Here is a 57,671-nt window from a genome sequence, read left to right as displayed (position 1 = left end):
AACGCAGGAAATCCATTCCGAGCGTGGAATTGTGCGTCGGGACCATCGAATGACCGGCCAGGTACATGTGGTCGGCGTTGTCGACCTCGACGCAGCGAACCGGAACACTCGCAATTGGTCGAACATCGACAATGTAGCGCGATCCGCTGCGCGCAGTGCTTTTACTCGCTCGACGCTCCTTGTGCAGCATCGCTTTCCGCGTAAGACCGAACACTTCGTCATCAGTCGAGAAGGTCAAGGTGAATGCAGTCGACGAAGCCTCGGTGCGACCGTTGACTCGCTTTGTGCTCATTTGGCAGCGATAGCCAAGACTGACCACTAATTCCTGGGCATCGCGGACGAGGCGCTCGTTGGTTACCGAAAACTGAACGGAGCCACCGGCAGTCACAGTTCCATCAGTGTCGAGAAGCCCCGCAAGAACCGCACGACGCTGCGCCTCGGACCCACGGAGATACTGGACAGGGATGTGCTTGTTGCCCAGAACACCGATCGTACGTAGGCGTCCTTGAACCGTGCCGTACTCATTGCGGCACTTCTGGCACAGTCGCAGCCCGATCGAAGGTCCACCACAGTGTGAACAGGTTGGCGCAGGTACAGGGTCAGACATGAAACGTGCTTTGCCGCCGCATGATTGACCGCATGTTCGCACCTGACTGGTGAACGGCACGAAGCTCTTTCCGCACACAACGCAATCGCGCGGAGCGACGGGATCTTCCGGGGCTAATTTAAGGCTGTAGCGCAAATGCGCCGACTTGGACGGAACTGCAACCAGGCCTTCGGCCTCGATCAACATGATGATCTCAGGATCAGCAGTGGTGAATTGTGCGCAGGCAGTAGAACCGTCACCTAGCCAAGCGCCAAGTGTGTAGGGCGGGACAAGGAGATCCTGCGTTGGTAGGTCGAGCGGCTTGGCATTCACGACAGAGTGATTAACGCGGTCATCCGCCGTTGCGCATCGCACCGTCGATGCGATCTCCGCCGTGGTTCGGACCTCGGCGAATGTCTTTTGATTCTTATAGCGGTTGTAACCTGTCTTGGTGTTCTGCGCTGAACGGCGCGAAGCACGCGTCTCCGTCAACCACTGATGCTGCTCGTCGGCCACCAACACTGTTCCATCGGAAAACTCGACCTCGTAGCAAGGACGGTCAACCATCACGTCGGTAGCGGCAACAACCCGCGTCGGCTTGCCGTGGTTGTCGATCAACAGATCGCCGACAGCAACGTCACCCATCGTGGTCCAGCCACTGGGCGTCGCGAGGGGAGTATCGAGGGCAAGCGCCTTGCCCACACCAGGACGGGCCGCGACGATAATCATCTGACCAGCGTGAAGGCCGTTGGTGATCTCGTCGAGATCCTTGAATCCGGTGGGCACACCGAGGGAAATTCCACCGCGGCTGGCGATGGAGTCGATCTCGTCCATCGTGGGCTGGAGGAGCTCGGTGAGGGGTACGAAGTCCTCGGTGGTTCGACGCTCGGTGACCTCGAAGATCTCGGCCTGCGCGCGGTCGACAACCTCGGCCACGTCCTGACCCTCGGTGCCGGCGTAGCCGTACTGGACGATGCGAGTACCGGCGTCGACCAGACGACGCAGCACGGACTTCTCGGCCACGATCTCGGCATAGAAGGCGGCGTTGGCGGCTGTGGGCACTGTCTGGGTCAGCGTCACCAGGTAGGCAGCACCACCGATACGGCGGAGCTCACCTCGACGGTCGAGCTCGGCGGAGACCGTCACCGGGTCGGCGGGCTCGCCACGGCTGTAGAGGTCCAGGATCACGTCGTAGACGGACTGGTGGGCGGGCCGGTAGAAGTCACCCGGACGCAGTACCTCGAGGACGTCAGCGATGGCGTCCTTGCTCAGCAGCATGCCGCCGAGCACCGACTGCTCGGCAGTCATGTCCTGAGGTGGCTGGCGTCCGAACTCCTGGTCGGGCTCGGCCTCGGGAGGGCCCGGGTAGTCCGGCCCTGAGAAGTCGGAAGGTCCTCGATCATCTACAACAGCCACAAGCGAGACCTTCCCGTAAAACACTCGACGACACTGCCAGAAACCGCAGCGCCCTCATCATTTGTACCTGCCCCCACCGACATCCCCTAGCCGCATTCGGCCGGACTGTAGATAGACGCCGAGATGACGTTAGGGACTAGTAGGTCCGCATACAAACCGGACTGTGGATAAACCTGTGGATGCTTTGTGGAAACTCCCGCCCCACGGTGTGCACCGCCTGTGGAGCATTTGGGGACTACTTTGCCTAGCAACCACAAAAGAGCAGGTAGATGGCTATCCACAATTTCACAGGCCTGTTGATGAAAATAGTTTTTCCACAGTCGGCGCGTCGGCGTGTCGGGCGTGTTGCCTCGCCCGATTCGTCACTGATCACCAAGTCGAACATCACAGTGTGAGAGTTATCCCCAGGTCCGATTCGGGACGCTGTCAGGCGGCACACCGCACCCCGAAACAAAACGTCGGGCCCCGCACACCGAAGTGTGCGGGGCCCGACGAGACGAACAGTCGACTATGCGCCGACGACGTTCAGGTTGAACTTGGCAACCACATCGGGGTGCAGGTTCACGACCACGGCGTGCTTGCCCGTGTTCTTGATGTGAGCCTTCGGCAACACGATGGAGCGCTTGTCGACAACCGGTCCACCGGCAGCCTTGATCGCAGCAGCGACGTCAGCGACGGTAACCGAACCGAAGAGCTTGCCCGAGCCACCGGCGGTCTTGACCGTCAGCGTTACGGACTCGAGGCCCTCGATAGCTGCCTTGAGCTCCTTGGCGTGATCCAGGCCGCGCACAGCGCGCGCTTCCTGTGCACGACGGATGCCCTCGACCTGCTTCTCGGCGCCACGGGTGGCGACGATTGCCAGTCCGCGGGGGAGCAGGTAGTTACGGCCGTAGCCGTCCTTGACCTCCACGGTGTCGCCAGGCGCACCGAGGTTGTCCACGTCAGCGGTGAGGATGAGCTTCATGTTCTTTCCTCCCTTTCCTTAGCGAGCCACGGTGGCGTAAGGCAGCAGTGCTACCTCACGTGAGTTCTTGACGGCAATGGCAACGTCGCGCTGGTGCTGGACGCAATTGCCGGTGACACGGCGAGCACGGATCTTTCCGCGATCGCTGACGTACTTACGAAGCAACGTCGTGTCCTTGTAGTTGATCTGCGTGTTCTTCTCTTTGCAGAAGGTGCAGACCTTCTTCTTCATAACCTTGTCGCGCAAGGGCGGCTTCGGCATGTCTTTGCTCTTTTCTGGATGTTCCTGATCAGGTACGGATCAGAAGGGCGGTTCGTCGCTGCCCGCACCACCGAAGGAGCCCGAAGCCTGAGGCGCACTGCCCCAAGGATCGTCTCCACCCGAAGGTGCAGCGCTCGGACGTCCGCCACCCGATCCGCCGGAGGAACCGCCGAAGTTGCCGCCTCCACCGCCGCCACCACGGTTGGCCTTGTTGACCTTTGCCGTGGCGTACTTCAGTGAAGGACCGATTTCATCGACTTCGAGCTCGACGACAGTTCGCTTTTCGCCCTCGCGAGTTTCGTACGAACGCTGCTTGAGCCGGCCGCTCACGATTACTCGTGAACCACGGGTCAAGCTCTCCGCGACGTTCTCGGCTGCTTCGCGCCAGATGTTGCAACGCATGAACAGCGCATCGCCGTCTTTCCATTCATTGGAATTACGGTCGAAGGTGCGGGGCGTGGAAGCAACCGTGAAGTTTGCAACCGCGGCACCCGCCGGGGTGAAACGAAGTTCAGGATCAGCCGTCAGGTTTCCGATGACGGTGATGATGGTGTCGCCAGCCATGTGGTTCCTCCTGCATTGATGTAAGACCGTTGGGCGCGAGAGTAGAGCTCGCTACCGACAGTAATTACTTGTTGTGGCGCAGAACCTTCGTGCGCAGAACCGACTCGTTCAGACCGAGCTGACGATCGAGCTCAGCGACGGTGGCGGGAGTGGCGTTGATGTCGATCACCGCGTAGATACCTTCAGCATGCTTCAGGATCTCGTAGGCGAGACGACGCTTACCCCAGACATCGACCTTGTCGATCGTGCCGCCGTGCTGGCGCACAACATTGAGGAACGTATCCAGTGAAGGAGCGACAGTGCGCTCGTCCAGGCTGGGGTCAAGGATGACCATCAATTCGTAATGACGCATAAGACCTCATCACCTCCTGTGGACTAAGTGAAAACGGCCACGGACTATCCGTGGCAGGAGGGTCGTTGCGTCAGCAACCCTCGTAGGTTACACGAGGGGCCTTGACCAGGGAAATCGTCCCGGCCCTCCGGGAAGACCACCGGGTCGATGCGCGACGCGTGGTGCAGACGCATCACCCCGCGAGCCACTGCGCCCCCTAGGGTGAGAATCATGCGAACAGACCGCAAGACCCCGGCGTCGATCCTGGCGTTGGTCGTCGGATTGTGCGGGCTGACGATGGCGCTGGGCTATTTCAACAAGGCCAGATGCGGCGGTGCACCGTTCGCGCCCGACGGACGAAGCCTGAACTTCGACGTCAACAAGAACATCGACGTCTGCTACTCCGACATTCAGTTGCTCTGGCTCGGACGAGGTATCGATCAGCATCTGTTCCCCTTCGTCACCGGAGGGATAACGCCCGAAGGATTCCTGACCGGCGGAACCGTCGAATACCCGGTGCTCAGCGGAATTCTGATGTGGCTGGGCGGTATCGGCTCACACACCGACACCGATTTCCTTCTGCACTCGGCCCTGATCCTGGCTCCTTTCGGACTGCTCACGGCGTGGATGCTCGGCAAGATGAGCGGCGCGTACGCGCTCGTGTGGTCGGCGACTCCGCCCCTGGTTCTGTACGCATTCCACAACTGGGAGCTCCCGGTGGTGGCCACCAGCGTCGGCGCGATCTTCCTGATGACGTTCGAGCGGATCCCGCTGCGAACTCGCGCGGTTCTGGCGGCCGTCATCCTGGCGATCGGTTTCTGTTTGAAGCTGTACCCGGGAATGTTCGTGCTGCCGCTCATGGCCTACGTGCTTCTACGCGGCACCGAAGGCAAGCGCTACGACGTTCGTGGAGCGCTGATGACGGCGGGCGCGGCGATCGTCACCGTCGTCCTCGTCAACCTGCCGTTCGCCCTCATTTCCTACGAAGGCTGGCGCGCGTCGTTCAGCTTCCAGGAGAAGCGAAGCGCGGACATCACCACCAACTCGGTGTGGTTCTGGGGTTTGCGCCCGTTCTACGGTTTCGGAGTTCGCGAACTCAACGCCGACTACGACGCACTGGTGAGCATCCTGTCTCCGGTCATGATCCTGTTGTCGTTCGCGCTCGCGATGTATCTGGGTTGGCGCCGCTACGTCCGCGACGGCTACTTTCCGTGGATTGCAGTCAGTGCCGCGATGCTGTGCGGATTCGTGTTGCTGCACAAGGTCAATTCACCGCAGTACACACTGTGGATCCTGCCTTTCCTCGTACTGTTCAAGATCCGGTGGTTCTGGATCGTCGCCTATCTGATCGCCGACGCAGCGTTGGGTATCGGCATCTTCCGGTACTTCTACCAACTGGACATGAATCTCGATCCGAGCAAGTACGAAGCCGTCGTCCAGGCGAGCGTGTGGGGCCACGTCATCCTGCTCGCCGTGTTCTTCTTCCTGTTCCTGCGAGTCCCGTTGCGGTATCCGCTTGCCGGTGGGACCGATCCGATTGCCAACTCCGACAACAACCTTCCGACTCACTCACGGGAGCACGCCTGATGACTGCATCATGGTTCGAATCACCGACGCTGACCGGTGATCGTGTCCGACTCGAACCCCTGGGCGTCGCGCACACCGACGCTCTGCTCGCTGCTGCCGACGACCCGGCGATCTTTCGTTGGACCGCATCGCCCATCACCGATCGGGAACAGGCACAGAAGTACATCGCTGCAGCAACCGACGACCCTAATCGGATCGCCTTTGCGCAGGTGAACATCGCGACGAACGCCGTGGTCGGCACTACGTCCATGTACCAGATCGACCCGGTAAACCGCAGTCTTGCAATCGGGTACACGTGGTTGTCGCGATCGGTTCAGGGAACCGGGATCAATCCCGAATCGAAGCTGCTCCTGCTTCGTCACGCCTTCGACCAGCTCGAAGCCGTACGCGTCGAGTGGCACACGGACGAGTTCAACGAACAGTCCAGGGCCGCGATCGAAAAGCTCGGCGCTCAGTTCGAGGGCCTGCTGCGCAAGCACCGACGCCGTGTCGACGGCAGCTGGCGTACAACAGCGCTGTTCGCGATGACCGACGACGATTGGCCGACCATCGCACCTCAGCTCGAGACACGTACCCGAAACTAGCGATCACCTGCACTCTTCGGCCAAGTCCATGCCAAGATTCACCTCATGAGCGATCAGGGTGGGTACGGGTACCAGGGCAATCAGAATTGGCAACCGTCTCCGTACGGGCAGCCCGATCCGTACGGCAGGCGGCCGACGAACACACTCGCGGTGCTCGCCCTCGTCTTCGCGTTCCTCATCGCGCCGTTGGGGATCGTCTTCGGTCACATCGCTCGCGGCCAGATCAAACGGACCGGCGAAGAAGGCGACGGACTCGCCCTTGCCGGACTGATCATCGGCTACATCTTCACCGCACTCGGCATCTTGGCCGTGATCGTGTGGATCGCGTTCTTCGGGCTGCTCGCCGCCGCTTTCGGCAACGCCGCCAATGAAGCGAGTTCGCGGAGTCTCACCTATACGACGCCGTACTCGTACTCCACGACCACGACTCGGGCGCCGAGTGCACCCACCACAGCGCCGAAAACGACGACGCCCCCACGCGTCACAACCTCGATCGGACCAGCGCCGACCGTCTCGGGCACCAACCGTCAGGGCTTCATCTCCGGCGGCCCCAGTTGCAACTCCACCAATCCCGCCGTCGCCATCGCCGTCACGACCGGATCACGAATCGTCATCTGCGAAACCGGAGTCGGGCGTTACTACTACAAGGGTCAACGGCTGAGCGACGGCGCCACCATCGAACTCGACGATCCGACGCCCACGGGCAACGGATTCACCGTCACCAACAAGGACGTGACGTACAAGCTCACCTCCGCCGGACTGGTGATCACCGGCAGCGGAGGCGAGCTGGGTCGGGAACCGGCGCTCGAGTTCTGGATGAACTGACCCACGTCAGCCGGCACACGGATCCTGGTAGGGAACACCGGGCAGGTACCGCTCCCATTCGGCTTCCGTGATGGGAGATCCTGCGGTGCGGCACAATCGATCAACGACGCCGTCGGGGTCGATTCCCCACAAGCGAACGGTCTTGTCCGACCCGCTACCCGCGATCATGTCACTCTCGCCGGCGAACTGAGCGTCGTTGACGCGACCCGGGTAGGCGGACAGCGTCGCAAATCGTGTTGCCTGCGAGGGAGTCTCGATGTCCCAGAGCCAGACGGTTCCGTCGCCGACACCGGCAGCGAGCCGATCACCGGCGCGGTTGAACGAGATCGAATAGATTGCGCCCTCGGGGCCGACGAGACGAGCGAGTTCCTCGGGTGCCGACGGTGTGCGTACGTCCCACACGGCGACACCGTGATCCGCACTTCCAGCGGCCAACAGCGTTCCGTCGGCGCTGAAAGACACTGCTAATGCGTAGCTTTCGAATCCACCCACCGTCGCCGCCACCCGGGGCGACGCTGCGTTCGACACGTCCCACAGATCCACTTCGTTCTTGGCGTTCGCGATCGCCAAGATGTCGGTACCTGGCTGAAAGGCCATCATCTGCGGGTAGGAGCCGACATCGGTCAACGACAACAGTTTCGGAGCTGACGGGTCGGAAACGTCGACCAACGCAATACTGTTGTCGTCCTGCGAGGACACCGCCAGCAGATCTCCGGCGGGATTCAGTGCGACAACCGCCACGATGCCCTTCACATATACCGCAGGCTCGCCGTAGATACGTGGCGACGCCGGATCACTCAGGTCCCAAAGATATGCACCGCCGCCGCCGGTGCCGCTCACAGCCAGGTTCCCGTCTGCCGACACCGCCGACGCACCGCTGAAAGTTTCGGCCCCTTGCGGTTTCAACTCTGGCATCACCGCGGGGCGATCGAGATCCTCGGTGTTCCACGCCAACATCGCGCCACCCCTGGCACCGACGCCGGCCACCAGACGCGAGCCGTCCGCGGCAAAGGGACTGGTGAAGATCGTGTCCCGAGCTCCCGCCCAGACCGGACCCGGAAGAGCCCACACGCGAGTCACACCGTTGAGTCCCCCGGTGACCAGATTGCGGCCGTCATCGCTGTAGTCGACGGTGGTCACCGCCCCACTGTCCGGAAGTGTCTCGATCAATGCCCCGGTTCGGGGGTCCCACACGCGCACGGAGTTGTCGGAACTCCCTGCAGCAAGGCGTGTTCCATCTTTACCGTAGTTGAGTTCGTTGACGTAACTGGAAAATCCCGTCAGCGCCGGGAGGGGAGCAGGGCGCGCCGGATCGCTCATGTCCCACCGAACCACCTCCCTGCCAGTGGTTCCCGCCGCGAGCTCGCGTCCGTCCGGACTGAAGGCGACGCCGAGGTAGTGGACGGTGGTGCCGTTGGGCTCGGTCGCGAAGATCGGCGCCGATTCCTCACCCCACTTCGCGACGTCCCACACGCGCAGAGTCGCTTGACGCCCGCCCGCCACGAGGAAACGTCCGTCGGGGCTGAACGTCGCGGTGACAATGCCGTCAGCTGGATGCGGAAGAGCAGGCAAAGCAACGGCATTCGTGGAGGTGTCGATGTTCCATCGCAGAACGTCGGGCGTCGAGGTACCGGCGACCAGCTTGGTTCCGTCTGGGCTGAACTCCATGTCCTGCACTACGCGTTCACCGTCGACGGGAAGTGTTCCACGGACCGGATTCTTCGGGTCCGACACATCCCAGAGTGCAGCGCCGCCGGCGCCACCGGTCGCAAGGAGCCGTCCGTCCGGGCTGTAGGCGACGGCAAAGAGGGCCGTGCCCTCCGAGACTCCGAGGAACTCCGCCTGCGGAACAGCTGAGGCCACACCGTCCACCATCGGATAAAGCCTGACTTTTCCGTCCGAACCACCCACCGCCACAACAGTTCCAGCTGGGTTGATCCGGGCCTTCATCGCGCCGGGCGGTCCGATGATGCGAGTAGCCGAATGAACGCCCGACGCATCCAGCAATGCCGAGCGGGCTTCGGTCGTTTCGTTGACCGCAAATGCCGCCAGAGCAAGCTGCGACGCCAGCGACGGATCCCGCTCACGCATCCTGATCGACTCGGTGGCCACCTGACGCGACATCGCCTCGTCGCGCGCAGTATCTGCTTGGACACGTTGACGATTGGCGCCGATACCGGCGACGGTGGCAACCACCGCCAACACCAGAGCGATCACCGACGCGGCTGCCAGCGCAGTCACGAGCCGTCGTAGCACGCGTGTACGTCGGCGATCGGCAAATTCCTGCTGATCACGATGCTCGATGCTCGCGGCGAGGTACTCCCGCTCGGCGGCATTGAGGTCGGCGGCGCGGGTCCGACTCGGTTCCAGTGGGAGCCCGAGTTCGCCCGAACGCAGCCATTCTTCCGTCAGATGAAGACGTGCGGGTCCGAGCAGCGCGCCGGGGTCGCGTCCACTGTCTTCCCACACCTGCGCCGCGTAGGTGAACCGGCGATGCACCGCCAGACCGGCGCGGTCCGAGTCGATCCAATCGCGAAGCCGACTCCACGCGGACAGCAAGACCTCGTGCGAAACCTCGACGGTCTCCTCGTCGACGGTGAGAAGGCGGCGTAAGGCGAACCGGTCGATGACGGTATTCACGTCGTCGACGTCGTCACCGAGGAAGAGTTCGGTGCGCGGTGCCCGCCGACGCGTCTGCGTCACTTCGTCGACGTTGACCAATCGCAGAAAGATCCTGCACGCAAACTGCTGCTGCCTATCTGTGAGCTCGCCGTACACTTCCTCCGCGCTTTGCTGGACAGCTCCGGCGATCCCGTCGGTGGCGTAGTAATCCGAGACGGTCAGAGTTTTACGCGTCGACCGTTGCCAGGTCCCCAACAGTGCGTGTGACAGCAAGGGCAAAGCTCCGGGGTCGCTCGCCGTACGCGAGCCGCGTGGTGTCAGCTCGGATACCAGAACCTGAACCAATTCGCTCTGCACGGTCATCCCGGCCTTGACCGCCGGCTCGACGATCACCTCGCGCAATTGTTCGTCGGTCAGTGGCCCGACCACCATCGGCGAATCGTCGAGCAGCGGCACCAAAAGCGGTTCCTCCGCCGCGAGCCCGTAGAAGTCGGCGCGCATTCCGATGACGGCGATGGTGTTCTCACCGAGTTCCGCGAGTGTCTGCAGTATTTCCTCGCGCCGATCACCGTCGCACTGCGTCCACAGTTCCTCGAACTGGTCGAGGATCAAGACGGTTGGTTCGTCGGAAATCGACGACGGAATTCCTCCCGTACCCGGCTGCAGGATTTCCACCCGCCAGCCGTCGAACCGTGAATCGCCCTCGGCAACCTTGGGGGCGAGCCCGGCCCGCAGCAACGACGACTTACCCGATCCTGAAGCACCGATCACCATGAACTGACGGCGACCGACACCTCGTATCGCCGACGCCACCCGCTCGACCAAGTTGGCAGTGAGTTCGTCTCGACCGAAGAACCACTCGGCATCCTCCTGCCGGAACGACTCGAGACCTCGATACGGAACGGTGGCGTCGCCGCGTCGTCTGGCCGTCAGCTGTCTCACTCGTTGCACCGCACTGATCCAGCGCTCCCGCTCATCCTCGGAATCGACGCCGCAGGCCTCGAGGAGCGCGAAAAACATCGGGGTACTCGCCGGCGTCGGCAGGTGTTGGCCGGCAAACCATCCGCTGACGGTTCCGTGCAAACCACCCGAACGCTCGACGGCTTCGCGGACCGTCAGTCCGGCTGCGTTCCGCAGTGCAGTGAGCATCTCAGCAAACTGCCCACGCGACTCGATCCGGGCGGGATCGACCTGATTGTGCGTACCGGCTTCTGCCTTCGAGTTCATAGCGACGCACTCTATCGAAGCAGGTAGGGGACTTGTCCGTTGTATGGACTCTGTATCGAGAGAGTTGCACCCGTTCCACTGAGACACCTCGATCGAAATACTCGTCTCAGTCGCACCCCGAGCCAGCAGCCCTTCTGCAAATACGGCAGTCGACGCCCATCCCCTCCGTCGAAAGGCGCTACTCGCATGTCTTCAATCGGCATTTCTCCGAAGATCGAGGCAAACGTGTCCCGAGTCGGCAACCCCAAGCACGGCAAGCACAAGCCGAAGCTGAGCGTCCGCGAGATCGAAGTACTTCTTGCCTGGCTACGTTCGGATTCCAAGTCCGAGGTCGCCGAGACGCTCGGCCTACGCGTCTGCACCGTCAACACACACATCACTCGGATCCGCACGAAGTACAGCGACGTCGGGCGGCCGGCTCCCACGAAGGCAGCATTGTTTGCCCGCGCGGTCCAGGACGGGTACACCACCCTCGACGAGTGGTGACCTCAGACCGTGACGGGTTCCGGTTCCTTCGCCTTGGACGGCTTCAGCCAACCGGGTAGCCAGGCAGGTTGTTTGTCCGGTGCTTGATCGAGAACACCGCCCGCCGGATCGTCGATGAACCCGTACCGCACGAGATCCTCCGACGGCCGGTAGATCTGCCGGAGCACCAGCGCGCACAGAACGAGTACCGCGATGTCCCGGATCACGACGGTTCCGGTGAACCACTGCTCGGGCAGCCCCTTGTTGGACACACCGAGGTAATACATCATTCGTGGAACCCAGACCAGGGCGTCGATGGTCATCCACGCGAGCAGGAGTCTGCGGTGCGGCAAGGCCAACACGGCCAGCGGTACCAGCCACAGAGAATACTGCGGGCTCCACACCTTGTTCGTGAGCAGGAAGCCCGCCACCAACAGGAAGCACAGCTGCGCAACTCGCGGACGACGCTGCGCCGTCAGGGCGACGTATCCGACACCGATGCAGACGGCCACGAACAAAAGCAGAGAGACGGCGTTGAGATTCGACGGTGACTCACCCTGTGCGAGAGGACCGTCGAGGCCCTTCCACGACGTGAACGACGCGATCACGTTGTAGAGCGAATCCGGATCGGCCCCGCGTTCGGAGTTGAGCCGGAAGAACTCGTACCAACCATGGGGGTACAGCGCGGCAATGGGCAGGTTCACCGCAAGCCATGCCGCGACCGCGCTGAGAGCGGTCACCAGCCAGTCCCTCGTCTTGCCCGCGCGCAGACACAGGACCAAGAGCGGTCCCAGTAGGAGCAGCGGGTAGAGCTTCGCGGCGCCGCCCAGGCCGAGCAGGATTCCCGCGAGCACGGGCCGCTTGCGTGCCCATGCCAACAACCCACCCGCCGCGAACGCCGTCGCCAGAGGATCGAAGTTCGTGAACACGTGCACGATCACCAACGGGGAACACGCGATGAGAGCGCCGTCCCACACTCGTCGTCCGGCCAGCAGGGTGCTCGCCCACACGGTGACCAGCCACGCCAACGCCAACCCGAACGCCACGACGTTGAAATAGAGCGCCACCTGAATCGCGCCCGGCAGCCAGGTGATCGAATCCCACGCCTTCGCGACTTTCATTGCGCCGTACTGGTAGAGCCCCGAGATGACCGGATACTCCATGTACCGCATCTGGATCGAACCGTCGCCGCGTACTTCTTCCCACGACGTCTTGTACGGGAATGCTCCCTGATCGAGGCGCTCGGCTCCGTACAGCGGAACGGTATCGGAGTAACACATCGCCACGTACTGACGGCTGCCACTCCAGTCGAGGCCGACCTGCCCGCTCTCGCCGACCGGCGCCTGCTGAATACAGCCCGCCTTGGCGAACCAGCCGAAAGCCAAGAACACCACGGCGAGCAGAAGGATCACTCGCATCGGTGTGAAGAAGCGAGTGCGCCCGATCAGTGCGTGACGACCTACCGGACCGCCGACGGTTCCCGACAGCGCAGACACCATCGCGTCGTTGAGACTGGGAACGTCCCGCCAATCCGCCGAACGAAGATCTTCGGCCAGCGGAGCGGGGGAGGTCGGTTCGGCATCATCAGCATTCGCGGCCACTCCGCGAGGTTACCGTCTTTCGAACCGACCACCCTCCAACTACTGGCCGGGGCTCACACCTGCCGGTTCTTCCTCGGTGGTCTCGCCTGCCCCTGGTACCTGTGGCGTGGTTGTCGTCGGCCGGGAGATGCCCGGAATCGGGATCGTGATGCCCGGCAGAACCTCGACCTGCGTCGTTGTCACCACGGGCGGCGGAGTGGTTTCCGTCGTCGTCGGTGCGGTGGTCGGCGGCGCCGACGTCTTGGGCGGTGCGGGAGCCGTGTACTCCGGAACACCACCGGCTTGACCGTTGATCTTGCCCGGCGTCGGGAACTTCTCGTTGTCGGTGCCCTCGAGGGCGCCGTCCATCGTGTCCTTCCAGATGTCCGAAGGCAGACCCGAGCCGTAGATCATCGCGCCGCCCGAGTTGGTGATCGCTTCACCGTCGGGAGTTCCGACCCAGACCGCGGTCGAAAGCGACGGCGTGTAGCCGACCATCCACGCGTCCTTGTTGGCTCCGGTGTCACCGAGCTGCGCAGTACCTGTCTTCGACGCCGACAGACGTCCGCCGGCCAGGTTGTGACCGCGCGAGTACGCCGCGATCGGCTGCATCGCAGCCGTCACGTTGTCCGCCACGGCAGCGTCGATGCGGTCTTCACCGGCGGGCGCGCCGCGGTCCAGCAGCACGGTGCCGTCGGCCGCGACGACCTTCTGCACGAAGTGCGGTGCGTGATACGTACCGGACGCGGCGAGTGTCGCGTACGACGACGCCATGTCGAGCACGCGGGCCTGGTACTGGCCGAGCACGATGCCGTTGTTGGGGCCGGAACCGTCGGCCTCGGTGAGCGACGGGCCGACGCCCGGGATGTCCTTCGGGATGCCTGCCTTGTGAGCGATGTCCGCGATTTCCTGCGGGCCGTTGCCGTCGAGGCTGAGCATCTGACGGTAGAAGCTGGTGTTCAGCGAACGCTTGAGCGCCTCTGCGATGGTGCAGGTGCCGCAGCTTTCACCTTCGACGTTGCCGATGGAGATGCCGTTGACGGTCAGCGGTGAGCTGTCGTACATCTGCGAGAGCGGGATTCCCTGATCCAGGGCGGCTGCGAGGCCGAACACCTTGAACGAGGAACCGGTCTGAAGTCCGGCATTCGCGAAGTCGTATCCCGCGCCGTCCTCACCGCCGTAGTACGCCTTGACGGCTCCGGTCTTCGGATCGACCGAGACAACTGCGGTACGCAGGTTCTCCGGCTCGCCCTCCATATTGGAACGGGCTGCCTCGACCGCTGCGGCCTGAGCCTGCGGGTCGATGGTCGTGGTGATCTGCAAGCCCTCGGTGTTGAGCAACTGCTCGCTGATTCCAGCGTCGCCGATCTCCTTGAGCACCTGACGCTTGATCAGGCCCTCGGGGCCGGTCGAGCCCTGGCTGCTGTTGTCGACCTGGGCGAGCGGGATGTATGCGGGGTACTGCATCGGCGTGCGCGCGGCCTGATCCAGCGTGCCTGCAGACACCATGCCGTCGAGCACGTAATCCCAGCGGGACTTCGCGCCTGTCGGGTTGGTCTCGGGATCGAGGAGCGACGGAAGCTGGATCGACGACGCCAGGACGGCGCCTTCTTCGATGGACAGCTGGTCGACGGGCTTACCGAAGTAAGCCTTGGACGCGGCTTCGATACCGTACGCACCACGACCGAAGTAGATGGTGTTCAGGTATGCGGCAAGAATGTCGTCCTTGGACCACTCGTTGGCCATCTTCGAGGAGAGAACAAGTTCCTTCATCTTTCGCGTCAGCGAACGCTCCGAGCCGACGAGCGCGGTCTTCACGTACTGCTGAGTGATGGTCGATCCACCACCGGCACTGTCGCGACCGAGGACGTTGTCACGGGCTGCGCGCGCGAAACCGGAGATCGAGAAGCCCGGGTTCGAGTAGAAATCGCGGTCCTCTGCGGCCAGAACGGCGTTACGAACGTGCATCGGCACCTGATCGAGCGAGACCTCGACGCGGTTACCTTCGTCCGGCGGGACGACGGTAGCGATCACGGTGCTTCCGTCGGCGGCAAAGACCGTCGCCACCTGATTGGTCTTTTGGTCACCGGGCTTGGGGACGTCCTGCACGATGTACGCGGCCATGAAGGCAAGGACGGGCAGAACAAGACCGAGCGCCACCAAGACGTAGGCCGAGCGGCGAACTGTGCGCCACTTGGACTTCTTCTTCACGGTGCTCTTTCTTCCCTTCGGGGGTTGTCCGTCGTTGCCACCGCCACCGGAGCCACCTGTCGGCGGCTTCGTCGGCGGAGGTCCGACCGGCGGGCGGGCGCCCGCGTTGCTACGGGTGGTCGCTGCTGCTGCCGCGACGCGCTGGGTCGGTTCGTTCGCCTGAGCGCCGGAGGCGCGATCTCCTTGAGCGCCTACGGCGCGATCTCGAGGCGGCGGGCCGGCAGGTCGGCCTTGCGGCGGACGACCCTGAGGAGGGGGACCGGCGGGGCGGCCCTGAGGAGGCGGGCCTGAAGGTCGGGCTTGCGGCGGACGACCCTGGGGCGGGGGTCCCATCGGACGACCTTGCGGCGGACGACCCTGAGGGGGCGGACCCATCGGAGGGCGTCCCTGCGGTGGTGGGCCCATGGGACGTCCCTGCGGCGGACGACCCTGAGGAGGTCCGGCGGGACGGTTGGGACCGACGGGACGGCCACCCGGGTTGTTGCCGCCCGGGTTGTTGTTGCTGGGGGAACTCACGAATCAAATCTCCAGTGGTCACGGACCGATCACGTGCAGACTTCGATCGGGCCCTTCTTCGGGTGTGGCGTTACTCGCTGGCGGTGCGCCGGCTTGGTGGGCGTGCTCGCCGCGGTCGCGGCGGCGCAGGTACTGCGCCGAGCACATAGGACTGCACCAAGTGGTTCCAACTGCAGGTACGGCACACCTCTACAACGTGCACCGTGAACTCCTCTGCTGTTTCCGCAAGCCGAGCGAGCTCGTCCGAGGTTCGGGCCGATCCCGAAACCTGACCGAGCTTGTCGCCGAACACCCAGGACACGAGCGTCAACTGTTCCTTGCGGCAAATGGGGCAGACGACGTCGCTGCCCCGGCCGTGGAACTTCGCGGCTCTGAGTAGGTACGGATCGGCGTCACACACCTGCTTGACGTCGGTCCGACCCGCAGACACTTCGGCCAGCACAGACCGACGCGCGAGCGCGTAGTCCACAACTTGCCGCTGTATCCGCACCTGACCAGCGTACGTGCGTCCGTGCCGCGACGGACGGTTCGGGAGGGTCACGATGAACACATTTCGGGGGCTGGGGGCATGGCGACCAGCCATTACGATCACTTCCTGTGAAGTCTTCTCGTTCTCCGATGACGCGCGCTCGTGATCTTGATCGCGTCGAAACGTGCAATGTGTTGGACGCCGCGTACGCCGAAGGGCAGTTGAGCGCGGAGGACTACTTCGACCGGACCGAGAAGGCGAAGTCCGCGAAGACCCTGCTCGCACTCGCACGCCTGGTCAACGATCTGCAGGTGCCGAAGATCGAGACCAAAACGGTGCCTCGGACGTCGACGGCACGAAAGGCCGTGTTCGTCGGTGCTGCTGCTCTGATCGTCGTCGGCGCGATCGCAGCAGTGGCGTGGAGTCGGTCACCGTTGACGCCCTCGGAAGACATCACTGCCAGTTATGCCAGCACTACTTCCCTCGCTCCGCCGTTGCCGACCACCACCCCGGTGCCGGAGCCGACCGTCGAACCGATCCTGATCGCACACATCGACACGTTGACGCCGGAAGGAATCGGCGCATTCATCGAGAGGTATCGAGAAGAGTTCGGTGACATGTTCGTAGACGACGCCAGCTTCCACGGCGACTACTCCTCAGTGAGCCGGGCGGTCCCCGATGCTCCCGCTCTCACCGAGTCCATCAGTTTTCGCGACGGCTTCGAGAGGGAAGTGACGTCCATTCCGCGGCGAACGGGCCAGCCGACCTTCGACCTCGGTTCCATCCAGATCGACAAGCTCGCGCCGTACATGGTGAACATCGGCGACTATGTCAATGTTTCGGACGCCGCGATCACCCACTTGATCGTGGACGCGAACTACGGCGTCCCGGAGATCGCGATCTATGCAGAGAACGGACTCGGCCACCAAGGACGCATAGAGGTCACGCCGTGGGGCGAGATCTCTCGTTCCTACCCGTACGGGAGCTAGGGTGAGCCGGTGAGTGGGTCCCCGACTACTACCTCTACGCGCACCCGTGCGCGCGACGTCGACCGTTCCGATACCTGCGCCGTTCTCGATACGGCTCTGTCCGACGGCCAGATCACGGTCGACGAGCACGCGAACCGGACGGCTGCGGCCATGACCGCGACCACGCTCGGACAGCTCGATCTGCTGGTCCGCGATCTGCAGAAAGCGACGCTGCGTAACGCCGTCGCCAAAGTTCGTCGTATCGACAAGATCTGGTACCTCGCGGCCGCTTCGGTTGTCTTCGCGGGCATGATCGGGTTCCTCACCTTGTCCGCCGACGATTCACCCCCACCGCCTCCACCTGCTGCAGCCGAACCTGTCGGACCGCTTGCCCCCATTGTGAGTTCGACGCTGAACACGGTCACTGCAAGCGGGATCGGGGAATTCATCACCAGATACAGCGCCAAGTACGGCACGACGCTGATCGATTCCGCCAACTTCTACGACGGCCATGCAAGCGTCACTCGCGCCGCCGCTGTCTCGCCGAATCTGGAGGAGGACATCGACTTTCGTGGAGGTTTCACACCAAGCGAGAGCTCCACATCCCGGGCGGCCAGCACGACTACCTTCGACCTCGCCTCGGTCGACATCGACAAACTCGCCGGATACCTGGCCGGAGCGTCCGCCAATCTCAACGTCCCCGACGCCAAGGTCTCACACATCAGCATGAGTTCGTCGGGCCAAGATCCACGTATTTCCATCTACGTGGACAACGAACTCGGCGCGAGCGGTTCGATGGAGCTGACCCCGGATGGCCGCCCGATCCGCTTGTCTCCCTTCACTCCTCGATAGGCCTCGGACATGCCGAACGATCTGACCCGGACCACCCGTGCTCGCGACGCCGACCGCGAGGCCACCTGCGCAGTGCTGGACTCCGCCTTCGCCGACGGGCAACTCACCGCGGCCGAGCACGACGAATTGACCGAACTCGCCGCGGTTGCAGTTACTCTCGGCGATCTCGAAGAATTGACGTTCGATCTGCAGACCGAGGCGTCCCTACCCGTTCTCCGGAAAGAACCTTCGCTGGACACGCGTTGGATCGCCGTTGTGATCATCGCTCTGTCACTGGTCTCGGCTATCGGTTTCGGAATCAAATACGCCGCGTCCGACGTCACGATCTTCTCGAGCCCCGAGCCACAGTTACACACCGTCGACGGCCTGGGGGCGATGTTCCATGCCATCGAAACGGAGTACGGCAGCGGACTGGTCGACGAGATGACCATCTATCCCACTTATGCACGCATAACGCGCGCCGATCCTGCCGCGCCGCGCAAGAGCCTGGACAGCTACTACCGAGGCGACCTCGAGGACACGACTTCAGGAGGATCACGCGAACCCGACGTGACACAGATCGACGTCAGACAGCTCGATCCTCGCATCGTGATCGCCCTGCTCGACGGCGCCGGAACCACCACCTCCGTGCAGAATCCGACCACGCGGTACCTCATGATCGAGAGCTCCGAAACCGTGCCGACCATCGAAATTCACGTCGGCAACGACCTCGACGAGAGCGGGTACCTGACCGCTGCCCTCGATGGCGAAATCATGTCGATCTACCCGTTCACCCCCTGATCTAGCCGTGACACCCTGGTACACGTATCGGTCCGCAGTGTGGTTTTATATATCGGCGCGATATAGTTGGTTATCGCATCAAGCGGTTAGGTTCAACGACTCGGGAGGTTTGTCAGTTGCTCGAACTCGCAATCCTCGGGCTGCTCCTCGAGTCACCGATGCACGGATACGAGCTGCGTAAGCGGCTCACTGGTCTGCTCGGCGCATTCCGCGCGTTCTCGTACGGGTCGCTGTACCCGGCACTGCGGCGCATGCAAGCCGACGGATTGATCTCGGAAGACGTCGACACTGCCACCGGCACGCTCAAGCGTCGGGCGCGTCGCGTCTACCAGCTCACTCCGGAAGGTCGGCAACGGTTCACCGAACTGGTCGCCGACACCGGGCCGCAGAACTACACCGACGACGGTTTCGGCGTTCACCTCGCCTTCTTCAGCCGCACCCCCGCAGAAGCGCGGATGCGGATCCTCGAAGGCAGGCGACGTCAGGTCGAGGAGCGCCGTGAGGGGCTCCGCGAGGCCGTCGGTCGGGCCAGCGGATCGCTGGACCGCTATACCCGTCAGCTCCATCAGCTCGGACTCGAATCGAGTGAACGCGAAGTGCGTTGGCTCAACGAATTGATCGCAGCCGAGCAATCGACAACAGGAACATCCCGGAAAGAAGGAGAACCCGACCATGGGTGAGAACAGCACCGCGGTGCGCGTAGCCATTGTGGGCGTGGGTAACTGCGCCTCGTCCCTGGTTCAGGGCGTCCACTACTACAAGGATGCCGACGAGACCCAGACGGTCCCCGGCCTCATGCACGTCAAGTTCGGTAAGTACCACGTCCGCGACGTGCAGTTCGTCGCTGCGTTCGACGTCGACGCCAAGAAGGTCGGCTTCGACCTCTCCGAGGCGATCCTCGCGAGCGAGAACAACACCATCAAGATCGCCGACGTCCCGCCCCTGGACGTTCCCGTTCAGCGTGGCCCGACCCTCGACGGCATCGGCAAGTACTACGCCGAGACCATCGAGCTGTCCGACGCCGAGCCCGTCGACGTCGTCAAGGCACTCAAGGACGCTCAGGTCGACGTCCTCGTCTCCTACCTGCCCGTCGGTTCCGACGACGCTGACAAGTTCTACGCACAGTGCGCGATCGACGCAGGCGTTGCATTCGTCAACGCCCTGCCCGTCTTCATCGCTTCCGACCCGGAGTGGGCTGCCAAGTTCAAGGACGCCGGCGTCCCGATCGTCGGCGACGACATCAAGAGCCAGGTCGGCGCCACCATCACCCACCGCGTGATGGCGAAGCTGTTCGAAGACCGCGGCGTCGTGCTGGACCGCACCTACCAGCTCAACGTCGGTGGAAACATGGACTTCAAGAACATGCTCGAGCGTGATCGCCTGGAGTCCAAGAAGGTTTCCAAGACCCAGGCCGTGACGTCCAACCTGACCGGCGCACTTGCCGGCAAGGTTCACGACCGCAACGTCCACATCGGTCCCTCGGACTACGTGGAGTGGCTCGACGACCGCAAGTGGGCATACGTCCGCCTCGAAGGCCGCGCCTTCGGTGACGCTCCCCTGAACCTGGAGTACAAGCTCGAGGTCTGGGATTCGCCCAACTCTGCCGGCATCATCATCGACGCCGTCCGCGCAGCCAAGATCGCCAAGGACCGCGGCATCGGTGGACCGGTTTACCCGGCTTCCGCTTACCTGATGAAGTCCCCGCCGGTCCAGATGGCCGACGACAAGGCTCGCATCGAGCTCGAAGCGTTCATCATCGGCGCAGACGAAGCTTAATTCGACTCACACTGATTCGGGGTCTTGCGCCAACGGCGCAAGGCCCCGATTCTGTTATCCGCAGGGTGTTTCCGCATCCGCGCGGGTAATCACGCCTGCGGCTGCCGAATTGCCGTGCGGGTCCGGGTGCCGCTCAGCGTGGAATGATGGACATCAGAACCATCACACGGATCGAGGACCCCATGTCGATTACGTCGCTGCCAGTGCTCGATCTGTCGCTTGCGCAGAACCCCGACACCGCCGAGCAGTTCCGCACTCAGCTCCGCGAGGCCACCCACGAGGTCGGATTCTTCTACCTGGTCGGCCACGGGATTCCCGACGAACTGCAGCGACGCCTCCTCGCCGTCGCCCGCGAGTTCTTCGCGCTGCCGACTGCCGAGAAGCTCGCGATCGAGAACGTCCGCAGCCCGCACTTCCGTGGGTACACCCGGCTCGGCGGCGAACTGACCGAAGGCAAGCAGGACTGGCGCGAGCAGATCGACATCGGGGCCGAACAGCCCGCGGCCGAGCGCACCGACACCTCACCGGCCTGGGAGATTCTGCAGGGCCCCAACCAGTGGCCCGACGCCCTTCCCGAACTTCGCGACGTCATCACCGAGTGGAACGACACGCTCACCTCGATCGCACTGAGCCTCTTACGCGAATGGGCGGTAGCCCTGGGCCAGGATGCGAACATTTTCGACGACGCGTTCGCTCACGATCCGTCGATCCTCATCAAGGTGGTGCGTTACCCGGGCCGCCCGAAAGGTGCCGGCTCCCAGGGCGTCGGCGGACACAAGGACGCGGGTGTGCTGACTCTGCTCTATGTCGAACCGGCCAAGGGCGGTCTGCAGGTCGAGCACGACGGCGACTGGATCGACGCGCCGCCGATCGACGGGGCGCTGGTGGTCAACATCGGCGAACTGCTCGAGGTCGCTACCGGCGGATACTTGAAAGCGACTGTGCACCGGGTAGTTTCACCCGAGGGCGACGGCGAACGTATCTCGGTGCCGTTCTTCTTCAACCCGAACTACGCAGCGCAGATCCCGGAGTTCGACCTACCGCCCGAGCTGGCGGCGCGCGCCACCGGCGTCACCGTGGACGCGAACAACCCGATACACGATTCCTACGGGGCGAATGCCCTCAAGAGTCGACTACGTGCGCACCCCGATGTCGCGGCCCGCTGGTGGCCGGACATCGTTGCGGCACAAAGCGCTACCTGATGCTGAACTACAGATCCATCGCGACTTTCCACGCCGTGTGCATCGCGCCCTCGATGTAGTCGACGTTCACCGCGTCACCGACCACATGTACGTCGGACACGACACCGATCAGAGAATCGGCCAGTGGCGCCTGCGCCGACACTCCCGACGCGACGACAACCATGTCGGCTGGAGCGGTCCGTGTCTTGTCACCGGAACGGAATTCGACGTGCTCCTTGGTGATTCGCTGCACCGTTGAATTGCGGTGAATGTCCACACCGACATGCTTGGCGTGGCGCACCGCCGTCCAGCGGCGCGGCATCGCCATCGGAATACCCAACTGCTGGCCTTCTTCGATCAGCGTCACATTGCGACCTCGCTCGGCCAGGAACTCCGCAAGCTCGAGTCCGACAAGCGAACCACCGATCACGACAACGTCTTTACCCATGGGCAGGAACTTGCGGGTCACAGCTCGGATCGCCGCGGGGCTCTTGGTGATACCGGACAGCTTGCCCAACTTGGCCATCGTCCGCAGGAACGGCGGTACCTGTGAGACGTCTCCCGCTCCGGTCATCAACGCGCGCAACGAATCACCGGTGTGCACGTGCGGCAAGTCGCCGCCCGGAACGCTAGGCCGCTCACGGACTGCACCGGTGGCCACGACTACGGCGTCGGGGTTCAGTGCCCGGATCGAAGCAACCGAGGCTTCGGTCTTCAGTCGAACATCGACACCGAGACGCTCGATTTCCACTTTCAACCAGCTGAGCAGACGCCCGTTGTCCGGGGTAGTGAGGCTCGAGAACCACAGGGTGCCACCGAGGCGATCGGACTTGTCCAACACCGTGACTCGGTGCCCACGTTCAGCGGCCACGCGGGCCGTCTCGAGACCACCGGGGCCCGCTCCGACCACAACAACGTGTTTCGGAGTGCTGGTCCGAACGAAGGGGAGAAGCGCTTCGTTGCCGAGCGCGGGATTGACAGCGCACAGCGGGGTCTCGTCCCAGAAGTTCTCCTGCACGCAGACGTAGCAATTGATGCAAGGCCGAACCCGCTCGGGTACACCGTCTTTGAGTTTGTTCACCAGCTGTGGATCGGCCAGGAGCTGACGGCCCATTGCGGCGAAGTCCGTGCGACCTTCCGCGATCATCTTCTCGCCGACCTCGGGGAGCATACGTCCGACGGTGATCACGGGGATCGATATCGCCTGCTTGATTCGCGTTGCATTGTCGGTGTAGTAGCCGACCTTGTCGGGCAGTGGTCCGTCGGTGAAGTTGGCAAAAGCATTCAGCGCGGTACCGGTGACATGAATGGCGTCAGCTCCGGCCTCTTCGAACATCTTCGCGGCCGCAGCAGCCTCGTCGACCGTCAGCCCGTCGGTTTCGCCGTACTCTTGACCGGCCAGACGCACGATGACGGCAAGCGCACCACCGACCTCCTCCTTGACCGCCCGAATGACCTCACAAGCGAGGCGAGCACGGTTCTCCATGGAACCTCCGTACTCGTCGCCGCGCTGATTCGTGTACCGACTCAGGAACGCTCCGAGGACGTAGTTGTGGGCACAGTGAATCTCGACGGCGTCGCCGCCCGCCGCCTTCACCCGTCCGGCAGCCTCGGCGAACATGCGAACCAGCCAATCAAGATCTTCCTTGGTTGCCTCGTGGTACGTAGCCCTCTTGCCCTCGTTGATGGCAGCCATCTTGCCCAGTTCTTCTGGCGTGCAATCGGCCATCGCGCTCATGTCACCCGGCGGCTTCGGCGTGGACGGGACCAACTGCGGTCGGCCGTCGAGGGTATCGATGCGCGCCACCTTGCCGTGGTGTGTCATCTGCACACAGAGCTTGCTGCCTGCGTCGTGGACTGCGTCGGCCAACGCCTTGAGACCGGGGATGAACCGGTCTTCCGAAAGCCCCGGTTCCTTGCGGCTGGTGCAGCCCAGCGGATACGCAACAGCGCAGCAACCGGTGATGATCAGACCCGTTCCACCAGCTGCACGCGCCACGAAGTGGTCGATGTCGCCCTTTTCGATTTCCCCGTCTTCACACAGGTTCATGTCCATCGCAGGGAGAACCACGCGATTAGGCACGGTCATCGGGCCGATGGTGCCTGGTGCGAGCAGGTGCGGAAAGGTCTGGCTTCGGATCGTCACGAGCAGACGCTAGAACTGGACCACGCCCATCCGTTGCCGCACTCCCGATCAACGAGACTTCACGCGCTGTGACGTGCGAGGCACTCGGCTATCACCTCGAGCGCATATTCGAGGTCCGCGGATTCCACCCGTCCGTAGCCGATGACCAATCCGCCGGGGTCTCCGTGCGTTCGGGTGGACTCGACCAGGGTGGGCACTTCGACGCCGTGTTCAAGTGCCTCGCGAGCGACGGCGGCTGCCAGATCCGCGTCGAGCATGAGCGTCGTGTGCATGCCGGCGCCGAGACCCCGCAGTTCACCGAACGATGACAGCGCTTCCTCGACCGCCCGATCACGCTCCCGGTACCTGCGCCGGGCGGTACGCACCGCTCGATCCCATTCGCCGTCACGGAGCAGGGACAGGAGTGCTTGCTGCAGCGGAACCGACGGGAAGTCGCCGATTCGCTTGCGGTGTACTGCTATGCGGTCGACCAGGTCGAGGGGAGCCACCAACCAGCCCAATCGAATTCCGGCGCCGAGCGTCTTGGCAACTGTTCCGAGATACACCACCCGATCAGGAGCCAACTGGGCAAGCGCAGGCAAAGGCGCTACGTCGTAACGGAATTCGGAGTCGTAGTCGTCCTCGAACAGGACGACGTCGCGGACGCGGGCGAACTCGATCAACTGGTTGCGCCGACCTACCGGAAGCAGCCCACCCGTCGGATACTGATGGGACGGTGTCACATACACGCCACGGACGCTCTCCGACGCAGTTTCGAGTTGGTCGACACAGAGACCATGAGCGTCGACGGGCACGTCGAGCAGCGACCATCCACAGGCTGTAGCGGCCGAGGACGCATACCGGTATCCGGGATCTTCCATCGCCAGAACAGCACCACGGGTACGCAGAGCCGACAGGGCGAGGCCGAGACCATGCGTGGCACCTGAGGTGATCAGGATTCTCTCGGGTTCAACCGACATTCCGCGGGCTCTTGCCAGTAATTCCGATAGTGCCGAACGCAATTCGTAGTCACCCGCAGGATCGGGATCCTCGAAAGGTGGCGGTTTGGACCCGACGTCACGCCACGCCCGCCGCCACGCTGCCGATGCACGCGGTGGCGTCCACGGCACGCCCGGCCGGAGCTGCACCCTGGGTGACATCTTGTCGGCGGCCTTCTTCGGTGTAGTCGTGGGAGTGACCATGGGGGAGGGCGCCTCGGCAACGAAGGTGCCTGAGCCGTGCACAGCGACAAGCCAACCCTCGGCGATCAACTGCTCATACGCCCGTTCCACGACGCCCCGCGCCACCTCGAGCTCCGCCGCCAGCTTCCGGGAACTGGGTAACCTCAGACCCACTGCCGCCTTACCACTGCGGATATCAGCTCTGAGGTGGTCGGCAATCTGGACCGGGAGCGCCCGCCGATCTGTCCGGTCGAGGACGACGGCTACCGCCGAAGGCAGAAACATTCAGAACCCTCCCGGAAGTGGCAAATCGAAGTGGCCTATCGAAGTCTCCACTGATTGGACCATGACTTGAAGCCATTTTGCCACCAGCATTGTCTGCATGACAGATTCCGTTGTCTTTGCTGCCCCTGCTCCTGCCCCCACTGCACCTATTCCGCTGTCCCCGACAGCACGTACGACGCACAAGCGCGCCCGCCACCACGGCGTCGCAGAACGCGCGGCACTCGTCGACGTCTTGCAGTCCGCGAAGCTGTGCCACATGGGTGTGACCGTCGGCGGAGTTCCCATGGTGTTTCCCACCGCCTACGGGTTCGACCTCGACGGCCCCGACCGCGGCGGATCTATTTATGTTCACGGTTCAGTCGCTTCACGGAGCTTGGCTCCCGACAGCGAAATCTGCATCACCATCACGATCCTCGACGGGCTCGTGTTGGCTCGGTCGGGCTTCCACCACTCGATGAACTACCGCAGCGGCGTCATCATCGGATCACCTCGAGTCGTGACCGACGGCGACGAGCGCGTGAAGGCTTTGAATCTGATCGTCGACCAGGTGGTTCCCGGACGTTCCCAACACCTTCGGGATCACACGCGCAAGGAAATGGCGGCAACCATCGTTCTTGCACTGCCGTTGTACGAGGCTTCCGTCAAGGCTCGCACCGGCGGCCCCGGTGACGATGCCGCCGACATCGGTATCGAAACCGTTTGGGCTGGAGTAGTTCCCGCAGCTACGCACTTCGGTGAACCGATCCCGTCCGAGGATCTCGACTCCGGTGTCGCGCTGCCGGACCATATCTCGACGATGCTCTGACCGCACACGCCGTACACACCGGGGCATGGCTAAGCCCCGGTGTGTACGTATTCAGTTGCGCCCGTTCAGGCTGCTGTGGGTGGGCTGTTCCCGCCGATCGGCTGTTGATACGGATCAACCGACATCGGTGGATAGAACACGGTTTCTCCGTCGGGTCCGATCTCCACCCGCCATTCGGTGTGATGCAGCGTCCGATGATGATGACCACACAACAAGACCAGATTATCGAGATCCGTTGGGCCACCATCACCCCAGTGAACAATATGATGAGCATCGCACCACCCCGACGGAGTCCCGCACCCCGGAAACGCACACCCACCATCACGAACCGCAAGAGCCCGCCGCTGCGGAACCGTCGCCGTTCGCGCTTCCTTACCGCAGTCGAGCGGAACACCATTCTCGTCCAACAAGATCCGCGTCACGGTGCAGTCGCACGCCAACATCCGGGCAGTATCGATACTGATCGGACCCACCCAATCCGCCCATGCGAAACCCAGTTCTTCAGTCGACGGCAACAGGTCTTTCAGAACTTTAAGGTCCGTCATATCTTTTGCCGACGCGGTAACGGTGATGTGCGGTTTCACTCCGCCCTCGATCGGACCCAACCCCGCCCGCTCGTACCGGCGCAGTAATTCGCAAAACCCGTCCGCACGCCGTAGCGCCGGCGTGCGTGTGTCCTTCACGCCGTCCTTTTCCGGTGTCGGCGCAGACAGACTCGACAACAACGTGATCAACCGGGCCCGTTCACCGAATCCAAATCACCCTTCACCGACACCCGCCCGTACAACCCTTTCGAGGCGTAGAACTCGTTACGTTCGGAATCCTCGCCGACCGGGACACCGTCCTCACGCTTGCCGTACTGCTTCTCGATCCGCCGGATCGCCGCCCGCACCGCATCACAATCGGCGATGTTCTTCGACGCCAAACCGAGCAAGATCCCGCGAGCCTTGTCCACATCCGCCAGGGTCATGTTCTTCGGCGGATGCTGACAAAACGACGCCACCTGCCGCGCCTTCAACGCATCAACATCACCACGATGAAACGCATCCGCCACCACGGGTTCGAGCATCAACAACCGCGCCAACCCGACCAGCAGACTGCACTCACCGATCTCCAGATTCGTCGAACCATGCAACCACTGCGCGATCGCCCGAAAACCCTTCCCGCCGAGAACCTCCCGGGAAAACATCTCCACGATCAGCAACACCATCCGCGACTGCAACTCGTGCCGGACACGCACCAGATCCAGAACCTCACCCTTGAGGCCCTCATCATCCAGTTGCCACGCTTCCCGACTGTCCATGCCGAAAGTCTAATCGAACATAGTTTCGAATACAAGGGATGGAGACCCGAAACTAGATGCTAATCAACAACTTTCGCATTCCAGGCGAAACGGGCAGGTTCTTGGGTCGCGGGAGTTGCCGCAACTCCGCCACCGATAAAGGGCCGGACAAGATCCAGCGGCAAGGGGAAGACAACGGTGGAGTTGTTCTCACTACCGATCTCGTGAAGCGTCTGTAGATAACGCAACTGCAGGGTGGTCGGATTGCGGCTGATCACCTCGGCCGCCTCGGCGAGCTTGGCCGAAGCCTGAAACTCGGCGTCGGCGTTGATGATCTTGGCTCGCCGCTCTCGTTCGGCCTCTGCTTGCCTGGCGATGGCGCGCTGCATGTTGGCCGGAATCTCGACGTCCTTGATCTCGACGGTCGTGACCTTGACTCCCCACGGCTCGGTCTGCTGATCGATGACCTTCTGCAAGTCCTCGTTGAGGCGTTCACGTTCGGAGAGCAGCGAGTCCAACTCAGCTTTACCGAGAATGGAGCGCAGTGTGGTCTGGGCGATCTGTGAGGTGGCGGCCAGAAAATCCTCGACCTCGACTATCGAACGGTCAGCGTCGACGACCCGAAAGTACGTGACGGCGGTGACCTTCACGGGGACGTTGTCGCGAGTGATCACTTCTTGGACCGGTATCTTCAGCGTGACGGTTCGCAGACTGACCCGCTCCATGCGATCGATCGCCGGCACCAGAATCACCAGACCAGGACCCTTCAAGGTGATCAGTCGACCGAGGCGGAACACCACCGCGCGCTCGTACTCGCGCAGAACTCTCACCGACATGCCCACAAGGACTGCAATCAGCACGACAAACACGGACAACACGACAAGCACGGTGGTCATAGCGGCAGCTCCCACGGTTCACGACGGCGCACTTTCAGAGTCAGGCCTCGAACCTGCTCTACGACGACGGATTCGCCCACGGCGGGCACAGAATCGTCGTACCCGAATTCCATTCGAGCACGCCATAATCCGCCGTCGAGCTCGACCTGACCCTGCACACCGGTCCAACTGCGAACGGTCGCGTCCGAGCCGACAAGAGATTCCGTCCCCGTACGCACGGGAGCGCGGCGCGCGGTAAGCGCTTTTCGACTCGCTACCGCCACCACGCCCAGGCCGACTACCGCGACCCCCGCCGTCACCGGAATCGCGATCAATTGCCCGATACCGTCGGACGTGAAGAGCATCCACACGCCGGCACCGATCATGAGTGCTCCAAGCGCACCGAGCACCCCCGCGGTTGGGGCATGCGCCTCGACCACGATCAACAGGACGCCCAGCAACAGGGCAACGACACCGATCGTCGTCATCACTCGTCTCCACGCTCGCGAGGACGCGGTCACGTCGCAGCCATTGTGCGATCGCGCCCTCGACTTCAACGGTAATCACGTTCGGCCGGATCTGCCACAAGCGCTTTCACATCACGTCAGAGAAGGACCTCACCGATCTGTCGTGCAGTCACCTTGGCAAGGTCGGCGAGAAACGGAATCCGTTCGTCGATCATCAGCTCGACCGGACCACGAAGCCCGAGAGCGTAACGCACAGTGCCGGATCCATCGATGATCGGAATTCCGATCGTTCGGAAATCCGGGGTCAACTCCTCGTCGTTGAATCCGTATCCTCGCTCACGAGTCAGTTCCAGTTCCCGGCGGATACCGGCGACATCGGTGATCGCACGCTGAGTGGTCGCTTCACGTGGCAGCGCAGCCAGCTCGGAATCGTCGACATCGGACCAAGCCAGAAAGGCTTTCCCCAGTGCGCTCGCATGCAAGGGAAGGCGGACACCCTGCAGCACGTGCCCGTCGGCCTCGCGCCACCGACTGAATCCGAGCAACACCACCTCACTTCCGCTTCGCACTGCCAGGGAGGCGGATGCTCCTGTCGTCGCGGCCAATTGCTCCAAATAGGGCTCGGACAGATAGATCCGATGCTGCCGGTAGGAGACCTGTCCGTAAGCCGCCAGCGCCGCGCCGATGCGATACCGACTGGTTGCGTCGTCCTTCTCGAGAAATCCCGCGTCGACGAGCGATTGCAGCAATCGATGCGTGGTGCTGACCGCAAGCTCTTGTCGCCGCGCAACTTCCGAGACTCCCAGTTCTTCGCCACTGCGAAAACATGTGAGCATGGTCAGAGCACGGGTTACCGTCTGAACTCCCGCGCCGCGTGCGTCCGTCACGAACGATCCTTTCGCTGTGGCCTGATCGACCTGAGAATCGGACGCTAACACGGACCCAGCAGTCCGGCCATCCTTTCCATCAGATGGAAAGGAACCGAACGTGGACCTGCAAAAGGCCAGATGAACAGACTTCCGATGTTGTCAAGATTTCCAATCTCCAGAAAACAAACGGGGGTAAAACGGACAGGCACCCAATAGCGTCATCGTCGTCAGTTCTGACGATTCAACGCCTGAAGGAGCCACATACATGTCCCGCTTCCGCCGACTGCCACGAGCTGCCGCTGCGCTCGCCATGATCCCGCTGGCCGGGTTGGCGGTGGCGTGTGGGTCTTCCGATTCCGACAGCGCCGCAGGCAATTCCAGCGCCGACTTCACGCTCAAAGTTTTCGATCCCGGAAACTCCGGTGCCATCGCCGTCGGCAAGCGTGACGGAACCTACGACGAGGCGCTGGCACCGCTGGGCGCAAAGATCGAATGGGTCAAGACCACACCGGGATTCAGCTCCAACCTCAAACTCTTCAACAGCGGTGAACTCGACATCCAAACCGGCGCATACAGTCCCGTCGTCGGCGCACTGTCCAAGGACGTGGGTGTCCGCATCTTCGCCACGTCCGACCCGTACAACAAGGACCAGGCCGGCATCATCGCCACTCCGGAGTCCGGCATCAAGACCGTCACAGATCTGGCCGGCAAGCGCATTGCCGTCAACCCTGCAGGCAAGGGCGAGTACATCACGCTCAAGGCCCTGACGCAGGCCGGAGTGCCGATCGATTCCGTCGAACGTGTTCCGCTGCAACAGGCTGACGCGGCGTCGGCGTTCTCCACCGGGCAGGTCGACGCCTGGGCATCGTTCCTGATTCCGTATCAGGAGGCCAAGGCCAAGGGCGCGGTCGAGATCGCAACCGAGGCGAGCATCGACTCCGTGGACAGCACCATCATCGCCGGCCGCACCGTAGTACTCGAAGAGCATCCCGAAGTGGTCCAGAAGTTCCTCGAGGTCACCCAGGAACTCACCGCGAAGCAGCAGGCCGACCCGGCAGCATTCGAGAACGTCTTCGAACAGACCGGTCCGCGCGCACTCTCCGGACAGCGACTCGACGACGCGATCACCCTGGGCGGCCAGATCACCAACTTCCGCTACCCGACTGCAGCCGACGCTACCGACCTCGAATCGATCTCCACGTTGTTCGCCGACAACAAGGTGATCCAGCAGCCGATCAAGGGCAGTGACGTGATCTTCGACCTCCAGGGTGCTGTGGCAGGTTCGGCAGCGGCAGCACCCACCACTGAGGGGAAGTGACCCGATGGTGACGCTGACCCGGCCCGCACGAACTGCGTCGCCGTCAGTGGAGCATCCGCAACTCGAAACGCCCCGCTACCGCCGCAATCGCAGCAGGCCCAAGTGGGTCTCGATCCCACTCCGCTTCCTCGTGCCCGCGCTGCTGGTTGCCGGATGGTGGATCGGATCCGCTACCGGACTGATCCGCGAAGAGATCCTGGCCGGACCTCCGGCGGTGTGGACGGCATTCGCCGAGCTGTACCAGTCGGGTCAGTTGGTCGACTTCGGTCTCGCGTCACTTCAACGTGCTGCACTCGGTGTTTCGGTCGGTGTGATCGTCGGATTGGTTCTCGGGGTTCTGTCCGGTCTCTCCTCGCTCGGCGAAGAACTGATCGACTCGACCATGCAGATCAACCGCGCGGTTCCGTTCCTCGCGCTCGTTCCGTTGTTCATCGCCTGGTTCGGTATCGACGAAACCTTCAAGGTAGTCCTGATCGCCGTCGCGACCGTCGCCCCCATGTACGCGTACACCTACCTGGGAGTGCGCGGAGTCGATCGCAAGATGGTGGAAGCGGCACAAGGTTTCGGCCTGACGGGTTGGCGACTGGTGTTCGGAGCGATTCTTCCGACCGCCCTCCCCGGTGTTCTGATGGGGCTTCGAATCTGCCTGTCGCTCAGCATCACCGGATTGATCGCCGCCGAGCAGGTCGGCACACGTGAGGGCATCGGATATCTGGTCACCCTGGCGCAGGAATACAACCGCACCGACTACATGGTTCTGTGCATCGTCATGTACGCGGCACTGGGACTCATCTTCGACGCAATCGTCAGACTGATCGAGCGGTACTCCATGCCGTGGCGGAGATTGTCGGTGGCGCGATGACGAATACAACCATCGGCTCGCTGCCATCCACCGAAGCACCTCTGCCGCCGTTGGCAGCCCGTGAGCGGACCGGCACCACCGCGGCCGAGCGACGTGCCGGATCACCGGTAGCGGTCTCGCTCACCGGAGTGCGTAAGTCGTTCGGTGACAAGACTGTTCTAGGTGGTATCGACCTCGAGATCACGCGCGGCGAGTTCGTCGTTCTCCTCGGCCCCAGCGGTACCGGCAAGACAACCCTGCTGCGAGTGCTTTCCGGTTTGGAAGCACCGGACAGCGGTGATGTGCTGGTCCCACGCGACCGCACGGTCGTCTACCAGGAACCGCGATTGATCCCGTCGAAGCGAGTTCTGGCCAATGTCACAGTCGGACAGAAACGGTCACGTCAGGTGACCGACAATGCACGCAACGCACTCGCCGAGGTCAACCTCGCGGACAAGCACCGCGCCTGGCCGGCCACCCTCTCCGGCGGCGAGGCCCAACGCGTCGCATTGGCTCGTGCTCTGGTTCGCGAACCTGAACTATTACTGCTCGACGAACCGTTCGCAGCCCTCGACGCTTTGACCAGGCTCCAAATGCAAGACTTGGTAGGCGATCTGGTCGCCCGCCACCGTCCGGCAGTACTGCTCGTCACGCACGACGTCGACGAAGCCGTACGACTTGCCGACCGTGTGCTCATCCTCGACAAGGGCGGGTTTGCCGTGGATGTCGACATCGACCTGCCACGCCCCCGCGATCGGAACGATCCCGAATCTCTGCGCTACCGAGCGAGTTTCCTGAAGGAACTCGGCGTCGGTCGCACCTTCCCCGACGGACAGGACAGTCATGACATTGATCGCTGATTCCGCAATCGACACACTCTGGTACACCCGCTGCCCCGTTCCCACCGCCAGCGGCCTCGCCAACAGTCTCGGTTGGCTCGACCGGACGGCAAACGAATCCGGAGTGCGTTTCGGCGTACTGCAAGATGCCGGACCGGAATTGGCAGTGCGCCATTTCGATCACCACCTCTCCGGACTCATTCGCGAAGGCGGCAACGTCCCCGCACTGGCCGCGCGTGCCAGTGGTTCTCCGACGAGGCTCATCGGGCTCACCTGGATCGACGAGGCCCAGGCAATCCTGGTGCGCGGAGACTCCGACATCCGCGAAGCCGGTCTTCTGGCCGGCGCTCGGATCGGTATCCCGGCCTGGGCGGCAGATCAGGCCAGGAGCTTTCCTCGTGCCATGGCCCTGCACGGCTTCGCCTCCGCACTTCGACTCGGCGAGTTGAGTTTTGCCGACGTCACCCTCGTCGAGGTTGCGACGACGGCAGCCCCCGAGGTCCGCACCGCCTCGTCCACCCGCAACACGACGTGGGGCGTCGAATCCCTGCTACGCGGCGACGTCGACGCCATCTACGTCAAGGGTGCCCGCGCCCAGGAAGTTGCCCGCGAACATGGCCTCGCCGTTGCCGTCGATCTCGATTCCACTGCATCGCTACGTGATCGCGTCAACAACGGCACCCCACGACCGATCACAGTTCATGCCGACCTACTCGAACAACGCCCGGACATCGTCGTGGGTTTCCTCGCCGAGAGCCTGAGAGCGACGGACTGGGCCGCAGCCAACATCGACGAGGTCCGAGCCGTTCTGCAGACCGAAACACAGTCGGGGCCCGAAGGTGTGGTGGCAGCGTACGGCGAGAACTTCCACACCGGACTGCATTTGAGCCTGTCTGACGAGCGTGTGGACCTGCTCGGCGTGCAGAAACAATTCCTGTATGCGCACGGCTTCCTTGCCGCCGACTTCGACCTGCAGTCCTGGGTGGCGCACGAACCACTGGAACAGGCACGCAACCTCGTTGCGCAGAAGGGCACAGCAGAATGACGGACGTCTACTGGGAGCTACCGTCTCGCGGTGACGGACGCCGGGCGGTGGCCGCACTGAACAGTCGCGGCGGCTTCGGGCCGCAGCGACCGACTACCGTCGCGACCGATGTTCGTCCCGGAAACTTCGGGCCCTTCGACGAATTGGCACAGATCGTTCTCGCCGCCGAACTGTCGGGCGTCGACGGCGTTGTCGCACCGTACGATCCGAATGGCGAAGAATCCTGGATCGTTGCAGCCGCCGCCCTACGTCAGACGCGTCATTCGCGAGTGGTCGTGGAGTTTCACCCCACTTTCGGCACCCCCGTCTACGCCGCCAAAATGTCGGCGACACTTCAGCGCCTGTCGGCAGGTCGTCTCGAATGGCGAGTGAAGGTAGAGACGGACCCCGAAGACGCCGCTGCTCGCGGCGACGTGGTTCGAGGAGCCGACCGCTACGCGCGCGCCGCGGAGTTCCTGACCGTGGCCCGTGGCGTATGGAACGAGGAGCAGATTCTCCCTGGCGGATTCGGCGGTACGGGTTACGACTTCGACGGCGAATACTACGACGTACTCGGCGGCGGATTCCGAGGCATCTTGTCGGGACTCCGTTTTCCCCGAGTACATCTGACCGGGGACTCGCCGGAAGCTCTGGAACTCTCGGCCCACCATGCCGATGTCCATCAGTTCACCCTTGCCGGCGACGAGTTGTCGACACGGATCACCACCCTCGACGACCGAGCATCCGAACTCGGCAGGACCGTCGAGAAGGTCCTGCGCATCCCGATCATCGCGAGGGAAACAGCGGACGAAGCCTGGGCTCGCGTCGAACGGCAACTGAGAGAAGCCGATTCCGCTGCACTCGAGATCGATCGGGGCGGCATCCTGTGGTCCGGATTCGACCGCATCGGCTACGAGCACAGTATCGGCCTCGTCGGAAGCTACGAGGAGGTGGCGCAGCGATTGTCGTCGTATCGCGATATCGGTGTGGACGGTTTCGTCTTGTCCGGTCGGCCACACATCGAAGAGCTGCACCGGGCGGGCGAGCATCTCCTGCACCTGGTCGATCCCGAGGGTCGGATTCGCAAGGAAGAGAAGGCCACCACAGAAGAGAAGGCCACCGCATGAGCATCGATTTCTATTGGCGGATCGGGATGGAAGGCGACCACGCGTCGCTGCGTACTCCGCGTCGCTACAACCGCGGCGATGCCGGTGGATACGGGCCGGGCAACATTGCTCCCGCGATCCGCGGCGGCGAATTGGACGGATACAGCTACATCGACCACATGGCAGCGGTGGCAAAGGCTTCCGAGTCCGCAGGGTTCCTCGGTGGACTTCTGCCGTCCTTCCCGATGACCGAGGATCCGTGGGCGACCGCAGCAGCGTTGGCCGCCGAGACCACCACCTACCGTTTCATGGTTGCGTTCCAACCGGGGTTCCTTCACCCGGTCCAGGCCGCGCGGATGTCGGCCAGTCTGCAGCGAGCAACCGGCGGACGTCTGGTTTACAACATCATCAGTGGTGGAGGCGGAGCGCCTCAGCTGTGGTGGGGCGACAAAGTCGACCACGACGATCGCTACACCAGAACGTCCGAGTTCCTCGATGTCCTCAAGGGTGTGTGGGACGGCGAACCTTTCGACTTCGACGGTCGCTTCTTCCAAACCCACGGCGCCGCACTGCCAACCGGACTGGCCGGCCAACCGTTTCCCGAGGTGTACTTCTCCGGATCTTCGGCCGCAGCCGTCGCCGCCGCCGGACTGCACTCCGATTACTACCTTTCCTGGCTGGAGCCGTACGCCGATCTCAGAGCCAAGATCGACGGAGTGCGGGAGAACTCGGCCAAACTGGGACGCACGCCGAAATTCGCCGTACGCATCGACGTCGTAGCCCGGCACACCGAAGAAGCCGCGTGGGCCGAGATCGAGAAAGGCTGGGCCTTCGTCGACAAGGGGGCCGCCGACCGTGCAGCCCAGGGTGACTCGGTGGGCGCCGCCCGCATCAAAGGCTGGGTACCCGAACACATCACCGGCTACCGAGATCTGGAAGTGCAACCCAACGTGTGGTGCGGCTTCAGCCTCATCCGCGGCGGACCGGCGTTCGGACTGGTCGGCAGTTACGAGCAGGTCGCCGAAAGGCTCGACGAGCTGCGCGAACTGGGCGTCGACGCCTTCATCCTCGCCGGTAACCCGCATCTCGAAGAGGCATACCGCGTCGGCGAAGAAGTTCTTCCCCTCCTGCAGCGCACCCCGATCACACCTTCTGGACTGGAGACTCGATGACCACCACCGAAACTCGACTCGACACCGATACCGATACCGCAGCATTCGTCGAAGAAGCTCGCAAAGCAGCAGACAAAGCATTCGACGTCTTCCGCAAGACCGGAACCGTTGCAGCCAACGGGACCGTCAACTTCGTCGAACGAGTACCCGGCACCGAAATCGCGGTCGCCCTGAACGATCCGGGACCGTGGGCGAACGATCCGTCGGTGTCACCGGTTGTCGCCACCTTCGATGGAGAGGTGCTGTCCGGCAACGGATCGGCCGGATTTGTCACCGGCTACGCATCGGTCTTCCGTCAGCATCCGGAAATCACCAGCGTTGTCCACATCCACACACCGTGGCTCGGCGGTTGGGCACAGACACATCGGACGCTACCCATCCGCTATGCGGCTTCGCAGAGGCTGACGCTCTCCCGAGAGATTCCGCCGCACATCGATCGGTCCCGTTCTGCAGGCGATTTCATTCTCGAGCGTCTCGAACACGATCCCGATCTGGTGGCGATCTTCGAAGCCAACGGCGGGGTCAACGTCATCGGCCGCAGCGGGTTGCTCGACCTCGCGAAGTTCGTCGTCCTCCTCGAGGAGGGCGCCCAGTTCCAGGCGATCGCCGAATCCCTCGGCGGTTCGGTCGAATTCGATCCGTCCAACCTCGCCGTGCAGTGGGGCCGTAGCGGACTCGCCGACGAGGCGCGTCGACGCGGCCTCATCTAGCCACCCCCATCACTGATTCAGAACAGGAAACCGTAGATCTCATGACCGTTCGCGTCGGATACTTCCCACACAACAATTCGCTGTTCGTACTGCGCCACACCGAAATCCTCGAACGCCGTCTCCCCGATGTCGAGTGGGTGGACCTGCGTGAGCTTCCCGCCAAGCCTGCAGTGAACCCGGAAAACGCCTTGCCGACCCTGCACTCGGACTGGCTGTTCGAGGAGGGCGGATACGACGTGATCGGAACCGGATTCACGCCGCCCGTCACCGGATTGGCTCAGGGCCGCGATCTCGTCTACATCGGAATCTCCGGCCCACGTGTGGAGAACGGGCGCCTGGTAGTCAAGGCAGAGTCCGAGATCAACACGGTTGAGGACCTGCGCGGCAAGCGCGTCGGCATCGCGCACGGATCGTGGCAGACCACACTTTTGTTGTTCGCCTTGGATCAGGCGGGGCTGACCTGGTCCGACATCGTCCCCGTCGACACCGACGTACGCGGTGGTGGAGCGGACCTCGTCGACGGCACCATCGATGCCTGGGTTGGCGCGTACCCGGGGCTGACGGACATCGAAGCGAACCACGAACTGCGCACGCTGATCGCCACCGACGGACTCTTCAGCCACCCCTCACTGTGGTTCACCCGGCGCGATTTCGCGGATACCAACCCGGAGGCCCTCCAGGCGATCATCGAGGCCCTGCAGGAATCCGACGCCTGGATCGAAGCCAACCCCCGCGAAGCCGCCCAGGTCTTCGTCGACGACGTCGAGAAGCGTGGCGGGTCCGCGAGCCTCGATGCCTGGGAAGCTGCACTGCGCGGACGTCCTTTCGGTGTCAACCCTGTCACCGACGAGTTCCTGGACGAGCAGCAGCGCGCGGCCGATCTCCTGCTGAGCAACGGACTACTGCCGAAAGCGGTCACCGTCCGCGAAGCAGTCGTGCCGTGGATCAGCGAGTTCGTCGGTTCGGATCGTTCGTCGATCTGAGGACCCACTCCTGACAGATCCGCTTCACACGTGACAGATACCGAACGGTCTGCCATTGTGAAGGAATGCGGCGGCGCGTGGGTGAGAGTTGGTCCACGCGACCAGTCTCAGGGGTAACCCCTGGGTCGGCCAGAAGAATTGGATACTGCGTCCACCGGCGTTCGGCACGCTCCGCGTGCTTGCCGCCGCACCGGACAAAGGATTTGGTCACCCCGCCCCGTCGCATCCCGGAGTCGGATCATGCGTGACTTCGAGCTCGATCCCGAGTTGGCGCGTCGTCTGGCCGTTGCGGCCGCTGACGCTCCGTGGACCCTCAGCGGCCTCGAGGAGGCATTCGGAACCGTCTTCGGCGTTTCCCCGACGCTCCTGGCCGTGCGCGTTCTCGACCTCATGCCCGCCCCACCGTTCGAACCGCAGACTCTGTACCGATTGCTTCGCGAACTACCTCGCCTGCGGCCTGTTCCCCTCTCACTGGACACCAATGAAACCTCGGTGTGGCGGTTCGACGTTCCCCGCTACAACACCAGTGTGGACCTGGCTCGTTCACTGGATCTGACGATCTCCGAACTCGAGTGGTTCGCCGACCGAGGGGAATGGCTCCGCACGAAACCCCGACCGCTACGCCACTACCGGCCGATGCAGATCAGCAAGAAGGCCGGCGCTCGCCTCCTCGAGGTACCGAAACCCCGATTGCGCGAAATTCAGCGGAAGATCCTGCGCCGCATCCTCGACCTGGTGCCCCCGCACGACGCGGCACACGGATTTGTCCGTGGTCGAAGCCCTCTGACTTTTGCAGCGCCGCACGCGCAGTCGGAAATCGTGATCGGCGCGGACCTCGCGCAGTTCTTCCCTTCGATCAGCGGCAGCCGCGTTCATGCCGTCTTCGCCGCCCTCGGCTATCCACCCGCAGTGGCAGGCGTTCTCACCGGATTGTGCACTGTTGCAACGCCTGCCGATACCCTGCGCGGCCTACCGTATGCACAGGCATCACAGCTACGCACCGCGCATCTTCCGCAAGGCGCACCCACTTCTCCTGCACTGGCGAATCTCGTCGCACGCAAACTCGACATCCGCTTGAGTGGACTCGCACAAGCGAACTGGCTCACCTACACCCGATACGCCGACGATCTCGCGTTCTCCGGAATCGAAGTAGCCGACGTCGGCACCCTCCTCTGGACGGTCGAGCAGATCGCCAGAGACGAAGGGTTTGCCATCCATCCACGAAAGACCAAGGTGATGCGCCCTCATCGACGCCAACACCTCACCGGGCTGGTGATCAACGACCAACCCTCGTATCCGCGCGACGACTACGATCGCTTGCGCGCCCTGCTGCACAATGCCGCCAGTACTTCTGCGCAGGAACAGAATCGGGATGGCGTGGAGAACTTCCGCGCCCACATCTACGGCCGGATCGCGCACATCGGCGAAACCAGCACTACACGCCGACGCACATTGCTGCGCCTGGCTGAACGTGTGGATTGGGACGGTTAGTGCCCGCGAGCAGTCAGACCCGCGGGGTGTAGGCCATGCATTCGACCTCCATGTGCGCACCCAGTGCCAGTCCGTCTGTTCCGAACGCACTGCGGGCCGGCAGTCTCGACGCCGGGAAATACTCGAGGTAGACCTTGTTGAACTCCTGCCAACGAGACATGTCGTCAAGCATGACAGTGCATTTGAAGATTGCTTCGACGCCGGAACCGTAAGCGATCAGCGAAGCCACGATGTTCTCCATGGTCTGACGAGCCTGCGCTTCGAAGCCGTCGGCCAAAGTCCCGTCCGGGAGCATGCCGATCTGACCCGACAGATACAGAACGTCTCCGACGCGCACTCCGGTGGAGAACGGCGTATCGAAAGCGGGTGGTATGAACTCGACGGTCTGAGATGAATCCATTAGATCTCCTCGGAGTTGAATATGCGTGACGAGTTGGCGTTTCAGCGCACTGGGCGCGCACGAACATCGGCCAGGAAGTGCGCCACCAACTCGTTCCACGCGTGTGGGTCCTCGAAATAGGGGGAGTGGCCGCGGTCGGCAAGCTCGACCACTTCGGCGTGGGGCAGGAACTCGGCGGCGCTGCGAATCCGCTCGGGTGTCATCAAATCGTCCAGCTCACCCGCGATCAGCAGAACCGGTGCAGCCACCGCCGCGAGTTCGGCCACCGAATAGTTGTGGGCCTTGAGAATTCGGAAGAACTCGGTGTCAGGTGGGCGATGACCGAAGGTGCCGAGAGCTTGGTACAGGTATGCCCTCGCCATGTCCAGGCTCGGCAACCGTCCGCCCACAGCGGGATGTTCCCCCAGGGGCCGCGCCGTGACGGGCGCCGCGGTGAGGGGCGGTGCGCTGTCCGGACCGAAGCCGACGGGAATGCCGCCGGTCGTGCAGGCCAGGACTACCGACTCCACCCGGTCCGGAACAGCGATCGCGGCCCCCAATGCGGCCCAACCGCCCATCGACTGGCCGACCACGTGCGCTCGATCAACCGCCAACAGGTCCATGATTTCGATCAGATCAGAGACTGCCGCTACCGGGCCGTGGTTGCCGTTCTCGTTGGTAGAGCGGCCGAATCCTCGCTGATCCCAGCTGATCACCCGATAGTGCTGAGCGAAGTAGGGCACCTGCTGGTACCAGACGGCCGCATTTCCGCCGAGACCGTGCGTGAGAATCAGATCCGGGCCCTCGCCGGCAGTCTCGTACCAGACCCGTTCGCCGTCTGCGACGGTGATGAAGCCCTCGGTCCGTGAAATCATCCTTATTCTCCTGTGTCGGACGGGCGCTTGCCCGAAGTGTGGTCAGTGAGGAGTTGCTGCACTTCATCGGTGGCCCGCAGCAGGTGTTCTTCGACCATTCGCGTCGTTTTCGCATCGAAGTCGGTATCGAAACCGATCACCGTCAACGCACAGAGCGGAGACCCCTTGCGGGAAGACACTGCACGCGAGACCGAACCGATGATGTCCTGAGATCGTTTGTGGACAACGGCGAATCCGGTTTTCTGCGTCTCGGCGATGTCGGCGAGAAAGCCGGTGGGTCCTTCCAGCGGATAGCCACTCTTCTCCACCATCGCCAGGTAGGGCGCCCGGGTGTTGTCCTCGAGTGCCGCCACCAACGCGAGCGGACCCGCGAACCGGTGCGGCGGAAGCAGATCCCCGAGCATCCGAGTGATCATCTTGAGTCGCTCGGGACGCAGCGCCGCGATGATCCGCGTCCCGCCGCTCTCGAGAACCTGCAGATTCACCATCATGTCCGTGCTCTCGGACAGCACCCGCATGGTCGGATCGCACAAGGCCGCCAACGAATGCGCTGCCGCTTCGTGGGAAACCTGCAGTGCAGCCGGGCCGGGGAGATAGCGACCGTCGTAGCGGAAGACCCAACCACGGTTCGCGAGTTCTCCGAGCACTCGGTGCGCAGTCGGGCGGAGCATCCCGACTTCTTCTGCCAGTTCGCTGAGCTTCATCGGCGTGGTCGAGCGCGCGATGGCCTCGAGTAGATCCAACGCTTTGTCGACGGCGGACGCAGAACCCTTCGTCATCCGATCCCCTCCCGGTGCCGTGGATGTACCCGGCGATCCGAAATCTCGTGTTCTTGGAAAACCCTTGGCATTCGTCTTGGAAATTACTATAGTCACAACAATCGTTCCGGCGTACGGAATTCTTTGAGCTTCTTCACCTTCCCACCGGATTACCGGCAAGGAAGTCATATCTTTCCCAGCGAGAGGTTTTCGGACATGACGGTTGGACTTACCCTTCGGTCGACACCACGGTTCAGAGTTGTTGCCCTAGCCGCGGTCGCGACCGCGGCATTGGCACTGACAGGCTGTTCGAGCGACGCCACGGCCTCCGACGACGGGGGCACCCAGACCACCACGATTCGAATCGCACCTCAGCCGATCGCGGACTTCGCACCGATTTGGCTCGGCATGGAGCAGGGGTACTTCACCGATGAGGGACTCGACATCGAACTCGTGGAGGGCGGCGCTAGTTCCTCGGCTCAAATTCCGTTGTTGCTCAGCGGAAATGCAGATATGGCAGCCACGACTGCCGCTGCCGCAATTCAGGCACGGAGCCAGAACATGCCCGTCACCATTGTCGGCGGGCTCACGAATTTTGCCGCAAATGACAGCGTCGACCAGTCCGGTCTCGTGGTCGCCAAGGACAGTTCCATCAGCGGCTTCCGTGACCTCGAAGGCAAGACCGTCGCGATCAGCGGTTTGAAGTCCGTCAGCGAAGCAGTCATCTCTGCCGCGGTGGAGAAATCCGGCGGAGCAGCGAACAAGGTCTCGTTCATTCAGGCGCCCATGCCCAACCTCGGCGACCTGGTTTCCACCGGCGGGGCCGACGCGGCGTTCCTCATCGATCCGTTCCTGAGTAAAGCAACCGACTCGGGGCTGAAGATCCTCGGCCACCCCTTCCCCTTGGCCGCGCCCGGTGTGCCAGGGACCTCGCTGGTCGCTTCGGAATCGTTTGTCAATGCGAACCCTGACTCACTCGCGAAATTCCGTACCGCGCTTGCCAAATCAGTTGACTACGCCAATCAGAATCCGGGCGCGGTCAAGGCTGCACTCTCGACACAAGCCAAGATTCCGCTCGAAATGCTGGCCAACAGCAAGAATCCTCAGTTCGTCGCAGTAGTGGAACCGGGTGCTCTCGGCACGGAGATCGAACTGCTGGTCAAGTACGGGGTACTGACGGATTCGGTCGAGGCCGAATCCCTGCTGACCCCGGCCAACTGAGTTGTCCGCCTTGACAACCCTGCAGACTCGCCGCATGCAGGTTCTGCTCGGTCGGCTGCTGACGCTCTTCGCGTTGGCAGCCGCCTGGCAGATCTTCGGAATGCTCGGCGACGAGGACGTCCAAGGTATTCCGAAGTTCAGCGACGTGGCAGTGGCCTTTGTGAACGAACTCGGCACGTCCTCGTTGTGGACATCACTGGGACAAACGGTGACCACCACGGCGATCGGATTGGCGCTGTGCCTGGTGATCGGAATCCCGGCAGGGCTGCTGCTCGCCGCGCACCCGTTCCTGACGGTCTCCTCCCGCTTCGTCATCGACTTCTGCCGAACCGTTCCGCCGCTCGCAATCATTCCGCTCTTTCTGCTGATCATGGGCCCGACGCAACGGATGGCGGTGGCACTGATCGTGGCAGTAAGTGTGTGGCCGATTCTGCTCCAGACGATTCACGGTGTGCGCAACGTCGACCCGGAACTGCTGGCCACCGCACGATCCTTCCGACTTCCACTGTGGCGCAGGCTCGCTCTCGTCGTCGCACCGGCATCGATGCCCTACATCTTCACCGGGATTCGCATCTCGGCAACACTGAGCTTGCTGCTGACCATCGGTGCAGAATTGATCGCCGGCGTGCCGGGACTCGGTAAGGAGATCCTGCTGAGCCAATCCGTCCCCGATCGAATGTTCGCACTGATCATCGTCGCCGGACTACTCGGAATGCTGCTCGCCTTCGCCGTGATGGCGATCGAGAATCGTTTACTTGCCTGGCATTACATCCCGAGGAGGATGACGACGTGAAGATGATGTCAGGACTTCGACTCCTCGCGTGGGAGTTGTGGCTGCCGATCTTGATCGTCGTCGTATGGTACTTCGGTTCGGAGTCGAGCAAGTCGCCTTACTTCCCGCCGCTGTCGCGTATCTGGAAAGCGTTTGTGGACAACTGGTTCGGTCCGGGATTCGCCCACGACGTCGTACCGAGCTTGACCAACCTTGCCTTCGGTCTCGCCGTGGCACTGGTGGTCGGCGTCGGCGCCGGTCTCCTGCTGGCACTGTTCCCGCTGGCTGCCGACATTGCCGATCCGTTTCTCCAGTTCTTCCGCGCTATTCCGGCGCTGGCCGTATTACCCGCTCTTTTCATCGTTTTCGGAACCGGTTCGACGGGTAACGTTGCCGCCATCGCCTTCGGCGCGGTCTGGCCGATACTCCTCAACACCCTCGACGGCATTCGCTCCATCGACCCGAGTATCCGATTGGTGGCGCGCAGCTACCGGATCCGTACACCCCTCCTGGTGACGCAGGTACTCCTCCCCGGAGCGATGCCGCAGATAACAGTCGGTATCCGCACCAGTCTCGCGATCGGTGTCGTCATCATGGTCGGAAGCGAAATGTACGTCTCCACTGCAGGAATCGGTCACTTCGTGATCGTCGCGCAACAGACCTTCGCGATCGCCGACATGTGGTCCGGAATTCTCCTGCTGGGAATCATCGGATACGTGCTCAACCTCGGATACGGCGTGATCGAACGATGGTTGCTCAGATGGCAGCCGCGGACCCACGACGCTCTCGCAGTGAAAGGAAACTGATGTCATCCACAGAATCTGCGGCATCGATACCCGCAGTCGAACTGAGCGGCCTCGGGGTGACCTACGGCGGTCCCACCGGCCGCGAAGTGCTCCGCGGCATCGATCTGTCCGTTGCACCCGGAGAAATCGTCTGCATCGTCGGCCATTCCGGCATCGGCAAGAGCACGCTGATTCGTTGCATCGCCGGTCTGCAGAAGCCGACCACCGGTGAGGTCCGCATCGCCGGGATCGCGATCGATGCACCGCCGGCCACGCTGGCTCTCGTGTCACAGGACTACGGACGCACACTGATGCCGTGGCTTCGAGTGGGCGAGAACGTTCGCCTGCCGCTACGGGGCAACGGTCTGGCGCGGAAGGTTCAGAACGAGAGGGTTAGCGATGCACTTGCCGTTGTCGGTCTAGGCGGTGCTGCGCGTTCCTACCCCTGGCAGTTGTCCGGCGGAATGCAGCAGAGAGTGGCGATAGCTCGCGCTCTCGCCTATCGGCCGCAGGTACTCCTCATGGACGAACCCTTCGCGTCGGTCGATGCGCAGACCCGCGCGGAACTCGAAGACCTGCTGCTGACGCTTCAGCGTGATCTTGGCATCACCGTCCTCCTCGTCACCCACGACGTCGACGAATCGGTGTACCTGTCCGATCGAGTGGTCGTCCTCGGCGGAACTCCGGCATTGACGCAGGACATCGTCGACGTCCCGTTGACCGGAGCTCGAGATCAACTGACCACCAAGGCAGACCCACTGTTCATCGAGTGCCGTACCAGGGTCCTGTCCGCGATCCAGCAGTCGAAGGTGGTGGCGCCCGTGTCGTAAGCGCCTCGCCTAGGCTGGCTCCGTGATCCTTCTCCTCATCGGCCTCGCGCTGCTCGGATTCTGCGGCTACCGGTTCAGGCAGGATCGACGGAGGCTGAGCAACGGCGTCTACCTACTTCTCGGACTGATCTTCACCGGTCTGTGGATGTTGCAGTCGGGTGCGCCGGGAACCGAGGTCCCGTCGTTCGTCATCGCGACGATCGCTCTGCTCTCGCCGTTGCTGGTGCTCATGCTTGCAGGATTCCTGATCGTCAACGGAGTCACGATGCTGCGGCGCGAGGGATTCAGCGTCGCGAATCTGCTCTCACTCGTCGCCGGACTCGGCCTGCTCGTTCCCTACGTGTTGCTCGCATCAGCGCTGCTGACGCAGAGATATTGGCTCGCAGTCGTTCTCGGTTCGTTCAGCCTGGTCGCGTCGTACCTGGGGTTTCTGTTCACGAGCTTTCTGCTCTACTCCTACGTCTACGGACGCCAGAAGTATCAGCCCGGAATGGACGCGATAGTGGTTCACGGCGCCGGGCTTTCGGGCGCCGACGTGACGCCCCTGCTTGCCAGCCGTCTGGACAAGGCGGCCGACGTCTTTCGCGCCGAGGTCCGCGAAGGACGTTCACCACTGTTGGTCGTGAGCGGCGGGAAGGGTTCGGACGAGGTGGTCAGCGAGGCGGAGGCAATGTGCGTCTACCTCGTCGATCACGGGATACCGCGCGAGAGCGTGATTCTCGAGGACCGCTCGACCACCACGCTCGAGAACCTCGAGTACACCAGGGACCTTCTCCGTGCCAACACCACGAAGCCTCGAATGGTGCTGGTCACCAGCAACTTCCACATCCTCCGAACCGCGACGTTTGCCCGAAGCCTCGATCTGGATGCGGAAGTCATCGGTTCCCACACCGCCCGGTACTACCTGCCGAGCGCCATTCTGCGCGAGTTCGCCGCCGTCACGGTGGAGCACAAGTGGCTCAACGGAACGGTCTGCCTGATCCTGGCCGCCCTGCCCCCACTGGTGGTCTGGGCGGTCGGAGGCATTTCGTAGCCGGATTCAGCGAATCAGGCTCTCGACGCCCATCGGTCGGCGACCCAGAAGCAGTTCGACGGCCGCGCTGCCGGCAAGAAAATCATGGTGGTTGTAGAACTCGAACATCGCCGCCAGACGCGAGCTGGCGTTGACGTCAAGGCTGCTGCCGATCTGTTCGCGCCATTGATCCACGCTGATCTGATCTATCGCGACGGTCCGTGACGTCTGCTTTTCCACCATCTGTGCCACCTCCACGACGCTCAGAGCTTGCGGGCCGCCCACCTCGTACGTCGCTCCGTGATGTTCACCCGAGCCCTCGCTCAGTACGACCGCGGCAACAGCCGCCACGTCCGCCAGACTCACGAACGAGAACTTCGTTTCCGCGCTGTACGGCAGGACGATGGTGTCAGACCGACCAGTGAGTACCGCCTCGAAATTCTGCGCGTACGCACACGGTTGCAGCACAGTCCATTTCAAGGGTGAACGATGCAGTTCGTCCTCACACCTGGCTTTGTCCAGGTGATGCGGCATGGACGGGCTGAACGGCCACGCGACGGAGTGATAGACAAAGTGCTCCACTCCCGCCGAAGCCGCTGCCGTCAGCGCATTGCGAAGCAGTGCGGGCTCGTCGGGATGGACGTTCGGGCCAATGAAGTACACGCCTCGGCACCCGGCGAGCGCCTTGCGCAGTCCGCTTCCGGTTTCCAGTTCTACCTCGAAGTCCCCGTCGACACGCGCCTTTCGCACCAGTCGCCGAACTGTCACGCTCGGCGGCAGTGCGGCGACGACGGCCTCACCGGTCTTACCCGCGGCGCCGATCACCGCGATGTCGGCGCCGCGAGCAATTCCGTTCTCCATGAGAGTTTTCCGTCCTAGACGTAGTCGTAGACCGCTGAGGTGGCGCCACCCGAAAGCTGCGCGTAGCCCGGACCCCGATCGAAGAAGGGCTCGTTCTCACCGCGTTCCGAGCGCAACTGATCCCGCAACTCCGTGGTAGCAGCCTCGTCGACGGTCGGCTCGTCACCCTCGATCACGACGACAACGCCGTAGTCGTCGCGTGCACCCTCTACGGAAACCTTGCGCCACTGAATGTCTCGCAAGACCTCTTCGGTCGGGCGCTCCAGGGGATCTCCCCAACCACCACCACCGGTGGTGCGAATCCGTACGACCTCGCCGGCCTTGATCGGCTCGGCATCGGTCAGCGCGTCGAACTCACGCTCGTTCGGTCCACCCGGATCCAGGACGACGGAGAACGGCCGACCGGCCTTGCCACCCTTGACTCCCCAGCAGGCGAGAATCGAACGGTCCGCGATGGACATGAAGTGAGCATCCTTGAGCATGCGGATGTGCTTCTCGTATCCCAGACCGCCGCGGTAGCGTCCGGCTCCGCCCGAATCCATGGCCAGACCGAGCTTTTCGACGATGAAGGGGAAACGGCTCTCGGTGAATTCGGTCGGCAGGTTCCGTGAATCGGGAACGACGTGAATCGTGTCCTCGCCGTCGGCGTAGTAGCGTCCGCCGGAACCTCCGCCGAGCACCTCACGCATGAGGTACGAGTGACCCTCGAAGTCCTCACCGTAAACACCGGTGTACCTGATGGTCTCCTGATCGGCGGGCATGTTGCCGTCCACAGCCTTGGCCACGACGCCGGCCAGCACTCCGAGCAGACGGAGGATGACGAACGTGCGCGCGTTGGTGGGAGCGGGGAAGATCGGGGTGATCAGTGTTCCCTTCTCGGGGAACTTCATCTCGATCAGCGGTACGACGCCCTCGTTGACATCCAGTTCGGCCATGCGCTCCGGGGTGTCCGCGAGGTTACGCAGAATCGGGGCCAACCACTTGATGAGGAAGTTTCCGTCCGCGTAGTCACCACAGTGGTTGATCGGGCCCTTTGCCTGCGGTCCGGTTCCGTTGAAGTCCAGGATGAGTCGCTCGCCGCCCTCGTCCTCCGGTCGCGTCTTCGTGAGCGTGATGCGCTGGATGTGGAGCATCGGTTCGTCGACGCCGTCGTGCTCGGCGTAGTCCTCCCACGTGTACTCACCGACCGGGATCTTGCTGAGGATCTCGCGACGGTACGTCTCGGTGGTCGCGTCCATCATCGCGTCGAAGCACGACTCGACGGTGTCGACGCCGTAGCGCTCGAACAGTTCGGTGAGTCGACGCGCACCCATCAGGCACGCCGAGCACTCGGCGTCGAGGTCAGCTGCGAGGGCGTCCGGCATGCGGGAGTTACGCGTCATGATGCGCAGCGCCGCCTCGTTGGGAACTCCCTGGTCCCACAGTTTGATCGGCGGAACCATCAGTCCCTCTTCGTACACCGTGGTGGCGCCGGACGGCATGGAGCCGGGGCAGCAACCGCCGATGTCGTCGTGGTGACCGAATGCCTGAACGAACGCAACAACTTTCGGCTCGGCATCGGGGGTGACGCGGGCGAAGACAGGCACCGTGACGCAGAGGTCGGGGAGATGGCCGATGCCACCTTCGGACAGGTAGACGTCGTTGTGGAAGTACACGTCTCCCGGCTTCATCGTCTCGAGTGGGAAGTCCCGGGCGATCGGATGAACCAGGGCGGAATACGAACGGCCCGTGAGCTTGCGGAGGTTCCGGTCGTGAATACCGGCGCGGAAGTCGTGAGCGTCACGGATCATCGGTGAGCGCGAGGTGCGCGAAATGGAGGTCTCCACCTCCATTTCCACGCTGGCGAGGTAACCGGCGACGATCTCGACCAGAATCGGGTCAGGTGACGCGCCGTCGGTAGCGGTGAGTCGGTACGGCTTGGCCGCGGTGGCAGCAGCAGCATCGAGAATGGCGGTCATCACTTCACTCCGTTCGAGTCGGAAGACTTCGAGATACGAATGTTCCCGAAGGTGTCGATACGTGCCGAGAATCCGGGGTGGATCGGGACAGTCGAGCTGAACTCCTCGATCACGGCCGGTCCTTCGATGACGTCACCCGCACCGAGCAGTGTGCGATCGTAGGTGGCCGTTTCGACCCAGCTGTCGAAATACGATTGACGCGAACCGGTTCGAGCGGTGTCGGCGCCGGTGCCGGCCGGGATCTCCTTGAGCGTCGGACGCTTGATCGGGCCGATGCCACTCACGCGCAGGTTGACCCACTCGACGTGCTGCGACGGGTCTCCCCGGAAGTCGTAGCCGTACAGTTCGCGGTGCGCCTGGTGGAACGCCTCGGCCGCGTCGTCCATGATCTGCGCCGTGACGGTACCTTCCGCCACCGGGACGCGCACCTCGAATGCCTGACCGAGGTAGCGCAGATCCGCAGTACGAGAGTACTTGCGCTGCGTCTCGTCGAAACCCTCTTCGGCGAGCGCGATCTCGGCTTCGCCGGCCAGCGCGTCGAACTGGCTCTGCAGGTCTTCAGCCTTCAACCGGTCGTGACGACTGACATGCGTCTGGACGTAGTCGTTGCGGACATCGACCGTCAGCAGACCGAACGCGGAGACGTTACCCGGATTGAGCGGGACGAGAACGTCTTTCAGACCCAGGATGTCGACGAGACGGCAGGCGAGCAGGGAGCCGGAGCCGCCGAACGTCACGAGGGTGAAGTCGCGAACGTCGAGGCCACGCTTGACGGTGATCTGACGCAAGGCGTTGGCCTGGTTCCATGCCGAGACCTCGAGGACGCCGACCGCGCACTCCTCGAAGCCCAGACTGAGCTGTGTTGCAAGCTCTTCGAGGCCCTTGCGTGCCAATTCCGTGTCGAGAGGAATCTCGCCACCGAGTAGGTGGGGTGGGATGCGACCGAGCAGGACGTGCGCGTCGGTGATGGTCGGTTCGCTGCCGCCCTTGCCGTAGCACAACGGTCCGGGATCGGCGCCGGCCGACTGAGGGCCGACTCGGAGGGTGTGTTCCGGCGTCATCCACGCGATCGACCCACCACCGGCGCCGACGGTCACGACGTCGATCATCGGGATCTTCGACGGGTAGTTGCCCACTCGCCCTTCGGTGGTCAGCGCGGGCTCGCCGCGAACCACGACGGTGACATCCGTCGACGTTCCGCCGCCGTCACAGGTCAACACCTGCTCGACGCCGGCGGCGTCGGCGATCAGCGCAGCACCGAGGGCTCCGGCGGCCGGTCCCGACAGGACTGTCGTAATAGGCTGGTGAACAACCTCTTTGGCCGACAGGACACCGCCGTTGGACTTCATGACGTAGAACGGGATGTCGCGGGGTTCACCGTCGGTGGTCGAGAACTCACGCAGACGATTCGCGATGTTGTTCACGTAGTTGCGGATGTTCGGCTTGACCGCGGCGTCCACGAGTGTGGTGATGGACCGCTCGTATTCGCGGTACTCACGCAGCACCTGGCTCGAGATGCTCACCGTCGCATCGGGGAAAACTTCGAAGAGGATGTCGCGTACGCGCTCCTCGTGCGTCGGATCGGCGTACGAGTGCATGAGGCAGACGCCGATGGTCCGGATCCCGCGGTCCTTGAAGAACTGCGCTGCGCTGCGGACACTCTCTTCGTCGAGCGGACGAATCTCGCTGCCGTCGAAGGAAAGGCGTCCACCGACGGTGCGTACACGATCGGCGGGGACGATGCGTTCGGGCTTGACCCAGAAGTACGAGTTGCCGTAACCGTCCGGCACCGACTGACGAGCGATCTCGAGAACGTGCTCGTAGCCCTCAGTGGTGATGAAGCCGAGGTTCTCGACCTTGCCTTCGAGCAGCTTGTTCGTCGCTACGGTCGTGCCGTGGCTGACCGCACCGATGGAGTCGCCACTCTCACCGAGCTTGGCGAGTACCTTCTCGATACCGGCGAGAAAGCCCTCGGCGGGGTCCGCCGGGGTGGACGGGGTCTTGGTGGTGACGATGGCGCCGGTTTCGTCGTCCACTGCCACGATGTCGGTGAACGTTCCGCCGGTATCGATACCGACCCGAATCTTCCTGGGTTCCACGCTTCCTCCTGAGATCTTTGGCTCGTCTCGTCTGGTACCGATCGACGGTTGCGGCCTAGCCGGTAAGTGGCTCGTACCTGACGTGTAGAGCTATTCCACAGGTTCGGAAGAGCGGATTCTTTGTCACAATTCGCCGAATCGGGGGACCAAGGTTCGGCGCACGATCACGAGCGGATCTTCGCCGGCGCCCCAATGGGTTACGCGGACGTGAAAAACGCCCCGAACCTGGTCGGTTCGGGGCGTTTCCCTCATCGTGAATCAGCTGTTGACACCTACGCGAACTACTCGCGACAACCAGAACGCGCCAGGAATCCGCCTATAGCAACACCTGACAAAGCAATGGCTGCGCCGACGACGGCGCTGACCATCACCGTGCGAGCATCTGTGCCGCCCGCTGTCGGTGCAGCGGCCGGAAGAACCGCCGGTGCCGCGACAGCTCCGGAAACTACCGGCGCGCCTTCGACCGCCACTGCCGGTACCGCCGCCGCCACGGCGGCAGTGACCTTCTCGGGAATGCCGTTGGCAATGACGCCGTCGATGCTCTTGAAGAACACCCCGGCCATCTTCTTGGCTACACCGGTGATCATGCGCTGCCCGACGCCGCCGACCATCCCGCCGACCACGGCGTCGGCGTCATACGAAAGCAGCGTGCCACCCTCGTTCTCCGTCAAGGTGACCGTGACGTCCGCCTTCACCGTGCCGGGAGCACCCGCCCCCGAAGCCGTCATGACAAACGAATTGGGCCGATTCTGTTGCGACAGAACAACCTCGCCGTCGTAGACGCCCTTGATCGACGCAACTCCCGCCATGATGGAGAGCTTGTAGTGATTGTCCGTGAGCTGCTCGAGCGACTGCACACCGGGAATGGTCGCGGCCAGTACACGACCGTCCTGGAGCTTGTCGTAGACCTCTTCGCGAGGTGCCGTCAGCTGCGCGGTGCCGGCGATTCTCATGCATTCTCCTCTGATGACGAACCCGCGTGTGCGAGTCGAAGTTCGAACAGTTCGGACGGTGAAATGGGCATGGACGTGATCGAGATTCCTTCGGCGTCCTCGATGGCAGCCGCGATGACGGCGCTGGTGGGGATCACACCCGCCTCACCGGCACCCTTCATTCCGAGTGGGTTGAGTCCCGACGGCGTGACGGTGTGATCCATCTCGAGCGAATCCGGCATCTCGGTGACGAACGGCATCAAGAAGTCCATGTACGACGCGTTGAGCATCTGCCCGTGCTCGTCGTAGACGATCCGCTCGTAGAGTGCGCCGCCGATACCTTGCGCGACGGCGCCCATGACCTGACCTTCGACGATGCGGGGGTTGATCACGTTTCCGCAGTCGTGGATGACAACGTAACGACGGACCGTGATCTCGGCTGTCACGGGATCGGTTTCGACGATCGCCGCGTGCACTCCCGAAGCGAAGGTGGAACTGGGCGGCGAGTAGTAGCCGGTTGCTTCCAGACCGGGCTGCTCACCCTCGGGAATCGGCGGCTTCGACATGTCCGTGTCGGTCTTGGCGAAACCGGTGGCCAGCTTCGACTCACGGTCGAACGCATATCGTAGCGGGTTCGACAGCACGGCAACAACACTCAGCGGTACGGACGTACCCTCCACTCCGGCTTCGGTGCCGATCTTGCACACGTGGCCTTCCCGGAGTTCCAGTTCGGTTTCCGGCAGATCCAGGATTCCGGACGCGATCTTCTTCGCCTTCTCCGCGACCATCTGCGCTGCGACGTGGAAGGCCGAACCTGACATGACCGCACCACGCGAGGCGAAAGTGCCGACGGCATAACCGAACCGGCGGGTATCACCCGTGACGATCTCGACGTCGGAGACCTTGACTCCGAGGTCGTCCGCAACGATCTGGGCGAACGCGGTCTGGTGGCCCTGACCCTGCGTCGTCAGGCCTGTTGCGGCCTTGACCTTTCCGGACGTCTCGACCACGACGTGCGCACCCTCGTAGGGTCCGGGTCCGGTTCCCTCGACGTACGCGCCGATACCGATGCCGACCGACCGACCTTCGGCACGAGCCTTCCTCTGGTACTCGGGAAATCCGTCCCAGTCGATGAGCTTCTTGAGCTTGTCGATGCCCGCCTGGTAGTCGCCCGTGTCGTAGATCAACGGGCGTCCGTCCTGGAACATCAGGCCGAAGTCGTACGGCATGTCCTCGGGGCGAATGAAGTTCGCCTCCCGCACCGCGATCTTGTCCTTGTTCAGGTACTTGGCGATGGCGTCCATGGATCGCTCCATCGCGAACACGGCCTGCGGACGTCCGGCGCCGCGGTACGGGGTCACGATCACGGTGTTGGTGTACAGCGAATAGGCGTTGACCCGGAACGACTTCGGCTTGTACGGCCCGAGAACCTGCGTCGCGGTGTTGATCATGACGATGATCCCGTACGGCAGGTAAGCACCGTTGTCGTGCCAGAACGTGAAGTCGAACGCCAACAGACGACCATCGTCATCGAATCCGATGTCGACCTTCTGGATCTGCCCGCGCTCGTGTGCGCTCGAGATGAAGTGCTCACGGCGATCCTCGACCCACTTCACCTCGCAGGAGATACCGGCCTGGCCGAGGCGTCGAGCGGCCCACGTGATCATGACTTCTTCGGGCCACGGGTGAACGATCTTGACGCCGAATCCGCCGCCGACGTCAGGAGCGATGCAGTGAACCTTGTTCAGCGCCATCCCCAATCGCGCGGCGATTGCGGCGCGGGCGGACGTGGACGTCTGGGTGGAGGTCCAGAACGTGAGGGTGTTCTCGTCACCGTCCCAACGTGCGTAGACGCCCTTGCCCTCCATCGGCATGGAAGCCGAACGCTCGATTTCGAGATCCAGCGTCAGTCGGTGCGGCGCGGCGGCCAGTTCGTCATCCAGATCTCCGAACCCGTGCTGCAGGTGAGCGGCGACGTTGTCCGGAACGTCTGCGTGGACGGCGTTCGCGGCGGTGCGAGCGACGTCGATCCCCACTACAGGCTTCAGCGCCTCGTAGGTGACGTCGATCTTCGCGCAAGCGTCCTCGGCGATGTACCGGTTGTCGGCGACCACCATGGCGATGGCTTCGCCGACATGCTTCACCTCGTCCTTCGCGAGGGGATACCCGTTGCGCGGAGCGATGATTCCCGGATGCGGAATGAGCAGTGGCAGGTTCTCCGCCATTTCCGGCGTGTCGGCCAGGAGATCTTCGTAGGTGTAGATGGCATGCACACCAGGCACTTCCAGCGCCTGGTCGATGTCGATGTCGATGATTCGCGCATGAGCGTGCGGCGACCTGACGAATGCCGCGATCAGCGCGTTGTGGCCCAGATCGTCGAGGTATCGCCCCTGACCGCTGAGCAGACGCGTATCTTCCTCGCGCGGAATCGGTTTACCGAAGAACTTGCCGTCGTCGGCAACCGAATGATCGGCCGTCGAATGATCGGAAGCGGGGTGCTTCGCCCCGTTGCGCTTTGCTGGTTTGACCGGAGTACTCATGCCTTACCCGCCCGTCCTCCGACAGGATTCGTTGTTCCCCGCACCTTGCGATCCAACGCCTCCCGAGTGGACGCGTCGTCGATTCCGAGCGGGAACTGCCCGGCCCGTTCACGCTTGATCTCGGCTGCGCGCAAAACCGACGCCCTGATGTTCTGGTACCCCGTACAACGGCAGAGGTTTCCCGCTATCGCGTCGGTAGCTTCCTCCCGCGTGGGGTTGGGGTTCTCCTCGAGAAATGCCGCGATGGTCGTCACGAATCCCGGAGTGCAGAATCCGCACTGCAGACCGTGACAATCCTTGAACGCCTGCTGAACCGGATGCAAAGTGCCGTCCGGCTCGACGAGGCCTTCGACGGTGGTGATCGATCGACCTTCGAGGCTGGCCGCGAGGACGAGGCAGGATCGAACAGGCTTTCCGTCGAGCAGCACGGTGCACGCACCACACACGCCGTGTTCACAACCCACGTGCGTGCCCGTCTTACGGAGGTGGTGACGAATGGCATCCGAAGCCAGAGTGCGGGAGGGAAGAACGACGGTGTTCGTCACCTCGTTGAGCGTGAACGTGACAGCTACATGGTGCTCACCGGTATCTGCTGCCAGCTCGGCAAGTTGATCATCGATGGAGCGATCGTTTTTGGACATTGTCACCACTTTCCTGCCAGTACTGCGTTCTCACTGAGAGCATCCGTTGCCGCCGCGAAGCCGACCCGCGCCGTGAGCGCGGACACCAACTGCGAGCGGTACGCCGCCGTCCCGTGAATGTCTGCCTCGGTATCTATCTGCGCGCGGGCGCATTCCCCGAGGGTGCGCCACCGCGGGTCTCGCTGATCCGTCGCGGACGCCCCCGCCAGCACGTTCGTGTAGTCCACGACCTGCCCCAGCTCTCCGGCGGACACGTACGTCATGTGCGCTTCGGCCACCAGACCGTCGACCACGCGAATCCGTGCGACGACGCCGACCAGTGCATAGTCACCGTGACGACGCGCGATCTCGTCGATGGCGGTTCCCACGCCGGGTTCGGCGGCGGGCACCGACACCGACACCGCGATCTCGTCTGATTCCAGGCTCGACTCGAGAGGGCCGGCGAAGAGATCCGTCGACGCGATCTCGCGGGTGCCACGCACCGACTGGACGGTCACGCTGCCCCCGAGCAGCGTCAGGACTGCCGGCATCTCCGCCGACGGATCGGCATGGACGATGGAGCCGACGCTCGTCCCGCGGTTACGGATCGTGGGGTGCGCTACCAACTGCAGAGCACGGTTCAGCAGAGGCTGGACTCGACGAGCACCTTCGTCGGCCGCCAGCACCGAGTGCGTGGCCAGGGCCTGGAACCGCACTCCTTCGTCTTCGGACGAGGTCACCGAGGCGAGGTTCGGGATCGATCCGATGTCGACGATGTGGGCGGGCGCGGCGAGGCGCATGGACAGCAGCGGCACAAGCGATTGCCCACCGGCGAGCACCTTCCCCTCGTGAGAGACCTCGGAGAGGATTCGGCACGCGTCCTCGACCGAGGACGGTCGGTGATAAGTCAGCGGCGACGGTTTCATTACTCAATCCTGCCTCTATGAGTCACTTCACGTTTTGTGCAGATGTGACAACGGTCACGGGTCATACCTGGCATACATTCAACTTGGCATCACGTGAGCTGCGCCACGGGCTCTTCAAGTTCGTCATCTGACGCATTCGCCCCCGGCGTTGCGCCCGGCCGCCTCCCGGACTTCGGCCTGTTCAGTTCAGGGTTCCAGGACCCCACGAGCCGGCAGAGGTGGTACATCGCGATCAAGACGATGGTGCCGAGCGCGATACCTCCGAGCGAGAACGTGTCACTGAACTTCAGCGCCGTGTCGCCGATACCGATGATCAGACCGGCGGCAATCGGCATCAGATTCAGCGGGTTCCCGAAGTCGACGCCGTTCTCTTTCCAGATCTTGGCGCCGAGCAGACCGATCATGCCGAACAGAACCACAAGAATTCCGCCCAGGACGCCGCCGGGCGTCGCCGCCATGACTGCTCCGAACTTAGGCGAGAAGCCGAGCAGGATCGCGATGAAACCCGCAATCACGTACGCGGCGGTCGAGTACACCCGCGTGGCAGCCATGACACCGATGTTCTCGGCATGAGTCGTCGTAGGGGAGCCGCCTACTGCGCTGGCGATGGCGGTGGCAAAACCGTCACCGGCAATGGCGCGTCCGATGTACGGGTCGAGATCGTCGCCCGTGATTTCGGCGACCGCCTTGACGTGTCCGGCGTTTTCCGCGACCAGTGCGATGACACCGGGAAGCACCAGAACGATGAACGTGAGGCTGAACGAGGGAGCGTGGATACCGACGATCCCGTTGGCTTCGTCCGAGAACGGCGGCAACCCGAACCAGGACGCCGAGTGCACCGAATCCCAGTTGACACGAAAGTGCTCGGTGGGTGCGCCGCTACCACTGGCGGACGTGATCGGACCGGAGAGCCGGTCGAGGACCCACGAGAAGATGTAGCCGAAAACCAGCGCGACGAGAATGGCGATACGTCCCAGGAAGCCGCGTAGCGCAACGCTCATCACGATCAGTACAACCATCACGATCAGTGCCACCCACTGATCCTGCGGCCAGTACAACCCCGCGACCACAGGCGCCAGGTTGAAGCCGATCAACATCACCACAGCGCCGGTCACCACCGGCGGTAGCGCTTTACTGATGACGCCACCGCCGAGAAAGTGGATGGCGATGCCGACGAATCCCAGAACCAACCCCGACACCAGAATCGCACCGGTCACTTCGGCCGTCGTTCCACCTTGGGCACGAATGGCGGCAACGCCACCGACAAAAGCTGCGGATGTTCCGAGGTAGCTGGGGACGTGCCCCTTGACCACCAGCAGGAAGAAGAGCGTACAAAAGCCCGACATCATCACGGCAAGTTGAGGATTGAGGCCCATGATGATCGGGAAGACGAACGTCGCGCCGAACATCGACACGACATGCTGGCCGCCCAACCCGATGGTTCTCGCCCAACTGAGTCGCTCGCCGGGAGCGACCACTTCACCGGCTCCGATGTTCTTTCCGTCTCCGTGCAACGTCCAGATCGGCATGACGAGACCTTTCGCAAAGGAGGAAGGTGTTCGAAATGCTTTGTGCCCCAGCTCACAAACACCGTGTCTGGAGTGAAACGCTAATGCAGGACCGAGATTTGGACGTGATGACAATCTGCCAGAACCCACTCACCGAGATTGGCAACAATGGTGGCAGATGATGCGGGCAGGGGTCATCGTCAGTGCTGGAGGCAGTTTCGACCGAGATGAGGACCACGCCACAAAGGGCCCAAACATTTTCTTCGGCTTAATGATTCCGTAACACGATGTCTGTCAACGGAAAACGAGGTACCTAGCCGAGGGCTGCGAGGATCCCCGCGGCCATCTCCGCGACCTGATCATCGGTCATGACGAACGTCGGCGAAATCTGCATCGCACCCTGACCCGCCGCGCGACCCGAAATACCGTGCTCACGAAGCGTCTTCACGAACGGCAA

At 62.9% G+C, this 57,671-nt stretch carries 51 protein-coding genes and 2 pseudogenes (1 of these 53 running past the window's edge); 26 read left to right on the top strand and 27 right to left on the bottom strand.

From position 1 onward, the window contains the following. From dnaB to rpsF, 5 genes are all read right to left on the bottom strand, one after another. Window positions 1–2,002, bottom strand: the 5' portion of a protein-coding gene (gene dnaB / locus ABH939_RS22985; RefSeq protein ID WP_064073505.1) for a replicative DNA helicase. Its footprint begins 656 nt before the window's first position; the window shows 2,002 of its 2,658 coding nt (coding positions 1–2,002); the start codon lies at window positions 2,000–2,002; its stop codon lies beyond the left edge, outside the window. 508 nt (window positions 2,003–2,510) lie between these two features. Beyond that, window positions 2,511–2,966, bottom strand: a complete 456-nt coding sequence (gene rplI, locus ABH939_RS22980) for a 50S ribosomal protein L9 (protein ID WP_007735531.1) — start codon at window positions 2,964–2,966, stop codon at window positions 2,511–2,513. An 18-nt stretch (window positions 2,967–2,984) separates the two neighbouring features. Then, window positions 2,985–3,227 (bottom strand): 30S ribosomal protein S18, encoded by a 243-nt coding sequence (gene rpsR, locus ABH939_RS22975; RefSeq protein ID WP_003941245.1) that lies wholly within the window; start codon window positions 3,225–3,227, stop codon window positions 2,985–2,987. 39 nt (window positions 3,228–3,266) lie between these two features. Further along, the gene (locus ABH939_RS22970; protein WP_003941248.1) at window positions 3,267–3,791 is read right to left on the bottom strand and encodes a single-stranded DNA-binding protein; all 525 of its coding nucleotides are present in this window, start codon (window positions 3,789–3,791) and stop codon (window positions 3,267–3,269) included. A 64-nt stretch (window positions 3,792–3,855) separates the two neighbouring features. After that, window positions 3,856–4,143, bottom strand: a complete 288-nt coding sequence (gene rpsF / locus ABH939_RS22965) for a 30S ribosomal protein S6 (protein ID WP_003941237.1) — start codon at window positions 4,141–4,143, stop codon at window positions 3,856–3,858. A gap of 210 nt (window positions 4,144–4,353) precedes the next feature. Between rpsF and ABH939_RS22960 the strand changes: the two genes are divergently transcribed. The 3 genes from ABH939_RS22960 to ABH939_RS22950 are packed head-to-tail and all read left to right on the top strand — an operon-like array spanning window position 4,354 to window position 7,118. Continuing rightward, window positions 4,354–5,709 (top strand): glycosyltransferase family 87 protein, encoded by a 1,356-nt coding sequence (locus ABH939_RS22960; protein WP_193594740.1) that lies wholly within the window; start codon window positions 4,354–4,356, stop codon window positions 5,707–5,709. Next, a complete protein-coding gene (locus tag ABH939_RS22955; RefSeq protein WP_311094127.1) occupies window positions 5,709–6,293 on the top strand; it encodes a GNAT family protein in 585 nt (194 codons plus the stop codon). Before ABH939_RS22960 ends, ABH939_RS22955 begins: the two co-directional genes overlap by 1 nt. Before the next feature lie 45 nt (window positions 6,294–6,338). Continuing rightward, on the top strand, window positions 6,339–7,118 hold the full coding sequence (locus tag ABH939_RS22950) for a DUF4190 domain-containing protein (protein WP_003941240.1): 780 nt from the start codon (window positions 6,339–6,341) through the stop codon (window positions 7,116–7,118). 6 nt (window positions 7,119–7,124) lie between these two features. On the opposite strand, the gene ABH939_RS22945 is transcribed toward ABH939_RS22950, so the two are convergent. Next, a complete protein-coding gene (locus ABH939_RS22945) occupies window positions 7,125–10,967 on the bottom strand; it encodes a helix-turn-helix domain-containing protein (RefSeq protein WP_404650190.1) in 3,843 nt (1,280 codons plus the stop codon). Window positions 10,968–11,153: 186 nt separating this feature from the next. Between ABH939_RS22945 and ABH939_RS22940 the strand changes: the two genes are divergently transcribed. Next, window positions 11,154–11,453, top strand: a complete 300-nt coding sequence (locus ABH939_RS22940) for a LuxR C-terminal-related transcriptional regulator (protein WP_003941253.1) — start codon at window positions 11,154–11,156, stop codon at window positions 11,451–11,453. 2 nt (window positions 11,454–11,455) lie between these two features. Here ABH939_RS22940 and ABH939_RS22935 read toward each other — a convergent pair whose 3' ends face one another. Beyond that, the gene (locus tag ABH939_RS22935) at window positions 11,456–13,033 is read right to left on the bottom strand and encodes a glycosyltransferase family 87 protein (RefSeq protein WP_404650189.1); all 1,578 of its coding nucleotides are present in this window, start codon (window positions 13,031–13,033) and stop codon (window positions 11,456–11,458) included. 39 nt (window positions 13,034–13,072) lie between these two features. Beyond that, window positions 13,073–15,223 carry a transglycosylase domain-containing protein gene (locus ABH939_RS22930; protein ID WP_064689047.1) on the bottom strand — a complete coding sequence of 717 codons (2,151 nt, stop codon included), beginning with the start codon at window positions 15,221–15,223 and terminating at the stop codon, window positions 13,073–13,075. Between ABH939_RS22930 and ABH939_RS22925 the strand changes: the two genes are divergently transcribed. Continuing rightward, entirely contained in the window at window positions 15,207–15,386 is a 180-nt protein-coding gene (locus tag ABH939_RS22925; RefSeq protein WP_404650187.1) for a hypothetical protein, read from the top strand. The genes ABH939_RS22930 and ABH939_RS22925 overlap by 17 nt on opposite strands. Before the next feature lie 423 nt (window positions 15,387–15,809). On the opposite strand, the gene ABH939_RS22920 is transcribed toward ABH939_RS22925, so the two are convergent. Then, window positions 15,810–16,229: a DUF5318 family protein gene (locus tag ABH939_RS22920; RefSeq protein WP_042448217.1), complete on the bottom strand. Its 420-nt coding sequence runs from the start codon at window positions 16,227–16,229 to the stop codon at window positions 15,810–15,812. A 128-nt stretch (window positions 16,230–16,357) separates the two neighbouring features. Between ABH939_RS22920 and ABH939_RS22915 the strand changes: the two genes are divergently transcribed. The 6 genes from ABH939_RS22915 to ABH939_RS22890 all read left to right on the top strand — a co-directional run bounded on the left by ABH939_RS22915 (window position 16,358) and on the right by ABH939_RS22890 (window position 21,786). Beyond that, window positions 16,358–17,197, top strand: coding sequence for a DUF1707 domain-containing protein (locus tag ABH939_RS22915; RefSeq protein WP_007735521.1), 840 nt, complete (start codon window positions 16,358–16,360; stop codon window positions 17,195–17,197). A gap of 9 nt (window positions 17,198–17,206) precedes the next feature. Then, window positions 17,207–18,028 (top strand): DUF1707 domain-containing protein, encoded by an 822-nt coding sequence (locus tag ABH939_RS22910; RefSeq protein WP_404650186.1) that lies wholly within the window; start codon window positions 17,207–17,209, stop codon window positions 18,026–18,028. A 9-nt stretch (window positions 18,029–18,037) separates the two neighbouring features. Then, the gene (locus ABH939_RS22905) at window positions 18,038–18,808 is read left to right on the top strand and encodes a DUF1707 domain-containing protein (RefSeq protein WP_064689044.1); all 771 of its coding nucleotides are present in this window, start codon (window positions 18,038–18,040) and stop codon (window positions 18,806–18,808) included. 116 nt (window positions 18,809–18,924) lie between these two features. After that, window positions 18,925–19,488 carry a PadR family transcriptional regulator gene (locus tag ABH939_RS22900; protein WP_003946014.1) on the top strand — a complete coding sequence of 188 codons (564 nt, stop codon included), beginning with the start codon at window positions 18,925–18,927 and terminating at the stop codon, window positions 19,486–19,488. After that, a complete protein-coding gene (locus ABH939_RS22895) occupies window positions 19,481–20,584 on the top strand; it encodes an inositol-3-phosphate synthase (protein WP_003945979.1) in 1,104 nt (367 codons plus the stop codon). The genes ABH939_RS22900 and ABH939_RS22895 overlap by 8 nt, the downstream gene beginning before the upstream one ends. A gap of 143 nt (window positions 20,585–20,727) precedes the next feature. Next, entirely contained in the window at window positions 20,728–21,786 is a 1,059-nt protein-coding gene (locus ABH939_RS22890) for an isopenicillin N synthase family dioxygenase (RefSeq protein ID WP_404650185.1), read from the top strand. Between the two features lie 7 nt (window positions 21,787–21,793). On the opposite strand, the gene ABH939_RS22885 is transcribed toward ABH939_RS22890, so the two are convergent. Then, window positions 21,794–23,911 (bottom strand): FAD-dependent oxidoreductase, encoded by a 2,118-nt coding sequence (locus ABH939_RS22885; protein WP_404650184.1) that lies wholly within the window; start codon window positions 23,909–23,911, stop codon window positions 21,794–21,796. A gap of 59 nt (window positions 23,912–23,970) precedes the next feature. Then, a complete protein-coding gene (locus ABH939_RS22880; protein WP_042448051.1) occupies window positions 23,971–25,356 on the bottom strand; it encodes a PLP-dependent aminotransferase family protein in 1,386 nt (461 codons plus the stop codon). A 97-nt stretch (window positions 25,357–25,453) separates the two neighbouring features. Here ABH939_RS22880 and ABH939_RS22875 point away from each other — a divergent pair, with 97 nt between their 5' ends. Next, window positions 25,454–26,161 (top strand): pyridoxamine 5'-phosphate oxidase family protein, encoded by a 708-nt coding sequence (locus tag ABH939_RS22875; protein WP_083058516.1) that lies wholly within the window; start codon window positions 25,454–25,456, stop codon window positions 26,159–26,161. 65 nt (window positions 26,162–26,226) lie between these two features. On the opposite strand, the pseudogene ABH939_RS22870 reads toward ABH939_RS22875, so the two are convergent. The 4 genes and pseudogenes from ABH939_RS22870 to ABH939_RS22855 form a co-directional block, all read right to left on the bottom strand. Beyond that, a pseudogene (locus ABH939_RS22870) lies at window positions 26,227–27,464 on the bottom strand (DUF222 domain-containing protein). 59 nt (window positions 27,465–27,523) lie between these two features. Further along, entirely contained in the window at window positions 27,524–28,339 is an 816-nt protein-coding gene (locus ABH939_RS22865) for a slipin family protein (protein ID WP_003946040.1), read from the bottom strand. Then, window positions 28,336–28,806, bottom strand: coding sequence for an NfeD family protein (locus tag ABH939_RS22860; RefSeq protein ID WP_064689121.1), 471 nt, complete (start codon window positions 28,804–28,806; stop codon window positions 28,336–28,338). The genes ABH939_RS22865 and ABH939_RS22860 overlap by 4 nt, the downstream gene beginning before the upstream one ends. Before the next feature lie 116 nt (window positions 28,807–28,922). Next, complete coding sequence (locus ABH939_RS22855) at window positions 28,923–29,672, bottom strand: IclR family transcriptional regulator (protein ID WP_030537941.1); 750 nt, start codon at window positions 29,670–29,672, stop codon at window positions 28,923–28,925. 247 nt (window positions 29,673–29,919) lie between these two features. On the opposite strand from ABH939_RS22855, the gene ABH939_RS22850 reads away from it, so the two are divergent. From ABH939_RS22850 to ABH939_RS22810, 9 genes are all read left to right on the top strand, one after another. Next, a complete protein-coding gene (locus ABH939_RS22850; protein WP_054187223.1) occupies window positions 29,920–30,972 on the top strand; it encodes an NrtA/SsuA/CpmA family ABC transporter substrate-binding protein in 1,053 nt (350 codons plus the stop codon). Between the two features lie 4 nt (window positions 30,973–30,976). Next, a complete protein-coding gene (locus tag ABH939_RS22845) occupies window positions 30,977–31,834 on the top strand; it encodes an ABC transporter permease (RefSeq protein WP_003946011.1) in 858 nt (285 codons plus the stop codon). Further along, window positions 31,831–32,673, top strand: coding sequence for an ABC transporter ATP-binding protein (locus ABH939_RS22840; protein WP_030537943.1), 843 nt, complete (start codon window positions 31,831–31,833; stop codon window positions 32,671–32,673). Before ABH939_RS22845 ends, ABH939_RS22840 begins: the two co-directional genes overlap by 4 nt. Next, entirely contained in the window at window positions 32,657–33,697 is a 1,041-nt protein-coding gene (locus ABH939_RS22835; RefSeq protein WP_404650183.1) for an ABC transporter substrate-binding protein, read from the top strand. Before ABH939_RS22840 ends, ABH939_RS22835 begins: the two co-directional genes overlap by 17 nt. Beyond that, window positions 33,694–34,803, top strand: coding sequence for an LLM class flavin-dependent oxidoreductase (locus ABH939_RS22830; RefSeq protein ID WP_050656907.1), 1,110 nt, complete (start codon window positions 33,694–33,696; stop codon window positions 34,801–34,803). Before ABH939_RS22835 ends, ABH939_RS22830 begins: the two co-directional genes overlap by 4 nt. Beyond that, window positions 34,800–35,954, top strand: coding sequence for an LLM class flavin-dependent oxidoreductase (locus ABH939_RS22825; RefSeq protein ID WP_007735501.1), 1,155 nt, complete (start codon window positions 34,800–34,802; stop codon window positions 35,952–35,954). Before ABH939_RS22830 ends, ABH939_RS22825 begins: the two co-directional genes overlap by 4 nt. Beyond that, window positions 35,951–36,664 (top strand): class II aldolase/adducin family protein, encoded by a 714-nt coding sequence (locus ABH939_RS22820; protein ID WP_030537945.1) that lies wholly within the window; start codon window positions 35,951–35,953, stop codon window positions 36,662–36,664. The genes ABH939_RS22825 and ABH939_RS22820 overlap by 4 nt, the downstream gene beginning before the upstream one ends. 41 nt (window positions 36,665–36,705) lie before the next feature. After that, window positions 36,706–37,647, top strand: a complete 942-nt coding sequence (locus tag ABH939_RS22815) for an ABC transporter substrate-binding protein (protein WP_404650182.1) — start codon at window positions 36,706–36,708, stop codon at window positions 37,645–37,647. Window positions 37,648–37,887: 240 nt separating this feature from the next. Then, window positions 37,888–39,138, top strand: a complete 1,251-nt coding sequence (locus ABH939_RS22810; RefSeq protein WP_080726578.1) for a reverse transcriptase family protein — start codon at window positions 37,888–37,890, stop codon at window positions 39,136–39,138. Window positions 39,139–39,151: 13 nt separating this feature from the next. Here ABH939_RS22810 and ABH939_RS22805 read toward each other — a convergent pair whose 3' ends face one another. From ABH939_RS22805 to ABH939_RS22795, 3 genes are read right to left on the bottom strand one after another with little or no spacing between them, the layout of a single operon-like run. Continuing rightward, window positions 39,152–39,538: a RidA family protein gene (locus ABH939_RS22805; protein ID WP_003946047.1), complete on the bottom strand. Its 387-nt coding sequence runs from the start codon at window positions 39,536–39,538 to the stop codon at window positions 39,152–39,154. Window positions 39,539–39,579: 41 nt separating this feature from the next. After that, complete coding sequence (locus ABH939_RS22800; protein ID WP_209448163.1) at window positions 39,580–40,392, bottom strand: alpha/beta fold hydrolase; 813 nt, start codon at window positions 40,390–40,392, stop codon at window positions 39,580–39,582. 2 nt (window positions 40,393–40,394) lie between these two features. Beyond that, window positions 40,395–41,171: an IclR family transcriptional regulator gene (locus ABH939_RS22795; RefSeq protein WP_007735498.1), complete on the bottom strand. Its 777-nt coding sequence runs from the start codon at window positions 41,169–41,171 to the stop codon at window positions 40,395–40,397. Between the two features lie 195 nt (window positions 41,172–41,366). Between ABH939_RS22795 and ABH939_RS22790 the strand changes: the two genes are divergently transcribed. Genes ABH939_RS22790 through ABH939_RS22770 form a run of 5 tightly spaced genes read left to right on the top strand, consistent with a single transcriptional unit; the run spans window position 41,367 to window position 45,791 of the window. Beyond that, a complete protein-coding gene (locus ABH939_RS22790) occupies window positions 41,367–42,371 on the top strand; it encodes an ABC transporter substrate-binding protein (RefSeq protein WP_404650181.1) in 1,005 nt (334 codons plus the stop codon). A 34-nt stretch (window positions 42,372–42,405) separates the two neighbouring features. Further along, the gene (locus ABH939_RS22785) at window positions 42,406–43,164 is read left to right on the top strand and encodes an ABC transporter permease (protein ID WP_404650180.1); all 759 of its coding nucleotides are present in this window, start codon (window positions 42,406–42,408) and stop codon (window positions 43,162–43,164) included. 2 nt (window positions 43,165–43,166) lie between these two features. Further along, window positions 43,167–43,949, top strand: coding sequence for an ABC transporter permease (locus tag ABH939_RS22780; RefSeq protein ID WP_218959922.1), 783 nt, complete (start codon window positions 43,167–43,169; stop codon window positions 43,947–43,949). Continuing rightward, window positions 43,949–44,758: an ABC transporter ATP-binding protein gene (locus ABH939_RS22775; protein WP_054831935.1), complete on the top strand. Its 810-nt coding sequence runs from the start codon at window positions 43,949–43,951 to the stop codon at window positions 44,756–44,758. Before ABH939_RS22780 ends, ABH939_RS22775 begins: the two co-directional genes overlap by 1 nt. 22 nt (window positions 44,759–44,780) lie before the next feature. After that, window positions 44,781–45,791: a YdcF family protein gene (locus tag ABH939_RS22770; protein ID WP_047271863.1), complete on the top strand. Its 1,011-nt coding sequence runs from the start codon at window positions 44,781–44,783 to the stop codon at window positions 45,789–45,791. 6 nt (window positions 45,792–45,797) lie between these two features. On the opposite strand, the gene ABH939_RS22765 is transcribed toward ABH939_RS22770, so the two are convergent. The 9 genes and pseudogenes from ABH939_RS22765 to ABH939_RS22725 all read right to left on the bottom strand — a co-directional run. Then, window positions 45,798–46,631 carry an NmrA family NAD(P)-binding protein gene (locus ABH939_RS22765; protein WP_404650179.1) on the bottom strand — a complete coding sequence of 278 codons (834 nt, stop codon included), beginning with the start codon at window positions 46,629–46,631 and terminating at the stop codon, window positions 45,798–45,800. A 14-nt stretch (window positions 46,632–46,645) separates the two neighbouring features. Next, window positions 46,646–48,589, bottom strand: coding sequence for a hydantoinase B/oxoprolinase family protein (locus tag ABH939_RS22760; protein ID WP_007735492.1), 1,944 nt, complete (start codon window positions 48,587–48,589; stop codon window positions 46,646–46,648). Then, window positions 48,589–50,688, bottom strand: a complete 2,100-nt coding sequence (locus ABH939_RS22755; RefSeq protein ID WP_003946077.1) for a hydantoinase/oxoprolinase family protein — start codon at window positions 50,686–50,688, stop codon at window positions 48,589–48,591. The genes ABH939_RS22760 and ABH939_RS22755 overlap by 1 nt, the downstream gene beginning before the upstream one ends. 281 nt (window positions 50,689–50,969) lie before the next feature. Beyond that, the gene (locus ABH939_RS22750) at window positions 50,970–51,641 is read right to left on the bottom strand and encodes a carbon monoxide dehydrogenase subunit G (protein ID WP_007735490.1); all 672 of its coding nucleotides are present in this window, start codon (window positions 51,639–51,641) and stop codon (window positions 50,970–50,972) included. Continuing rightward, entirely contained in the window at window positions 51,638–54,160 is a 2,523-nt protein-coding gene (gene cutA / locus ABH939_RS22745) for an aerobic carbon-monoxide dehydrogenase large subunit (protein ID WP_058039341.1), read from the bottom strand. The genes ABH939_RS22750 and cutA overlap by 4 nt, the downstream gene beginning before the upstream one ends. After that, complete coding sequence (locus ABH939_RS22740) at window positions 54,157–54,801, bottom strand: (2Fe-2S)-binding protein (RefSeq protein WP_003946048.1); 645 nt, start codon at window positions 54,799–54,801, stop codon at window positions 54,157–54,159. Before ABH939_RS22740 ends, cutA begins: the two co-directional genes overlap by 4 nt. A gap of 2 nt (window positions 54,802–54,803) precedes the next feature. Next, window positions 54,804–55,706, bottom strand: a complete 903-nt coding sequence (locus ABH939_RS22735; RefSeq protein ID WP_047271858.1) for a xanthine dehydrogenase family protein subunit M — start codon at window positions 55,704–55,706, stop codon at window positions 54,804–54,806. An 89-nt stretch (window positions 55,707–55,795) separates the two neighbouring features. Next, window positions 55,796–57,235 (bottom strand): uracil-xanthine permease family protein, encoded by a 1,440-nt coding sequence (locus ABH939_RS22730; RefSeq protein ID WP_404650178.1) that lies wholly within the window; start codon window positions 57,233–57,235, stop codon window positions 55,796–55,798. A gap of 292 nt (window positions 57,236–57,527) precedes the next feature. After that, a pseudogene (locus tag ABH939_RS22725) lies at window positions 57,528–57,671 on the bottom strand (aspartate aminotransferase family protein); the annotation flags it as partial.

It is taken from the genome of Rhodococcus sp. 27YEA6, from assembly GCF_044908235.1.
GTDB classification, from domain to species: domain Bacteria; phylum Actinomycetota; class Actinomycetes; order Mycobacteriales; family Mycobacteriaceae; genus Rhodococcus_F; species Rhodococcus_F qingshengii.
Note: the sequence above shows the minus strand (reverse complement) of the source record. Positions and strands in the feature narration are given on the sequence as shown.

Bases quoted from the DNA above. Each gene is read 5' to 3' on its own strand.
- rpsF (WP_003941237.1), bottom strand. From the start codon at position 4,143: ATGCGTCATTACGAATTGATGGTCATCCTTGACCCCAGCCTGGACGAG.
- ABH939_RS22780 (WP_218959922.1), top strand. From the start codon at position 43,167: ATGATGTCAGGACTTCGACTCCTCGCGTGGGAGTTGTGGCTGCCGATC.
- ABH939_RS22830 (WP_050656907.1), top strand. From the start codon at position 33,694: ATGACGGACGTCTACTGGGAGCTACCGTCTCGCGGTGACGGACGCCGG.
- ABH939_RS22835 (WP_404650183.1), top strand. From the start codon at position 32,657: ATGACATTGATCGCTGATTCCGCAATCGACACACTCTGGTACACCCGC.
- ABH939_RS22730 (WP_404650178.1), bottom strand. From the start codon at position 57,235: ATGCCGATCTGGACGTTGCACGGAGACGGAAAGAACATCGGAGCCGGT.
- ABH939_RS22850 (WP_054187223.1), top strand. From the start codon at position 29,920: ATGTCCCGCTTCCGCCGACTGCCACGAGCTGCCGCTGCGCTCGCCATG.
- cutA (WP_058039341.1), bottom strand. From the start codon at position 54,160: ATGAGTACTCCGGTCAAACCAGCAAAGCGCAACGGGGCGAAGCACCCC.
- ABH939_RS22760 (WP_007735492.1), bottom strand. From the start codon at position 48,589: ATGACCGCCATTCTCGATGCTGCTGCTGCCACCGCGGCCAAGCCGTAC.
- ABH939_RS22740 (WP_003946048.1), bottom strand. From the start codon at position 54,801: ATGTCCAAAAACGATCGCTCCATCGATGATCAACTTGCCGAGCTGGCA.
- ABH939_RS22890 (WP_404650185.1), top strand. From the start codon at position 20,728: ATGATGGACATCAGAACCATCACACGGATCGAGGACCCCATGTCGATT.
- ABH939_RS22865 (WP_003946040.1), bottom strand. From the start codon at position 28,339: ATGACCACCGTGCTTGTCGTGTTGTCCGTGTTTGTCGTGCTGATTGCA.
- ABH939_RS22800 (WP_209448163.1), bottom strand. From the start codon at position 40,392: ATGATTTCACGGACCGAGGGCTTCATCACCGTCGCAGACGGCGAACGG.
- ABH939_RS22970 (WP_003941248.1), bottom strand. From the start codon at position 3,791: ATGGCTGGCGACACCATCATCACCGTCATCGGAAACCTGACGGCTGAT.
- ABH939_RS22805 (WP_003946047.1), bottom strand. From the start codon at position 39,538: ATGGATTCATCTCAGACCGTCGAGTTCATACCACCCGCTTTCGATACG.
- ABH939_RS22735 (WP_047271858.1), bottom strand. From the start codon at position 55,706: ATGAAACCGTCGCCGCTGACTTATCACCGACCGTCCTCGGTCGAGGAC.
- ABH939_RS22785 (WP_404650180.1), top strand. From the start codon at position 42,406: ATGCAGGTTCTGCTCGGTCGGCTGCTGACGCTCTTCGCGTTGGCAGCC.
- ABH939_RS22820 (WP_030537945.1), top strand. From the start codon at position 35,951: ATGACCACCACCGAAACTCGACTCGACACCGATACCGATACCGCAGCA.
- rplI (WP_007735531.1), bottom strand. From the start codon at position 2,966: ATGAAGCTCATCCTCACCGCTGACGTGGACAACCTCGGTGCGCCTGGC.
- ABH939_RS22875 (WP_083058516.1), top strand. From the start codon at position 25,454: ATGACAGATTCCGTTGTCTTTGCTGCCCCTGCTCCTGCCCCCACTGCA.
- ABH939_RS22775 (WP_054831935.1), top strand. From the start codon at position 43,949: ATGTCATCCACAGAATCTGCGGCATCGATACCCGCAGTCGAACTGAGC.
- ABH939_RS22845 (WP_003946011.1), top strand. From the start codon at position 30,977: ATGGTGACGCTGACCCGGCCCGCACGAACTGCGTCGCCGTCAGTGGAG.
- ABH939_RS22840 (WP_030537943.1), top strand. From the start codon at position 31,831: ATGACGAATACAACCATCGGCTCGCTGCCATCCACCGAAGCACCTCTG.
- ABH939_RS22750 (WP_007735490.1), bottom strand. From the start codon at position 51,641: ATGAGAATCGCCGGCACCGCGCAGCTGACGGCACCTCGCGAAGAGGTC.
- ABH939_RS22860 (WP_064689121.1), bottom strand. From the start codon at position 28,806: ATGACGACGATCGGTGTCGTTGCCCTGTTGCTGGGCGTCCTGTTGATC.
- ABH939_RS22765 (WP_404650179.1), bottom strand. From the start codon at position 46,631: ATGGAGAACGGAATTGCTCGCGGCGCCGACATCGCGGTGATCGGCGCC.
- ABH939_RS22945 (WP_404650190.1), bottom strand. From the start codon at position 10,967: ATGAACTCGAAGGCAGAAGCCGGTACGCACAATCAGGTCGATCCCGCC.
- ABH939_RS22880 (WP_042448051.1), bottom strand. From the start codon at position 25,356: ATGTTTCTGCCTTCGGCGGTAGCCGTCGTCCTCGACCGGACAGATCGG.
- ABH939_RS22955 (WP_311094127.1), top strand. From the start codon at position 5,709: ATGACTGCATCATGGTTCGAATCACCGACGCTGACCGGTGATCGTGTC.
- ABH939_RS22940 (WP_003941253.1), top strand. From the start codon at position 11,154: ATGTCTTCAATCGGCATTTCTCCGAAGATCGAGGCAAACGTGTCCCGA.
- ABH939_RS22825 (WP_007735501.1), top strand. From the start codon at position 34,800: ATGAGCATCGATTTCTATTGGCGGATCGGGATGGAAGGCGACCACGCG.
- ABH939_RS22815 (WP_404650182.1), top strand. From the start codon at position 36,706: ATGACCGTTCGCGTCGGATACTTCCCACACAACAATTCGCTGTTCGTA.
- ABH939_RS22950 (WP_003941240.1), top strand. From the start codon at position 6,339: ATGAGCGATCAGGGTGGGTACGGGTACCAGGGCAATCAGAATTGGCAA.
- ABH939_RS22895 (WP_003945979.1), top strand. From the start codon at position 19,481: ATGGGTGAGAACAGCACCGCGGTGCGCGTAGCCATTGTGGGCGTGGGT.
- ABH939_RS22810 (WP_080726578.1), top strand. From the start codon at position 37,888: ATGCGTGACTTCGAGCTCGATCCCGAGTTGGCGCGTCGTCTGGCCGTT.
- ABH939_RS22795 (WP_007735498.1), bottom strand. From the start codon at position 41,171: ATGACGAAGGGTTCTGCGTCCGCCGTCGACAAAGCGTTGGATCTACTC.
- ABH939_RS22905 (WP_064689044.1), top strand. From the start codon at position 18,038: ATGCCGAACGATCTGACCCGGACCACCCGTGCTCGCGACGCCGACCGC.
- ABH939_RS22960 (WP_193594740.1), top strand. From the start codon at position 4,354: ATGCGAACAGACCGCAAGACCCCGGCGTCGATCCTGGCGTTGGTCGTC.
- ABH939_RS22790 (WP_404650181.1), top strand. From the start codon at position 41,367: ATGACGGTTGGACTTACCCTTCGGTCGACACCACGGTTCAGAGTTGTT.
- rpsR (WP_003941245.1), bottom strand. From the start codon at position 3,227: ATGCCGAAGCCGCCCTTGCGCGACAAGGTTATGAAGAAGAAGGTCTGC.
- ABH939_RS22915 (WP_007735521.1), top strand. From the start codon at position 16,358: ATGACGCGCGCTCGTGATCTTGATCGCGTCGAAACGTGCAATGTGTTG.